At 68.8% G+C, this 57671-nt stretch carries 47 protein-coding genes and 1 pseudogene (1 of these 48 running past the window's edge); 19 read left to right on the top strand and 29 right to left on the bottom strand.

Translation table 11 applies throughout. The annotated features are described in order from the left end of the window. Window positions 1-443 precede the first annotated feature (443 nt). Window positions 444-788 (top strand): DUF3301 domain-containing protein, encoded by a 345-nt coding sequence (locus CEK65_RS10960; protein ID WP_017908204.1) that lies wholly within the window; start codon window positions 444-446, stop codon window positions 786-788. A gap of 282 nt (window positions 789-1070) precedes the next feature. Here CEK65_RS10960 and CEK65_RS10965 read toward each other — a convergent pair whose 3' ends face one another. The 7 genes from CEK65_RS10965 to CEK65_RS10995 all read right to left on the bottom strand — a co-directional run bounded on the left by CEK65_RS10965 (window position 1071) and on the right by CEK65_RS10995 (window position 7193). Further along, window positions 1071-1502 (bottom strand): ClpXP protease specificity-enhancing factor, encoded by a 432-nt coding sequence (locus CEK65_RS10965; protein ID WP_017908205.1) that lies wholly within the window; start codon window positions 1500-1502, stop codon window positions 1071-1073. A 73-nt stretch (window positions 1503-1575) separates the two neighbouring features. After that, the gene (locus tag CEK65_RS10970) at window positions 1576-2211 is read right to left on the bottom strand and encodes a glutathione S-transferase N-terminal domain-containing protein (protein WP_010342124.1); all 636 of its coding nucleotides are present in this window, start codon (window positions 2209-2211) and stop codon (window positions 1576-1578) included. 170 nt (window positions 2212-2381) lie between these two features. Then, on the bottom strand, window positions 2382-3128 hold the full coding sequence (locus CEK65_RS10975; protein WP_026144236.1) for a cytochrome c1: 747 nt from the start codon (window positions 3126-3128) through the stop codon (window positions 2382-2384). Continuing rightward, window positions 3121-4383: a cytochrome bc complex cytochrome b subunit gene (locus tag CEK65_RS10980; protein ID WP_017908207.1), complete on the bottom strand. Its 1263-nt coding sequence runs from the start codon at window positions 4381-4383 to the stop codon at window positions 3121-3123. The genes CEK65_RS10975 and CEK65_RS10980 overlap by 8 nt, the downstream gene beginning before the upstream one ends. 3 nt (window positions 4384-4386) lie before the next feature. After that, entirely contained in the window at window positions 4387-5016 is a 630-nt protein-coding gene (gene petA / locus CEK65_RS10985) for a ubiquinol-cytochrome c reductase iron-sulfur subunit (RefSeq protein WP_026143542.1), read from the bottom strand. A 146-nt stretch (window positions 5017-5162) separates the two neighbouring features. Then, window positions 5163-6119: a lytic transglycosylase domain-containing protein gene (locus tag CEK65_RS10990; RefSeq protein WP_152181741.1), complete on the bottom strand. Its 957-nt coding sequence runs from the start codon at window positions 6117-6119 to the stop codon at window positions 5163-5165. Window positions 6120-6218: 99 nt separating this feature from the next. Continuing rightward, window positions 6219-7193: a WYL domain-containing protein gene (locus tag CEK65_RS10995; protein ID WP_152181742.1), complete on the bottom strand. Its 975-nt coding sequence runs from the start codon at window positions 7191-7193 to the stop codon at window positions 6219-6221. Window positions 7194-7269: 76 nt separating this feature from the next. Between CEK65_RS10995 and CEK65_RS11000 the strand changes: the two are divergent. From CEK65_RS11000 to CEK65_RS11050, 11 genes and pseudogenes are all read left to right on the top strand, one after another. Next, a pseudogene (locus CEK65_RS11000) lies at window positions 7270-7887 on the top strand (glutathione S-transferase). 69 nt (window positions 7888-7956) lie between these two features. Further along, window positions 7957-9366, top strand: coding sequence for a tRNA (N6-isopentenyl adenosine(37)-C2)-methylthiotransferase MiaB (gene miaB, locus CEK65_RS11005; protein ID WP_152181743.1), 1410 nt, complete (start codon window positions 7957-7959; stop codon window positions 9364-9366). Between the two features lie 156 nt (window positions 9367-9522). Further along, window positions 9523-11589: a hypothetical protein gene (locus CEK65_RS11010; RefSeq protein ID WP_152181744.1), complete on the top strand. Its 2067-nt coding sequence runs from the start codon at window positions 9523-9525 to the stop codon at window positions 11587-11589. 400 nt (window positions 11590-11989) lie between these two features. After that, window positions 11990-12976 (top strand): PhoH family protein, encoded by a 987-nt coding sequence (locus CEK65_RS11015; RefSeq protein ID WP_152181745.1) that lies wholly within the window; start codon window positions 11990-11992, stop codon window positions 12974-12976. Then, window positions 12973-13539 carry a hypothetical protein gene (locus CEK65_RS11020; protein ID WP_152181746.1) on the top strand — a complete coding sequence of 189 codons (567 nt, stop codon included), beginning with the start codon at window positions 12973-12975 and terminating at the stop codon, window positions 13537-13539. The genes CEK65_RS11015 and CEK65_RS11020 overlap by 4 nt, the downstream gene beginning before the upstream one ends. 104 nt (window positions 13540-13643) lie before the next feature. Beyond that, window positions 13644-14531: a hypothetical protein gene (locus tag CEK65_RS11025; RefSeq protein WP_226980551.1), complete on the top strand. Its 888-nt coding sequence runs from the start codon at window positions 13644-13646 to the stop codon at window positions 14529-14531. Between the two features lie 53 nt (window positions 14532-14584). After that, on the top strand, window positions 14585-15070 hold the full coding sequence (gene ybeY / locus CEK65_RS11030) for an rRNA maturation RNase YbeY (RefSeq protein WP_017908182.1): 486 nt from the start codon (window positions 14585-14587) through the stop codon (window positions 15068-15070). A 242-nt stretch (window positions 15071-15312) separates the two neighbouring features. Further along, on the top strand, window positions 15313-15858 hold the full coding sequence (locus CEK65_RS11035) for a hypothetical protein (RefSeq protein ID WP_226980553.1): 546 nt from the start codon (window positions 15313-15315) through the stop codon (window positions 15856-15858). Between the two features lie 111 nt (window positions 15859-15969). Further along, window positions 15970-16851: a transporter associated domain-containing protein gene (locus CEK65_RS11040; protein ID WP_026144230.1), complete on the top strand. Its 882-nt coding sequence runs from the start codon at window positions 15970-15972 to the stop codon at window positions 16849-16851. Next, the gene (locus tag CEK65_RS11045) at window positions 16848-18146 is read left to right on the top strand and encodes a DUF4105 domain-containing protein (RefSeq protein WP_226980552.1); all 1299 of its coding nucleotides are present in this window, start codon (window positions 16848-16850) and stop codon (window positions 18144-18146) included. The genes CEK65_RS11040 and CEK65_RS11045 overlap by 4 nt, the downstream gene beginning before the upstream one ends. 49 nt (window positions 18147-18195) lie before the next feature. Beyond that, on the top strand, window positions 18196-19191 hold the full coding sequence (locus tag CEK65_RS11050) for a magnesium and cobalt transport protein CorA (RefSeq protein ID WP_017908178.1): 996 nt from the start codon (window positions 18196-18198) through the stop codon (window positions 19189-19191). Window positions 19192-19367: 176 nt separating this feature from the next. Here the strand turns inward: CEK65_RS11050 and CEK65_RS11055 are convergent, their stop codons facing one another. The 11 genes from CEK65_RS11055 to CEK65_RS11115 form a co-directional block, all read right to left on the bottom strand. Then, a complete protein-coding gene (locus CEK65_RS11055) occupies window positions 19368-20732 on the bottom strand; it encodes an NAD-dependent succinate-semialdehyde dehydrogenase (protein WP_152181748.1) in 1365 nt (454 codons plus the stop codon). A 302-nt stretch (window positions 20733-21034) separates the two neighbouring features. Further along, the gene (locus CEK65_RS11060; protein WP_152181749.1) at window positions 21035-21886 is read right to left on the bottom strand and encodes an ABC transporter permease subunit; all 852 of its coding nucleotides are present in this window, start codon (window positions 21884-21886) and stop codon (window positions 21035-21037) included. Continuing rightward, entirely contained in the window at window positions 21883-22845 is a 963-nt protein-coding gene (locus CEK65_RS11065) for an ABC transporter permease subunit (protein ID WP_152181750.1), read from the bottom strand. Before CEK65_RS11065 ends, CEK65_RS11060 begins: the two co-directional genes overlap by 4 nt. Beyond that, window positions 22842-23984: a polyamine ABC transporter ATP-binding protein gene (gene potA, locus CEK65_RS11070; RefSeq protein ID WP_017908174.1), complete on the bottom strand. Its 1143-nt coding sequence runs from the start codon at window positions 23982-23984 to the stop codon at window positions 22842-22844. The genes CEK65_RS11065 and potA overlap by 4 nt, the downstream gene beginning before the upstream one ends. Window positions 23985-24149: 165 nt before the next feature. Next, window positions 24150-25652: an efflux transporter outer membrane subunit gene (locus tag CEK65_RS11075; protein ID WP_193314763.1), complete on the bottom strand. Its 1503-nt coding sequence runs from the start codon at window positions 25650-25652 to the stop codon at window positions 24150-24152. Window positions 25653-25665: 13 nt separating this feature from the next. Further along, a complete protein-coding gene (locus CEK65_RS11080) occupies window positions 25666-27243 on the bottom strand; it encodes an MDR family MFS transporter (protein WP_152181752.1) in 1578 nt (525 codons plus the stop codon). Beyond that, window positions 27240-28508: an HlyD family secretion protein gene (locus tag CEK65_RS11085; RefSeq protein WP_152181753.1), complete on the bottom strand. Its 1269-nt coding sequence runs from the start codon at window positions 28506-28508 to the stop codon at window positions 27240-27242. Before CEK65_RS11085 ends, CEK65_RS11080 begins: the two co-directional genes overlap by 4 nt. 582 nt (window positions 28509-29090) lie before the next feature. Next, the gene (locus CEK65_RS11090; RefSeq protein ID WP_152181754.1) at window positions 29091-30212 is read right to left on the bottom strand and encodes a polyamine ABC transporter substrate-binding protein; all 1122 of its coding nucleotides are present in this window, start codon (window positions 30210-30212) and stop codon (window positions 29091-29093) included. Between the two features lie 92 nt (window positions 30213-30304). After that, the gene (locus tag CEK65_RS11095) at window positions 30305-31669 is read right to left on the bottom strand and encodes an aspartate aminotransferase family protein (RefSeq protein WP_152181755.1); all 1365 of its coding nucleotides are present in this window, start codon (window positions 31667-31669) and stop codon (window positions 30305-30307) included. Window positions 31670-32487: 818 nt separating this feature from the next. Further along, window positions 32488-33870, bottom strand: coding sequence for a glutamine synthetase family protein (locus tag CEK65_RS11110; protein WP_017908479.1), 1383 nt, complete (start codon window positions 33868-33870; stop codon window positions 32488-32490). Between the two features lie 5 nt (window positions 33871-33875). Further along, window positions 33876-34631: a gamma-glutamyl-gamma-aminobutyrate hydrolase family protein gene (locus CEK65_RS11115; RefSeq protein WP_150411204.1), complete on the bottom strand. Its 756-nt coding sequence runs from the start codon at window positions 34629-34631 to the stop codon at window positions 33876-33878. A 268-nt stretch (window positions 34632-34899) separates the two neighbouring features. Here CEK65_RS11115 and CEK65_RS11120 point away from each other — a divergent pair, with 268 nt between their 5' ends. From CEK65_RS11120 to CEK65_RS11130, 3 genes are all read left to right on the top strand, one after another. Next, a complete protein-coding gene (locus CEK65_RS11120) occupies window positions 34900-36279 on the top strand; it encodes a glutamine synthetase family protein (protein ID WP_152181757.1) in 1380 nt (459 codons plus the stop codon). 105 nt (window positions 36280-36384) lie between these two features. Then, entirely contained in the window at window positions 36385-37692 is a 1308-nt protein-coding gene (locus CEK65_RS11125) for an FAD-binding oxidoreductase (protein WP_193314759.1), read from the top strand. Between the two features lie 88 nt (window positions 37693-37780). Continuing rightward, window positions 37781-39118, top strand: a complete 1338-nt coding sequence (locus CEK65_RS11130; protein WP_017908483.1) for a diguanylate cyclase — start codon at window positions 37781-37783, stop codon at window positions 39116-39118. Here the strand turns inward: CEK65_RS11130 and CEK65_RS11135 are convergent. The 6 genes from CEK65_RS11135 to fdhD form a co-directional block, all read right to left on the bottom strand. Next, on the bottom strand, window positions 39099-40379 hold the full coding sequence (locus CEK65_RS11135; RefSeq protein ID WP_152181758.1) for an MFS transporter: 1281 nt from the start codon (window positions 40377-40379) through the stop codon (window positions 39099-39101). The two genes, CEK65_RS11130 and CEK65_RS11135, sit on opposite strands and share 20 nt — an antisense overlap. Window positions 40380-40473: 94 nt before the next feature. Continuing rightward, complete coding sequence (locus tag CEK65_RS11140) at window positions 40474-41409, bottom strand: diguanylate cyclase (protein ID WP_152181759.1); 936 nt, start codon at window positions 41407-41409, stop codon at window positions 40474-40476. Further along, window positions 41406-46265, bottom strand: a complete 4860-nt coding sequence (locus CEK65_RS11145) for a PAS domain S-box protein (RefSeq protein WP_152181760.1) — start codon at window positions 46263-46265, stop codon at window positions 41406-41408. Before CEK65_RS11145 ends, CEK65_RS11140 begins: the two co-directional genes overlap by 4 nt. A 244-nt stretch (window positions 46266-46509) precedes the next feature. Beyond that, a complete protein-coding gene (locus tag CEK65_RS11150; RefSeq protein ID WP_152181761.1) occupies window positions 46510-46776 on the bottom strand; it encodes a hypothetical protein in 267 nt (88 codons plus the stop codon). Then, entirely contained in the window at window positions 46766-49114 is a 2349-nt protein-coding gene (locus CEK65_RS11155) for an FdhF/YdeP family oxidoreductase (protein ID WP_152181762.1), read from the bottom strand. The genes CEK65_RS11150 and CEK65_RS11155 overlap by 11 nt, the downstream gene beginning before the upstream one ends. Beyond that, on the bottom strand, window positions 49111-49965 hold the full coding sequence (fdhD, locus tag CEK65_RS11160; protein WP_152181763.1) for a formate dehydrogenase accessory sulfurtransferase FdhD: 855 nt from the start codon (window positions 49963-49965) through the stop codon (window positions 49111-49113). The genes CEK65_RS11155 and fdhD overlap by 4 nt, the downstream gene beginning before the upstream one ends. 621 nt (window positions 49966-50586) lie before the next feature. On the opposite strand from fdhD, the gene CEK65_RS11165 reads away from it, so the two are divergent. Further along, window positions 50587-51180, top strand: coding sequence for a hypothetical protein (locus CEK65_RS11165; RefSeq protein ID WP_152181764.1), 594 nt, complete (start codon window positions 50587-50589; stop codon window positions 51178-51180). Window positions 51181-51243: 63 nt separating this feature from the next. Here CEK65_RS11165 and CEK65_RS11170 read toward each other — a convergent pair whose 3' ends face one another. From CEK65_RS11170 to CEK65_RS11180, 3 genes are read right to left on the bottom strand one after another with little or no spacing between them, the layout of a single operon-like run. After that, window positions 51244-51843 carry a DNA-3-methyladenine glycosylase I gene (locus tag CEK65_RS11170; protein ID WP_017909929.1) on the bottom strand — a complete coding sequence of 200 codons (600 nt, stop codon included), beginning with the start codon at window positions 51841-51843 and terminating at the stop codon, window positions 51244-51246. 31 nt (window positions 51844-51874) lie between these two features. After that, a complete protein-coding gene (locus tag CEK65_RS11175; RefSeq protein ID WP_017915756.1) occupies window positions 51875-52162 on the bottom strand; it encodes a YciI family protein in 288 nt (95 codons plus the stop codon). 41 nt (window positions 52163-52203) lie between these two features. Next, entirely contained in the window at window positions 52204-52782 is a 579-nt protein-coding gene (locus tag CEK65_RS11180; RefSeq protein ID WP_017909931.1) for a TetR/AcrR family transcriptional regulator, read from the bottom strand. A gap of 382 nt (window positions 52783-53164) precedes the next feature. Here CEK65_RS11180 and CEK65_RS11185 point away from each other — a divergent pair, with 382 nt between their 5' ends. After that, window positions 53165-53662 (top strand): DUF1203 domain-containing protein, encoded by a 498-nt coding sequence (locus tag CEK65_RS11185; RefSeq protein ID WP_152181765.1) that lies wholly within the window; start codon window positions 53165-53167, stop codon window positions 53660-53662. 159 nt (window positions 53663-53821) lie between these two features. Here CEK65_RS11185 and CEK65_RS11190 read toward each other — a convergent pair whose 3' ends face one another. Next, window positions 53822-55324, bottom strand: a complete 1503-nt coding sequence (locus CEK65_RS11190) for an aldehyde dehydrogenase (protein ID WP_152181766.1) — start codon at window positions 55322-55324, stop codon at window positions 53822-53824. 67 nt (window positions 55325-55391) lie between these two features. Next, on the bottom strand, window positions 55392-55940 hold the full coding sequence (locus CEK65_RS11195; protein ID WP_152181767.1) for a cupin domain-containing protein: 549 nt from the start codon (window positions 55938-55940) through the stop codon (window positions 55392-55394). Window positions 55941-56139: 199 nt separating this feature from the next. On the opposite strand from CEK65_RS11195, the gene CEK65_RS11200 reads away from it, so the two are divergent. Beyond that, window positions 56140-57516, top strand: coding sequence for an aspartate aminotransferase family protein (locus tag CEK65_RS11200; protein ID WP_167521989.1), 1377 nt, complete (start codon window positions 56140-56142; stop codon window positions 57514-57516). Window positions 57517-57580: 64 nt separating this feature from the next. Next, window positions 57581-57671, top strand: partial view of an alanine dehydrogenase gene (gene ald / locus CEK65_RS11205; RefSeq protein ID WP_017912338.1) — the 5' end (the start) only. Its footprint extends 1022 nt past the window's final position; only the first 91 of its 1113 coding nucleotides appear in the window; it begins with the start codon at window positions 57581-57583; the stop codon falls past the right edge of the window.

Below are 57671 nucleotides of genomic sequence, written 5' to 3' on the forward strand. Positions count from 1 at the left end.
CCCCGGCACGCCCGCCGCCCCGCCGGCACCGCCCGCACCACCCACCGCCCCGAACACGCCGGCGGCGGCATCCCCCATACCCAGCGCGACACCAGCAGCGCCGCAACCCACCGCGCCCACCGGCAACCAGGCACCCAAGACCGAACCGCAGTCACAGCCACAGCGCTAAGACGTATTCGTCCAATCGCAACGCCAGGGCGCCTCTCAACACCGGGAGTCCGGCGGACGCACACCGCGCGTCATCAATGCATGCAGGTGCCTCGCTCAGGACCATGGCGGAGGCTTGGAGGCGTCCGTCAGCCGCCACACCTCACCCCAAGATATCTAGGAGCAGCGCGCGACACCGTCCAAGGGCGCAGCTCTTGCCAATCCCCATTCCCGAATCTCCAATCCCCGCCCCAGGCAAGATTGCCCACCCACCAGCGCCTCGCTACAGTGGCGCCATGCCCAGCCTGATCCTGTTGATGATCGCCGGCGCCGCGGTGTTCGCGTTCTGGAACGCCTCGCGTGCGGCCGCCGAACGCGCCGAAATCCTCGGCCGCAACGCCTGCAAGGCCGCCGACGTGCAATGGCTGGACCAGAGCGTGCACGGCACCGGCCTGCGCCTGCGGCGCCTGCCCAACGGCTGGCTCGGCTTCGAGCGCAGCTTCCGCTTCGACTATTCCTACGATGGCACCGACCGCCACAGCGGGCGCCTGGTGCTGCTCGGCGATCAGCTGATCGCGTTCACCGGGCCGTCGGTCGCCAGCGTGAGCAGCCTGCAGGAAGCCCGCGCGCAGCGCGACTGAGCCGTGCACCACGGCCGCGCACCGATACCGATACCGATACCGATACCGATGGCGTGCGGCATGTCGTGTCGGGCGACAGCGAAGCTGAGTGCGCGGGCGATGCGCATGCCACCTGAAATGGACGGCGAATGCAGGAGCGGCTTCAGCCGCGATGGGCGTCACCGGTAAGCCCGTCGCGGCTGAAGCCGCTCCTGCGACGGAACAACGCGGTGCGCGGCGCGCGCGCACCGGAAACGCCAACGCTTGGATGGGTGAAGCGCGGCCACCGAGGCCGCGCATCGGCTACTTGACCACGCGCAGGCGCGGCCGCTTGCCGGCGTCGTCGGATCCGCCCGGCCGCGGCGGTGGCGGGGTGTCGTCGCCCGGCGGCTCGCTGGCGCCGTGGATGTCGTCCGGCAGCGCCATGCCCTGCCCGGTTTCGCGCGCATACACAGCCAGCACCGCGGACATCGGCACCTGCACCGGATAGCTGACGCCGCCGAAGCGGGCGGTGAAGCTGACCCCGTCGTTGTCGATCTGCAGACGCACCACGGCGCGCTCGGCGATGTTCAGCACCACCCGCCCGTCCTTGACCGCGCTCGGCGGCACCTGGACGCCGGGCAGGCCCGCATCCACCAGAATGTGCGGGGTCATGCCGTTGTCGTTGATCCATTCCACCAGCGCCCGCAGCAGGTACGGGCGATGGCTGGTCATGCGGGAAGTGTCGTCGCTCATGCGCCCATTCTACGTGCCGGCGCGCAATGCCGGTACAGCTCGGAAGACAATGGAGACGGCGCGGCGGACAGCATCATGCCGGCAGGTCGCGCAGTTTCTTTTCCTGATCGGTCAGGCTGCGGATGAACCCCGGATTGCGGAAGATGCGGTTGCCGTAATCCTCGATCGCCTTGCCGTCCTTCGGCAGCGGGATATCCAGCGCCTGCAGGCGCCAGATGATCGGCGCCATCGCGCAGTCGGCCAGGCTCATCTCCGGATTGAGGAAGAACTTGCTGGCCTTGAACAGCGGCACCGAGGCGGTCAGCAGTTCCTTCAGGCGCTTGCGCCCGGCTTCGGCCTGGGCCTTGTTGCCGAGCTGGATCGCCTGCACCTGCGGCACCCAGTCGTGCTCGATGCGCAGCATCGCCAGGCGCAGGCGCGCGCGCGAAAGCGGATCGACCGGCATCAGCGGCGGATGCGGATAGCGCTCGTCCAGGTACTCGCTGACCACCGAGGCGGCGTACAGCACCAGCTCGCGCTCGACCAGGGTCGGCACCGAGTGGTAGGGATTCAGGTCGATCAGATCTTCCGGCGGATTCTGCGGATCCACCGCCACGAAATCGTAGGTCACGCCCTTGGCCGCGAGCACCAGGCGGACGCGGTGGCACAGGACATCATCCGTGGAGGAAAACAACGTCAAGGTATTTCGCATGCGCAAACTCGCCGCCATTCAAGGCTCTCCGACGGCCGGAATCCGCCGGCCGCATCGACGCCGCCAGCACATTGCGGACGGTCGTCACGGCCCCTGAGTGTGCAACCCTCGCTCACAAAAGCCAATAGGATGAACAGGGGATCGGCTCAGCAACGGTGCAGCCGGGACGCGACCGAAACGGCCGCGACTCAATGCACGTCCTTCCAGTATTCCTTCTTCAACAGATACGCCAGGAAGGTCAGCAGCGCCAGGAACAGCACCACCCACACGCCCAGGTTCTGCCGCTTCAGCGCCGCCGGCTCGCCGGCGTATTCGAGGAAATTGCTGATGTCGCGCACCGTCTGGTCGAACTCGACCGGGCTCTGCTTGCCCGGCGTCGCCAGTTGCAGCCGCTCCACCGGCTTGTCCACGCCCGGCTGCTCGGCCTTGCCGTAGACCGGCTGCTGCAGGCCCTGCAGGTCCCACAGCGGATTGGGCATGGAGGCGTTGGCGAACAGCTTGTTGTTCCAGCCCAGCGGCCGCGACTGGTCGAGATAGAACGACTTGAGGTAGGTGTAGACCCAGTCGGTGCCGCGCACGCGGGCGATCAGGCTCAGGTCCGGCGGCGCCTTGCCGAACCATTTGGTCGCCGCATCGTGCGGCATCGCCGTCTCGATGTGTTCGCCGATCTTGGCGCCGGTGAAGTTGAGGTTGTGCATCACCTCGTCCTCGCTCAGGCCCAGATCCTCGGCCATGCGCTGGTAGCGCAGGTACTTCAGCGAATGACAGCCGGAACAGTAGTTCATGAACAGCTTGGCGCCGCGCTGCAGCGAGGCGCGGTCGCCCAGGTCGTTGCCGGCCTGCAGGGTGGCGGCACCCTCGGCGGCCATGGCCGAGGCGGACAGCAGCAAGGCCGACGCGACGCCGGCGAGCACAGCGATCAGGCGCTTAGTCATGGCTGCTCACCCGCTCCGGCACCGGCTTGGTTCGATCCAGCGAGGTCCATATCGGCATCGTCAGGAAGAAGGCGAAATACAGCACGGTCAGCACGCGGCCGATGTAGGTCTCGATGATCTCGGTGCCGGGGCCGGAACCGATCACGCCGAGCCAGACGAAGCACACCGCAAGAATCCCCAGCATCACCCGCGAGATCCAGCCGCGGTAGCGGATCGACTTGACCTTGGCGCGATCCAGCCACGGCACCAGGAACAGGATCGCGATGGCCGAGAACATCACCAGCACGCCGCCGAGCTTGTTCGGCACCACCCGCAACATCGCGTAGTAAGGGGTGTAGTACCAGACCGGCTTGATGTGCTCCGGCGTCACCAGGCGGTTGGCCTCGGTGAAGTTGTCGTGCTCCAGGAACAGGCCACCGAAGCCGGGCGCGAAGAAGATGATGAAGGCGCCGATCATCAGCAGGAAACCGACGCCAACCAGGTCCTTGACCGTGTAGTACGGATGGAACGGGATGCCGTCGGCCGGCTTGTTCGGGCTCCAACGGTTGCCCTTGGGCCCCTTCTTGATCTCCACGCCGTCGGGATTGTTGGAACCGACCTCGTGCAGCGCACCCAGGTGCAGCACCACCAGCAGCAGCAGCACCAGCGGCAGGGCGATCACGTGCAGGGCGAAGAAGCGGTTGAGGGTGGCGTCGGACGGCAGGTAATCGCCCATGATCCATTCGGTCAGGCCGTTGCCGATCACCGGGATCGCGCCGAACAGCGAGATGATCACCTTGGCGCCCCAGAACGACATCTGCCCCCAGGGCAACACGTAGCCCATGAAGGCTTCGGCCATCAGCACCAGGTAGATCAGCATGCCCAGGATCCACACCAGCTCGCGCGGCTTCTTGTAGCTGCCGTACATCAGCCCGCGGAACATGTGCAGGTACACCACGATGAAGAACAGCGAGGCGCCGGTGGAGTGCATGTAGCGGATCAGCCAGCCCCACTCGACGTCGCGCATGATGTACTCGACCGAGTTGAACGCCTCGGCCGCGCTGGTCTTGTAGTGCATCGTCAGGAAGATGCCGGTGACGATCTGGTTGACCAGCACCACCATCGCCAGCGAGCCGAAGTAGTACCAGAGGTTGAAGTTCTTCGGCGCGTAGTACTCGGTGACGTGCTTGCGGTAGAACGGCATCAGCCCGGGGGCGCGCTCGTTGACCCAGTCGAACACGTTGCCCGCGGTGCGGGTGAGGATGTTGTCGGCCATGACTTACGCCCCTCCCTTCGCGGACGCGCTCGGGTCCACGCCGATCACCAGCGTGTTGTCGTCCTGGTAATGGTGCGGCGGCACCAGCAGGTTGATCGGCGCCGGCACGCCCTGGAACACGCGGCCGGACATGTCGAAGCGCGACTTGTGGCAGGGGCAGAAATAGCCGCCCTTCCAGTCGGGGTCGTAGGGTTCGGGGCGGATCTCGGCGACCATTTCCGGCGAGCAACCCAGATGGGTGCACAGGCCGACCAGCACCGAGACGTCGGGCTTGATCGAGCGGTACTCCGGATTCTTCAGCACGTAGTCCGGCTGCTGGTCCTTGTTGGTGGACTCCGGATCCTTGAGCCGGCTGTCCAGCGACGGCAACGCATCGAGCATCGCCTTGGAGCGCTTGACGATCCAGATCGGCTGGCCGCGCCATTCCAGGATCAGGCGCTGCCCTTCCTGCAGGGCGCTGATGTCGGCGGTGACCGGCGCGCCGGCCAGCTTGGCCTTTGCGCTCGGATTCCAGGACTTGATGAAAGGAACCGCGACGAACCCCGCACCGACCGCGCCCACGACGGACGTGGTGGCAGTGAGAAAGCGGCGGCGTCCTACATTTACAGAATCGTTGACCCCATCGTTGGCCATCCGGCACTCCGATCTGTGATTGGGTAGCGTGAGGCTGCCAGCAGCTCGGTGGGGGTCGAGCCGCACTGAATCCACTGCAGTGTAGCGGAACCCTTAACGCGCCGACAATGGACGCGCAACGCCTCCTGCCGGGCCGCGGCGACGGCTCAATGCGCGGTCGCCAGCACGCCGCGGTAGCGCTCGGCGAGCACGCCCACCCGCTGCACGTAGCGTTGGGTCTCGCTGTACGGCGGCACCCCGCCGTGTTTGTCTACCGCGCCTTCGCCGGCGTTGTAGCCGGCCGCGGCCAGGCTGAGGTTGCCGTTGAAGCGCTTCAGCAGCCACGCCAGGTACTGCACGCCGCCGCGAATGTTTTGCGCTGCATCAAACGAATCGCTGACGCCGAAGCGGCGCGCGGTCGGCGGCATCAGCTGCATCAGCCCCTGCGCACCGGCGCGGCTGAGGGCCGTCGGGTTGTAGGCGGACTCGGCGTGGATGATGGCGCGCACCACCGCTTCGTCGACACCGTACTCGCGCGCGGCGGCGGCGATCTCGCTCTGGTAGGCGGTGGTGTTCAGGCGCACCGCACCGAAGTTGACCCCCGGATTGGCGCAGGCGTAGCAGGTTTCCATGAAGCTGTAGCGGATCGTGCGCACCGCGCCGAGATTGGCGACCTGGGTCGGACGCGCACTGGTGTAGTGGCGCACGCCGTCCTTCATGTACGAATACAGCTGACCGCTGACCAGACGCCGCGGCGCGCCACTGCTGCTGGGCGACACCGGGGCGACCCGATTGGGCACGGCGTTGGCGGTCACCGGGGCCGGGGCGGCGACCGGCGCGCTGATCAGGGTGGCCGGCGCCACGGTGCCGGCGCTGGCGATGACGCCGCGGCTGGGCGGCCGCTCGGTGCTGGCCCTGGCCGGCGCAGGCGCCGGGGCGGCCCGCGCGGCGCGGCGGTCGGGGGTGTAGCGGCCGATCACGCTACAGCTGGCGCCGGACACGCGCTTGCTGCCGTAGCTGGGCACGCCGTCGTTGCCGGTGCACTTGTACAGGGTGCCGGCGCTGGCCGGCGCAGCCGTCAACGTGGCGAGTCCCAGCCCCAGGAGCCACAGCATCCCCTTCATGGCGGCGAGTGTCCCAACTTCCCCGCCGCTTGCCAAGTCCGCACCGTCCGGGGCCGGAGCAGCGCCGGGCGGCCAGTGCGCCCTCCCCGGCCGTATCACCTACTCCACCGGTGCCGGCTCCGGCACCTGCTCCAGCAACGCGTTCAGCACCCCGCGCAGCGCCGTCCGCACCTCGGCCGTGGCCTCCAGACCTGCGAACGGCACGCCGATGGTCAGCAATTGCGCCGCCAGCCACGGCACGGCGTCGGCCAGCAGCGACAGCCGGCAGTGGCCATCGGCCTCGTCCTGCAGGGTGCCGCACCACAGTGGAATGCGCGCCCCCAGCTCGGCGGCGCTGCCACGCAGCCGCACACTGAGGGCGAAACCCATCGCCTGCGGGCTGTAGCGGATCGCCGCGTCGACCATGGCCGCCGGTTCCTGCGGCGGCAGGCGCAACGCCACCGCCACGCCGAGCTGCAGGGGCGGCACGATGCGCTCGGCGCGGAAGGTGCGCCAGTCGCCGCGGTCACGGTCCCAGGCCAGCAGGTACCAGCGGCGGCCGGCGTTGACCAGGCGCAAGGGCTCGACCAGCCGCTCGCTGGCGCGCCCGGAATGGTCGCGGTAGACGAAACCGAGCAGGCGCCGGTCGCGGCAAGCGCTGGCGACCCCGATCAGCACCCGCGTGTCCGGCCGCAGCGGGTCCTGGCCCAGCGCCAGGGTCGCCCCCTGCAAGGCCTCGGCGCGCTGCCGCACCCGCGTCGGCAGCAGCGGTTCGAGCTTGGCCAGCACCCGCACCGCGGTGTCCTCCAGGCCGGCCATGCTGGCGCAGGCCGCGCGCAGCGCCACCGCGACCGCCACCGCTTCGTCTTCCTCGAACAGAAGCGGCAACATCTGCGCGCCGGCCGCCAGCCGGTACCCGCCGCCGACCCCGGCCGCGGCCTCCACGGCGTAGCCCAGCGCGCGCAGCCGCTCCACGTCGCGGCGCAGGCTGCGCCGGTCCACACCGAGCCGCGCGGCCAGCTCGGCGCCGGACCACAGCCGGCGGGTCTGCAGCAGGGCGATCAGGCGCAACAGGCGGGCGGCGGGCGATGACATGGATGCACGCTATTGCGGACAGGATCTGTCCGCAATGGGGTCTAGGGTGTGCAGACCGACCATCCAGGAGCCGCCCATGACCAGCGACCGCCACATCACCCTGTTCCACAACCCGCATTCGCGCTCGCGCGGCGTGCTGATCCTGCTCGAGGAACTGGGCGCCGATTACGCCATCGAGCGCATCGACTTCGACCGGCAGGCGCAACTGGCGCCGGACTACCTGGCGATCAACCCGATGGGCAAGGTGCCGGCGATCGTGCACGCCGGCGCGGTGGTGACCGAGCAGGGCGCGATCTACCCCTACCTGGCCGACCTGTATCCCGAGGCCGGGCTGGCGCCACCGATCGGCGACCCGCTGCGCGGCCCCTAGCTGCGCTGGCTGGCGTTCTACGGCGCCTGCTTCGAACCGGCGCTGGTCGACCGCGCGCTCAAACGCGAGCCGCCACCGCGGGCGATGTCGCCGTATGCCGATTGCGACACCGTGCTGGCGGTGGTGGACGCGCAACTGGCGCGCGGCGACTACCTGCTCGGCGCGCGTTGCAGCGCCGCCGACGTGCTGTGGGGCAGCGCGCTGGGCTGGATGCTGCAGTTCGGCCTGCTCGACCCGCCGGCGCCGACCCGCGCCTACGCCGCGCGCATGGCGGCGCGGCCGACGGTGCAGCGCGCGCTGGCGGTGGATGCCGCCGCGGGCTAGCGTCCTGCGCTGGCGCGCCGGCAGGGGTAAACTAGCCGGCTTCCTTTCCACCCGCCTGGATTAAGCGCCATGCCCGGGACCGTCCTGCATCCCCTGCCCTCCGCCGGCACCGCCGCCGCACCCGCGCCGGTGCGCGGCAAGCTGTACATCAAGACCCACGGTTGCCAGATGAACGAGTACGACTCGGCCAAGATGGCCGACGTGCTCGCCGCGTCCGAAGGCCTGGAGCTGACCGACAACCCCGAAGAAGCGGACGTGGTTCTGGTCAACACCTGCTCGATCCGTGAGAAGGCGCAGGAAAAGGTGTTCAGCCAGCTCGGCCGCTGGAAGGCGCTGAAGGCCGGCGGCAAGCCGGTGATCATCGGCGTCGGCGGCTGCGTGGCCTCGCAGGAAGGCGAGGCGATCGTCAAGCGCGCGCCCTACGTGGACCTGGTGTTCGGCCCGCAGACCCTGCACCGGCTGCCGGAGCTGATCCGCGCGCGCCGCGAATCGGGCAAGTCGCAGGTGGACATCAGCTTCCCCGAGGTCGAGAAGTTCGATCGCCTGCCGGAGCCGCGCGCCGAAGGCCCCTCGGCCTTCGTGTCGATCATGGAAGGCTGCTCCAAATACTGCTCGTTCTGCGTGGTGCCCTACACCCGCGGCGAGGAGATCAGCCGCCCGTTCGAGGACGTGCTGGTGGAAGTGGCACAACTCGCCGCGCAAGGCGTGCGCGAGATCAACCTGCTCGGCCAGAACGTCAACGCCTACCGCGGCCCCTACGCCGACGCCGAGGCCGGCGAGGAGACGCAGCACGCCGACCTGGGCCTGCTGATCCGCAGCATCGCGCAGATCGAGGGCATCGGCCGCATCCGCTTCACCACCTCGCATCCGCTGGAATTCAGCGACTCGCTGGTGGAGGCCTACCGCGACGTGCCGCAGCTGGCCAACTATCTGCACCTGCCGGTGCAGGCCGGCAGCGACCGCATCCTCAGCGCGATGAAGCGCGGCTACACCGCGCTGGAGTTCAAGCAGAAGATCCGCAAGCTACGCGCGGTACGCCCGGACATCTCGATCAGCTCCGACTTCATCGTCGGCTTCCCCGGCGAGAGCGACGCCGACTTCGACAAGACCATGAAGCTGATCGAGGACGTGGGTTTCGACCAGAGCTTTTCCTTCATCTATTCGCGGCGCCCGGGCACGCCCGCCGCCGACCTGGAAGACGACACGCCCGAGGCGGTCAAGCATGCGCGGCTGGCGCGGCTGCAGGCGCACATCAACGCGCATGCGCAGCAGATCTCGCAGAGCATGATCGGCAGCGTGCAGACCGTGCTGGTGGAAGGGCCGTCGAAGAAGAACCCGGCCGAGCTGACCGGCAAGACCGAGAACATGCGCTCGGTGAACTTCCCCGGCCATCCGCGCCTGATCGGCCAGTTCGTCGAGGTGACGATCACCGAGGCGCTGAGCAATTCGCTGCGCGGCCGCGTATCGGCAGCACAATAAGCTGTTACCTCTTGATCACGATGGCCGAATAAACATATAGAGCGGCGCTCAGGATCATTAAGACCACTCCATACGGGCAGCCTCCACAGCCGCGCTGCAAAGCCAGGGCGAAATTGAGACTGCTGACAGGCCCAAATTCAAGCCTTGAGCACACCAATGCCAGCCATTAAACGCATATCAGGGATCTGCCTGGGAATAGTCTTACTTGGACCGATCGCTGCGCACGCGGAGAACAATGGTGGCGTTAGCGGCATCCAATGCCTGAATCTACGACAGGATCCAACATCACCCACCTCGCCGGGCTTCCTTACACTTCCTTTTTACCAGCCGCATGTCGATAGCAGCTCGATAGACCTAGTGGTAACCGACATAGCGTTTCCGGAAAGCAATCGTTACACACTACAGGATCATTGGTCTTCGTCGCCGAAATCACCGCTGATCCCGATTACTCACTGGCGCATGTCAGAGTACACCGGCTTGGCTACAGCCGATCTGGCAGGCACACAACGGGCCCACCTAGACTCCTATGGCAAATCGGGAGAACAGATGATCGGTCGATGGGCAGGCTTTTGGATGAACACCCAAAATGACCCCACCCCGCTCGCCAATGGATCGCTTTCCACGAATGTAGGGTGCTGGTATCAATCACCGCCTTACGCGAGACTATTCTCGAATATCGCACAAGTCTTGGACGTCGCATTTGACACGGGCATTGAGCACGTTTCCGCAAGCGGGGGAGCGCATTCACAAGCCTATTTTCAAGCAATCGTGACGGACACAGGCGGTCGCTGCGACGACAAATGCGCTTTCAGTATTTCTGTCGGATACGCGGGTCCCGACATGACCGGGGCAATGCAGGAAGTCACTATCCGTGACGACACCGGCACGACCACCCTCCCTCTAGTAAATGCAGGCCTGGATGCGCCAAGATGGATTAGCAGGATGTCCGATTCGATGCATTTCCGAACCGGGACATTTGCGCCAGCGCGAGTCCATTTCCGCCTATCCCCCAGCCAACTGATACTGATGCGAAACGATGTCGCCCGTACCTTCGGCGCCTATCAAAAGCTTTCGCTGAATCCGCTGGACTACGCCTTGACGCTTCTCAATGTGAACGGCGAAGTTTATGACCCATGCAAAGCCAATGCAGGCAGTTGCACCGGCACATCACCCAGTCAACTCGGCATGAGTGTCGGCAACATCCGCGTCACAAGCGTGATACCTCACCAAGCGACTGGAACACCTGCCACCCTGGCAGGAGAAGAACCACTCATCGTCTTCCGAAACGATGCCGGCGAGCTGTTGGACTTCTCCGCAGAGCTAGGCCCAGAAGGGCCTATGCTGGACAGAATTGGCACCCAACTGACTACAGCCGACCCTTCGGCGACACATGCCAATGGAGTGCAGAGAGTCTACTTTCTGGACGGCAACCGTCACATCTTCGAAGCTTTCCGCACCAACGCATCCTGGCAACTCTGGGACATGAGCGCAGCGTTCGGCCTCGCAGATGCCTACAGTCCTCCACGTGCATACACGCCAAGCGACGGCATGACTCGCGTTTACTTTCGCGATGTTTCCGGCCATGTTCACGAAGTTCGCTTGACTTCAACAGGCTGGACAACGCGCGATCTTACGACCGCTACACAAGCGACAAATCTTCCAGCAGCCTTGGGAAGCCCGATTGGCTACCAAGCTGACGGCGCCGATAGAGTCGTTTATCGAGGCGTGGGAAATCAGCTCATTGAGCTGTTCCTTTGGAATGGCAATTGGCAAGCGTGGAACATGACAACAACGCCTGAGGCGGTGCCGGCAGCAGCCGATCCAACTGCTTTCGTCGACTCCGAAGGATCGGCTAGAGTGACCTATCGCGACATCAACGGTGCGCTCCATATGTTGAGCGCAGCGAGCACTGGATGGCATGACACCGACTTTGAGCACATGCCTGGGTTCGTCCCGGCACTTGGCTCGCCGTCAGGATTCTTAATGAATGGCAGTACGAACCTACTGTACCAAGGAGTCGATCATCACCTCTATCGTGTTGTGCTAGTGGACGGACAATGGGTGTCGGAAGACATGAGTCTTGTAGATGGCGCGGTATCCCTCGCTTCCGATCCAGCCGGATACACGGACGCCTACGGCACGCCTCGAATCGCGTACGTGGGGAACGATGGTCAGTTGCATGAGTTCTTTTGGCAAAAAGACTGGTTGCACCGCGACCTTTGAGATTTTGAAATGTTGCAAAGATGCAGTTGACTATCCAGCCTCTTGGTCAACGCTGAAGAGCGATTTGCGTGAAGAACTCTTGTCCAGAGGGTGCGCATCTGCGATTTTTTCGCCACAATAGCCTAGTGTCTTGCGCTGCAAGGCGTCCGCGCAGTTGTCCACAGGCTTTTGGACAATCGATCCACATTCATTGTGGACAACGTTGCCATCCCTGCAGCCGCGATGACTGCACAAGTGGCGGGGCGCGCTTGGCGCTGCTCCCCGAGGTGCACGGCGGCGACTTCGGCGTGCACACGCCCACACCGCCGCCGCGCGCCCTTCACTGGCCCGGCTACGCGCCGCGCGCTACCCTTTGCGCCCCTCTTTTTTTCGACGTCGCCGCCGGCGGCGCGCGCCCGCCATGACCACCCCCGCGCAACGCGACTTCACCCTGGATCCCGCCGACACCGAGCGCCTGGCCAACCTGGCCGGCCCGTTCGATGCGCATCTGCGGCAGATCGAACTGCGCCTGGGCGTGGAGATCTCCAACCGCGGCAACGTGTACCGGGTGACCGGGCCGGAGCCGGCGGTGGCGGCGGCCGAGCGGCTGCTGCAGGCGCTGTACGCCGAGGCCGACCACGTCGCCTTCGACGACCAGGAAATCCACCTGCGGCTCAACCAGTCCAACGTCGACCAGGTGACGCAGCGCGCGTACCAGCCGCAGGACGTGGCGATCAAGGTCAGGCGCGGCACGGTGCGCGGCCGCGGCGCCAACCAGGCCAAGTACCTGCACCAGATCGCCACCCACGACATCAACTTCGGCATCGGCCCGGCCGGCACCGGCAAGACCTTCCTGGCCGTGGCCAGCGCGGTGGAAGCGCTGAACGAATCGCGGGTGCAGCGCCTGATCCTGGTGCGCCCGGCGGTGGAGGCCGGCGAGAAGCTGGGCTTCCTGCCCGGCGACCTCACCCAGAAGGTCGACCCCTACCTGCGCCCGCTGTACGACGCGCTGTACGAGATGCTGGGCGTGGAGAAGGTGGTCAAGCTGCTGGAGAAGAACGTCATCGAGATCGCGCCGCTGGCGTACATGCGCGGACGCACCCTCAACGACGCCTACGTGATCCTGGACGAGGCGCAGAACACCACCATCGAGCAGATGAAGATGTTCCTGACCCGGCTCGGCTTCGGCAGCACCGCCGTGGTCACCGGCGACCTGACCCAGATCGACCTGCCCAAGCACGTCAAGTCCGGCCTGCGCGATGCCATCGAAGTGCTGCACGAGGTGGACGGAGTCAGCTTCACCTTCTTCGAGGCGCGCGACGTGGTCCGGCATCCGCTGGTGGCGCGCATCGTCAACGCCTACGAGAAGCGCGACGTGGTCGACCGCGCCAGCGGCCCGTCCGCATGATCCGGCCCTGGCCGGCGCTGCTAGGAACGCTGCTCGGCCTGGCCGGCAGTGCCGGCGGCCACACGCCTGAGCAGACGCCAGCCCAGGACCCGGCGCCGCAGCGCGTCGCCCTGGCGCAATCGCTGACCGCGCCGTGCGTGTCGATCGCGCAGGACACCGCCAGCATCGGGCTGCCGCGCGACGTCCTCGAGCGCGCCGCGGCGATCGCCCGCACTTCGCCGACCGCGCCGCTCGACGACGAGGCGCAACGCCTGGCCTGGATCGCCGGCACCCGCGCGCAGGCGCTGCTCGATGCGGCCGAAACCGCCGGTGCGACGCGCGACCGCTTCGGCTGCAACGCGCTGGCCTACGCAAAGGTGCCAGCGGACAGCTTCTACCTCGTCGGCCAACTGCTCGAACACAGCCAGGCCGCGGTGTGGCTGTCCGCGTCGGGGCGCTTCGCCGCCACGGTGGACATCCGCCGCGACAATCCGCAATGCCAGCGAGGCCCGATGGGCAGCCTGGCCTACCGCGTTGACGACGAAAAGATCCCGCTGCTGTTCCTGGTTGCATGCGTGACCTGAGCCTGCTGCTGCGCGCCTGTCGCGGCGCTTCGTAGCGACCGCACGCACCACACGGCAGTGAGCGACGTACACTGCGATGCTGCTGCCGTGCACGGGGAGGTGCCATGTTCCAGCGATCGTCGTCGTTCGCCTGTCTGCTCTGGCCGATCCTGGCCGCCTGCGCCGCGTCAGCGGCTGCCGCCGCGGCCGCGCCGCCCGCAGCAACGCCGGCGCGGCCCTTCGTCGAAACCAGCTACGTGGTGGCTCCCGGCATCGTGGGCGACTTCAGCCTGCGCAGCAGCAAGTACGACCCGGCCGCCAAGGCCGCCGGCGCCGGCTTCCTCTACGTGCTGAAAGACCATCCGGAACTGACCATCAACGTGTTCGTCTATCCCGCCGGACAAAAGGAATCGGCGCGGGCCATCGCCGACGGCATGGCGGGCTTCCGTGCCGATCTGGCCGCAGCGGTCTCCCGCGGCACCTACGCGGAACTGCACGAACTGGGCGCGCAACGATTCGAGCTGGGCATCGTCGTCGAACCGGCGCCGAAGGCCGGCAGCGCCCTGGACAAGGCGCTGGTCGCGGCGATCGCCGAGGCCCAACGTGTGCCCGGAGAAAAGCTGCGGATGGAACTGCGCCTCGACCCGGAGGATGCACCGGCCCGCTCCAACGGCTATCTGTTCTACAAACAGCTCTACTACTTCAAGGTGCGCGTGTCGGCCGCTGCGCAGGACATCGGACCGGATGCCTTCGACACCCTCGCCGACCAGGCGGCGCGCACGCTCGTGCCCGCCATCCAGGTGACCAATGTCGGCGGCTGCGCGACACCGACCATCCAGATCGACCCGAACGGCAAGCCGGAACAGGCGGCACTGCAGCTCGTCCGCCAGAGCACCCTCTACCAGGGCTTCAACTGCAGCAAATCCGCCGCAGACGCTGGCATCGACCGCGCGGCAGGCAATGCCGCTGTGATCGAGATCGCCTACGACGCCGGCGACTGGGCGTCGCCCTGAGCGCGCGTTAGCGCGATACTGTGGCTCCCACCGCAGCACCCGGCCGTTCCGCCATGACCAAAGGTCCCGTCCGCCTCGATGTCGGCGTCAGCTACGCCCTGCCCCGCGCCGGGCTGCCGGCGGCGCCGAGCTTCCGCAAGTGGGTCGCCGCGGCACTGAAGGGCCGCATCCGCGAGGCCGACCTGGCGATCCGTCTGGTCGACGACCGCGAAGGCCGCGCCCTCAACCAGCACTACCGCGGCAAGGACTACGCCACCAACGTGCTCAGCTTCCCGGCCGAACTGCCCGAGGGGCTGCCGAAGGGCGTCAAGCTGCCGCTGCTCGGCGATCTGGTGATCTGCGCACCGGTGGTGGCGCGCGAAGCCGCCGAACAGGACAAGCCGCTCAACGCGCACTACGCGCACCTGACCGTGCACGGCGTGCTGCACCTGCTCGGCTGGGACCACGAGGACGACAAGGAAGCCGAGGCGATGGAGCAGCTGGAGCGCGAGATCCTGGCCGACCTCGGCGTTTCCGACCCCTACGCCGGCGAGCGTTGATCCGAGATCCCACACCCGCTGTCGCGACCGACCCTCACCCCAACCCCTCTCCCGGGGGAGAGGGGCTTAATGTGTTCCCCACCACCCCGCGCTGGTCAAGCGCGAGCCCCGGCGGTAACGTGGCCGCGCGGCGATTGCCGCAGCCCCGTTTTCCTTCGAGGTTCCGTGCGTTGATCCGTCCCTCGCTCGTCCTGCTCGCGCTCGCCTGTGTCGTCCCCGCTGCCGTCGCAGCGCCTGCCGCGCTGCCCACTGCAACGCCTGCCGCCACCGCGACCGCCGATCCGGCCATCGACCTGCCGGCGCTGCTGGAATGCCGCCAGCACGAGGCCGACTTCGCTGCACTGGCGCCGCTGCTGGCCGATCCGCTGAAGGCGGTCGCGCACGGCTGGCGGCCGCTGCCGCAGTCCAACCTGTTCATGACCGAGTACGCGCTGACCCGGCCGATCCAGGTGTTCGGCTACAGCAGCGAGCGCATCGCCTTCTCCGGCGCCAGCGTGATGGCGATCCTGGACCTGCCCGACCCGCGGCCGCTGGCCAAGCGCCTGAATCTGGAAGCGGCGGTGGACACCCCGGAGAAGGCCATGTTCGGCCGCGAAGTGCTCAGCCGCGACGTCCACGATCCCAAGACCGGCGAGCCGATGATCGAGTCGATCATCCTCAGCGTGTCCACGGTGAAATCGCATCCCGGCAAGACACTGGCCGGCTGCAGCTACAGCCTGGACCTGCCCGAGGAGCCGGGCGCGGCACCGGCACCGGACGCGTTGCACACGCCGGCCAAGGGCGGCTGAACCCGCGCCGGCGGGCCGACCGGTGCGGGCCGCCGACGTCGCGATGCTGTCGCGAGCGCCCTGCTAGACTTGCGGCTACCGCCCGTTCGACCGGGCGCCTACCCACAGAACATGTCAGAAGACGGACCGAGTAGTACCTCCCCGGAATCCCACGAAAAACGTCGCGGCTGGCTGGAACGCCTGACCTCGGTGTTCTCCGGCGACCCGCACACCCGCGACGATCTGGTCGAGGTGCTGCGCGACGCGCAGCACGACGGCCTGATCGCCGCCGACACGCTGCGCATGATGGAGGGCGCGCTGTCGGTCTCCGAACTCACCGTCGGCGACGTGATGGTCTCGCGCGCGCAGATGGTGTCGCTGCCGGTGGAGTCGCGCTTCCTCGACCTGATGAAGCAGGTGGTCGAATCCGGCCACTCGCGCTTCCCGGTGCATGGGGAGAACAAGGACGACATCCTCGGCATCCTGCTGGCCAAGGATCTGCTGCGCGGCGTGGTCGCCGACCACGGTCCCGGCACGGTGCGCGAACTGCTGCGCCCGGCGGTGCTGATTCCCGAGTCGAAGAAGCTCAACGTGCTGCTCAAGGAGTTCCGGCTCTCGCGCAACCACATGGCGATCGTGGTCGACGAGTACGGCGGCGTGGCCGGGCTGGTGACCATCGAGGACGTGCTGGAGCAGATCGTCGGCGACATCGACGACGAGCACGACGATGCCGAGGACGAGGCCTCGCTGATCGCCGCGCAGGCCGACGGCCAGTACGTGGTGGATGCGCTGACCCCGATCGAGGATTTCAACGAGCGCTTCGGCGCCGACTTCCCGGACGACGACTACGACACCGTCGGCGGGCTGGTCACCGAGGCGATCGGGCACCTGCCCGAGACCGGCGAGGAACTGACCCTGGGCCGATTCGCGTTCCGTGTGGCGAAGGCCGACGCGCGCCGGGTGCAGGCGTTCCACGTCACCATCCTGCCGCCTCCCGCGCAGGACGGCGCTTGAGCACGCACCGCGTGCCGCGCTTGCGCGCGGCCTGCTGGCTGGGAATGCTGCTGGCCCTGTGGACCGGGCTGGCCTTCGCGCAGACCGCGCCTGCGGATCCGGCGGCACCGCCGCCGCTGGCCGCAGCGGCGCCCGCAGCGCCCGACGCGGCTGCGACCACTGCCGCCAGCGCCAGCAGCGACCCCGCACCGCGCATCGGCGTGGCGACGATGCAGCCCGGCGAAGTGTTCTTCGAGCGCTTCGGCCACGACGCCATCGTGGTGCTCGACACGCGCACGGGCCAGGCCACCTCGTACAACTTCGGTTTCTTCGACCCCAGCGAACCGGGCTTCGTCGGCCGCTTCGCCGCCGGCGACATGCGCTACTACCTGGTCGCCCTGCCGCTGCAGGAGGACCTGGAGCAATACCGCGAAGCCGGCCGCGGCGTCGACATCCAGTGGCTGGACCTGGCCCCGGCGCAGGCACGCGCGCTGCAGCAGGCGCTGGCTTGGCGCGCGCGCCCGGAAAACGCGCGCTACCGCTACGACTACTACACCGCCAACTGCGCCACGATGGTCCGCGACGCGCTGGACCGGGCCATGGGCGGCGCGCTGCACGCGCAGCTGTCGGGCCGCTCGCGCGGCAATACCTACCGCAGCGAATCGGTCCGCCTGGCCTCGCCGGCACCGTGGATGTGGCTGGGCTTCGACCTGGGCCTGGGCCCGTACGCCGACAAACCGCTGTCGCGCTGGGAAGAGGCGTTCGTGCCGATGCGCCTGGCCGAGAGCCTGAACGAGGTGCGCAACAGCGAAGGCCGCCCGCTGGTGCAGGCGCGCCAGCAGTTGCTGCCGCAGCGGCTGCCGCCGGAACCGCCGGAACAGCTGCGGCACTGGTGGCCGTGGCTGCTGGTCGGGCTGGTCGCGGCGGCGGGGGTGCTGGCGCTGGGCCGCCGCCCGCGCTGGCTGGCCGCGCTGGCGCTGCCATTCTGGCTGCTATGCGCGCTCGGCGGCACGGTCCTGCTGTACCTGTGGGGCTTCAGCGAGCATCGTGCCGCCTGGGGCAACCGCAACCTGTTGCTGCTGGATCCGCTGTGCCTGCCGCTGCTGTTCGGCGGCATTGCCGTGCTGCGCGGGCGCCGCCCCGGACGCTGGTTCGACGTGCTGCTGTGGCTGGTGGTGGCGCTGGCCGGTGCCGCGCTGCTGATCCACTGGCTGTCGATGCTGCAGCCGCAATTCAACCTGCAATGGATCGCATTGCTGCTGCCGGTGCACGCGGCGCTGGCCTGGGCGCTCACCCGCCCTCGCCCGCAGCCCTGATACCGTCGCGCAACTCGCCACGCGCGCCTCCGCCGAACCCACTCCCGCCATGGCCTCCGCGACCGCCAATCCCGCCTGCGTCATCAACTGCGTGCACTACGACGGCCATGGCCGCCGCCACGACATCGCCCTGGAGCAGATCAGCGACGTGCTGGCCGGCCACGACGACGGCTTCGTCTGGGTCGGCATGTACGAGCCCGGCGACGCGGTACTGCAGCAGCTCAAGGAGGAATTCCAGCTGCACGAACTGGCGATCGAGGACACCCGCAAGGCGCACCAGCGGCCCAAGGTCGAGGCCTTCGGCAACTCGCTGTTCCTGGCGGTGCACACCGCGCAGGTGATCGACGAACGCATCGTCTACGGCGAAACCCACGCCTTCCTCGGCGCGCGCTTCCTGCTGACCGTGCGCCACGGCGCCTCGCTGCCCTACGCGCCGGTGCGCGAGCGGCTGGAACGCGAGGCCTCGCTGATGAAACTCGGCCCGTCCTACGCGCTCTACGCGGTGCTGGACTATGTGGTGGACAACTACCAGCCGATCCTCGACGCCTTCCGGCAGAGCCTGGAACGGCTGGAGGCCGACATCTTCGCCGAGTCGTATCGGCGCGACACCGCGATCCGCCTGTACGAACTGAAGCGCGAACTCAACCAGATGCGTCTGGCGGTGGCGCCGCTGCAGGACGTGCTGGCGCACCTCAAGCGCCACCCCGGCCCGCTGATCGCCGAGGAGGTGCGGCTGTACGTGCGCGACGTGCTCGACCATGCGGTGCGCACCAACGACGCCATCGACACCCTGCGCGAGATGCTCGGTACCGCGCTGAGCGTGAACCTGTCGCTGGTCACCCTGGCCCAGGGCGAGACGGTCAAGCGCCTCGGCGCCTGGGCCGCCCTGCTCGCCGCCCCGACCCTGATCACCAGCTGGTACGGCATGAACTTCAAGCAGATGCCGGAACTGGAATGGCCCTGGGCCTACCCGCTGATGGTCGGCGGCGTCGCCGCGGTATGCGTGGCGCTGTATGTGGCGTTCAAGCGGGCGAGGTGGTTGTGAGCCGCCGCGTCGCGGCGGCGGGAATGGGGAAACGGGAATCGGGAATGGACAGCGCGCCGCAGTCGTGATGTAACGCTGCATCGTTAGGCGTGCAGCAATCATCCGTGACAGACGGCGCCATCAGGCGCCGCCGCTTTTCCCATTCCCAATTCTCCATTCCCCATTCCCATTCCCGCTCAAGCCACATACACCGACTTGATGTTCATGAACTCATGGATGCCATGCTCGGCCAGTTCGCGGCCGAAGCCGGAGCGCTTGATGCCGCCGAACGGGAGGCGCACGTCGCTCTTGACGATGGCGTTGACGAAGGCGGCGCCGCACTGCAGCTGGCAGGCCACGCGTTCGCCGCGGGCGCGGTCGGCGGTCCAGACGCTGCCACCGAGGCCGAAGGTGGTGTCGTTGGCCACGCGCACGGCTTCGGCTTCGTCGGCCACGCGCAGGATCGCCGCGACCGGGCCGAACAGTTCCTCGTCGTAGGCCGGCATGCCCGGCGTCACGTTGTCGAGAATCGACGCCGGATAGCCGGCGTGGCTGTCGCGCTCGGGCTCGCAACCGAGCAATGGCTTTGCGCCCTTGGCGATGCTGGCCTGCACCTGCTTGTGCAGTTCGTCGCGCAGGTCCTGGCGCGCCATCGGCGCCAGCGTGGTCGCCTCGTCCTGCGGGTCGCCGAGGCGGCGCTCGGCCGCGGCGGCGACGAAGCGGCGCACGAATTCGTCGGCGATCGCCTCCACCACGACGAAACGCTTGGCCGCGATGCAGGTCTGCCCGGCGTTGTCGAAGCGCGACTTCACCGCCGCGGCGACGGTGGCATCGAGGTCGGCGTCGTCCAGCACCACGAAGGCATCGCTGCCGCCCAGTTCCATCACGCACTTCTTCAACTGCCCACCGGCATTGGCGGCAATGGAGCGGCCGGCGCGCTCGCTGCCGGTCAGGGTGACCGCGGCCACGCGCGCATCGCGCAGCACCTCGGCAGCCTGGTCGTTGTCGATGTGCAGCACGTCGAACACCCCGTCCGGCACGCCGGCGTCGGCCAGCACCTTGCGGATCGCGTCGGCGCAACGCGGCACGTTGCTGGCGTGCTTGAGCAGGGCGACGTTGCCGGCCATCAGCGCCGGCGCCAGGAAGCGGAACACCTGCCAGATCGGGAAGTTCCACGGCATCACCGCCAGCACGCAGCCCAGCGGCTCGTAGCGCACGTAGCTGCGCTGCGCATCGGTGGCCACCGCCTGCTCGCGCAGGTAGTCCGCCGCATGCTCGGCGTAGTAATCGCAGGCCGCGGCGCACTTGTCGAGTTCGGCCAGCGCCTCCTTGCGCAGCTTGCCCATTTCCGCGGTCATCACCCGCTGGATCGCGTCGCGCTGTTCACGCAGTTGCGCACCGACCTTGCGCAGCAGCGCGCCGCGCTGCTCCAGCGGCGTCGCCGCCCAGCCCGGAAACGCCTGCGCCGCAGCGGCCAGGCGCTGTTCGACGGCGGCGGCATCCATCAGCTCGAGACTGTATTCGACCTGGCCGTTGGCCGGATTGACGGTGTCGTAAGGCATCGCGCGGACTCCTGGAAAAATGTCAGGCCAGCCTAGCGCCGTGGACGTTGCGGCGACGTGGCGATGCCAGAGAGCGCGATGGCTCACAGTGTTCCGCGTGGCCTGTATGAGTCGACTGTCATGCAGCAGCCAGGAGCGACGCGCCGTGCTTTCCGATGGCGCAATGCGTCGGGACTGGAGTCCCTCCCACAGTGCACCAGGCAAGCTCGCCGCACGATCCTGTGGGAGCGGCTTAAGCCGCGACAGGCCTTACCGGCAATGCGTGTCGCGGCTGACGCCGCTCCACGGAAAAGCAGCACACATCACCCCCCCTGCTGTTGCGCCAACTGCATGTCGCGCTGGCGGCGTTTCTCGCTGCGCGCCATCAGCCACCAGCCGACGAACGCGGCGATCGAGACCGTCAACACCATCAGCGTGGCCAGCGCATTGATCTTGGGCTTCAGGCCCATGCGCACCGACGAGAACACGGTCATCGGCAGCGTGGTCGAATCCGGGCCGGCGACGAAGTTGGCGATCACCACGTCGTCCAGCGACAGGGTGAACGCCAGCAGCCAGCCCGACACCAGCGCCGGGGCGATGATCGGCACGGTGATCAGGAAGAACACCTTGAGCCGGTTGGCGCCCAGGTCCATCGCCGCCTCCTCCAGCGAGCGGTCCAGCTCCTGCAGGCGCGAGGACACCACCACGGTGACGAAGGACAGGGTGAAGGTGACATGCGCCGCCCAGATCGCCATCACGCCCTTGGGCGGGATGCCGAGCACGCCGCCCATCGATACCAGCATCATCATGATCGACAGGCCGATGATCACCTCCGGCATCACCAGCGGCGCGGTCACCAGCGCGCCGAACAGGCTCTTGCTGGGGAAGCGGCGGAAGCGGGTCATCGCCATCGCCGCCAGCGTGCCGAGCACCATCGACGCGGTGGCGGTCCAGAACGCCACCTTCAGGCTGATCCACGCCGCCTGCAGGATCTGCCGGTCGCGCAGCAGTTCGCCGTACCACTTGGTGGAGAAGCCGGCCCACACCGTCGCCAGCTTGGAGGCGTTGAACGAATACACCATCAACAGCAGGATCGGCAGGTACAGGAAGGCGAAGCCGGCGCCCAGCACGGTCCAGCGCAATACCCTGCCCATGCCGCCGCGCGCGCCGCTCATGCCTGACCGCCTTCGAGCTGGCGCTGCTGGTAGCGGTTGAAGATCAGGATCGGCACCATCAGCAGCGCCAGCATCGCGATCGCCACCGCCGAGGCGGTCGGCCAGTCGCGGTTGTTGAAGAACTCGCCCCACAGCACCCGGCCGATCATCAGCGTGTCCGGGCCGCCGAGCATCTCCGGGATCACGAACTCGCCCACCGCCGGGATCATCACCAGCATGCAGCCGGCGACGATGCCCGGCCGCGACAGCGGCAGGGTCACGGTCAGGAACGCCTTCCACGGCGGCGCACCGAGATCGTAGGCGGCCTCGAGCAGGCGCTGGTCGAGCTTGACCAGGGTCGCGTACAGCGGCAGCACCATGAACGGCAAGTAGCAGTAGACGATGCCGATGTAGGCGGCGACCGGCGTGTACAGGATATGCAGCGGCGCATCGATCAGGCCCAGCGCAAGCAACGCCCGGTTGAGCACGCCGTTGCTGTCGAGGATGCCGATCCAGGCGTAGACGCGGATCAGGAACGAGGTCCACGACGGCAGCACCACCAGCATCATCGCGATGTTGCGCGCCGACGGCGACAGCCGCGCGATCGCGTAGGCCATCGGGTAACCGATCAGCAGGGTCAGCGCGGTGGAGATGCCGGCGATCTTGATCGAGCCCCAGTAGGCCTCGATGTACTGGTGGTCGCGCAGCAGCGCCAGGTAGTTCTGCAGGGTCAGCTTCAGCGTCAGCACGCCGTCGCGGACTTCGAGCAGTTCGCTGTACGGCGGGCTGCGGATCGCCTGCTCGGCGAAGGAGATGCGCAGCACGATCAGGAACGGGATCGCGAAGAACAGCAGCAGCCACAGGTACGGCGCGGCGATCACCAGCCAGCGCAGCGCCGGCAGCGACCTCAGGCGCAGGCGCTGCTGCAGGCGCAGCCGTGGCGTCGGTTGCGCTGGCACCGGGACGACGGGCGCGCTCATGCGGTCAGCACCACGCCGTCGTTGTCGTCCCACGACACCCACACCGTGTCGCCCCAGGTCATGCCTTCGCTGTCCCAGCGCTTCTGGTTGGCGAAGTTGGATTGCACGCGGATGCCGCTGGGCAGACGCACGTGGAAGATCGAGTGGCTGCCGAAATAGGCGATGTCCTCGATGGTGCCGCGCGCCTTGTTGTAGGTCTGCTCCGGTTCGCCCTTGGTGATCCAGACCTTTTCCGGACGCACCGCAAACGCCACTTCCTGCCCTTCCACGCCGGTGATGCCGTGGCTGATGTAGATCGGCACCGGGAACTGCGGGCACAACACGGTCACGTGGTCGGGATGGTCCTCGCCGATGCGGCCCTCGAACATGTTCACCGAGCCGATGAACTCGGCGACGAAACGGCTGTTCGGCGACTCGTAGATGTCGCCCGGCGTGCCGACCTGGCGGATGCGGCCATGCTCCATCAGCGCGATGCGCGTGGCCATGGTCATCGCCTCCTCCTGGTCGTGGGTGACCATCACGCAGGTCACCCCCGAGGTCTCGATGATTGAGACCAGTTCCAGCTGCATCTGCGAGCGCAGCTTCTTGTCCAGCGCGCCCATCGGCTCGTCCAGCAGCAGCAGTTTCGGCCGCTTGGCCAGCGAGCGCGCCAGCGCCACGCGCTGCTGCTGGCCGCCGGAGAGCTGGTGCGGCTTGCGCTTGCCGAGCGTGCCCAGCCGCACCAGCTCCAGCATCTCGCCGACGCGGCTGGCGATGGCGCTGCGCGACAGCCCGTCCTGCTTCAGCCCGAAGGCGATGTTCTGCTCCACGCTCATGTGCGGGAACAGCGCGTAGGACTGGAACATCATGTTGAGCGGGCGCTGGTACGGCGGCAGCCCATCCAGCGGCTGGCCGTCGAGCACGATGCGGCCGCGGCTGGGCTGCTCGAACCCGCCCAGGCAGCGCAGCAGCGTGGACTTGCCGCTGCCGGAACCGCCGAGCAGCGCGAAGATCTCGCCCTGGCCGATGTCCAGGTCGATGTCGTCCAGCGCGACGAAGCCGTCGAACTCCTTGCGCAGGCCGGCGATGGACACATAGCCGGCACCCTTGGCCGGCGGCGGTGCCGGCAGATGGTCGGTTCTCGCTTCGCTCAACGCCATCGGTGATTCCCCGTGAAGCACGCCGTCGTGCGGAGCGCCGCTGCGGCGGCGACCGCGGCGCGGTGAGTCTCAGTGTAGCCGTGGGCGGCGCGTCGGCGATACCGCGGCGGCGCGGGAGTCGGGATTCGGGAGTGGGGATTGGGGATTCGTCAAAGCAGCAAGCGCTTACTGCGCCGTGGCTGGCGCTGGCGCTGACGCCGGCGCCTCCGGTGCCGCCCAGCCCAGGCCCAGGCTCTTCTGCAAGGCCACGTAGCGCAGCAGCACCTGGGTATGCGCCTGCAGCGCACTGTCCTGGGCCGAGGCTTGCTGGCGCTGCACGTCCAGCGCATCGATCAGCGACGAGGCGCCGGCGGCATAGCGTTGCTGCAGCAACGCAGCGGAACGATCGGCCGAGGCGGCGGCCTTGTCCGCGGCCAGCGCCTGCTGGCGCGCGGCGCCGAACCGCGCCAGGGCGCCGTTGGCATCCTGCAGCGCGGCCAGCACCGTGCCTTCGTAGGCGGCCAGCCGCGCGGCGTTGCCGGCGCGGGCCTGCTCGACCTTGGCACGGGTGCCGCCGAAATCGAAGATCGACCAGCGCAGGAACGGCGCCACCACGCTGTTGACGGCGTCGCGGCCGAGATCGCCCGGCGAGGTCGCGGCCATGCCGATGTTGCCCAGCAGCGTGACCTGCGGGAAATACGCGGTCAGCGCTTCGCCGATCTTCGCCGACGAGGCGGCCAGCTGGCGCTCGGCGCGGCGCACGTCCGGGCGCCGGCGGATCAGCGCGCCGGCATCGTCCACCGGCACCGTCGCCGGCAACGTCGGCAACGGCCGGTCGGCGGCCAGTTCGGCATCGAGCGCGCCGGGCTCGCGGCCGATCATCAGCGCCAACTGGTCCAGCGCCACCTGCGCCTGCGCCTGCAGGTCCGGGAGTACCGCCTCCTGTTGCTGCAGTTGCGCCTGCGCGCGTTCCACCTGCAGGTCGGCGTCGGCGCCGCGCTCGCGGCGCTGCCGGGTCAGCTGCAGGGTCTGCCGGGCAGCCTCCAGGTTGCGCTGGGCCACGGCCATGCGCGCACGCGTGCTGCGGTAGCCCAGGTAGGCCTGCCCCACTTCGGCGGCGATCTGCACCTGGGTGTCGGCGAGGTCGGCCTCGTCGGCCTGGGCATCGGCCAGTGCGCCCTCGCTGGCGCGGCGGCGGCGGCCGAAGAAATCCAGTTCCCAGCTGGCATCGATGCCGACGCTGTAGAGCTGCGCACGCGGATCGATCTCCACCGGCTGGCCGGTGCCGGCGGCGATGCTGCCCAGGCGGTCGGTCAGCGCATCCGGCGCGCGCGCGTTGAGATAGGCCGCGTTGGCGCCAACGCTGGGCAACTGCTCGGCGTGGCGCTGGTCGACCAGCGCGCGCGAGGCGCGCAGGCGCGCCTGCGCCACCCGCAGGTTCGGGCTGTGCTGCAGGGCCTGCTCGACCAGCATGGTCAATTGCGGATCCTGCAGGGTGTCCCACCAGCGCTGCGGCGGCGGTGCCGGCACCACGCCGGCGGCGGCGGCCGTGGCATCGGCGCGGTGCAGCCGCGGCTGCGCCAGCGCCGCCTCGGCCACCGGCGGCGGCTTCACGTAGTCCGGGCCGAGCATGCAGGCCGACAGCAGCGAGGGCAGCGCGGCGGCGACGAGAACGCGGGAGAAACGCAGGGCCATGGAATCCTCAATGCATCGCGAGCGGAGCGCCGCCCTTGGGCAGCGGCTTGAGCAGGAACGCCAGCGGGATCGTGCAGACCACGATCACCCCGAAGATCCAGAACAGATCGTTGTAGGTCATCACCAGGGCCTGCTGCTGCACCAGCCGCGCCAGTTGCGCCAGCGACTGCATCGCCGCGCCGGCGCCGGACACCGACTGCAGTTGCGCGGCGATGCCATGCAGGTAGTCCTGCGCCAGCGGCGAATTGGCGGTGGTGCCGCTGCCGAGCATCTGCGTATGGAACACCATGCGCCGCTCCTGGAAGGTGGAGATCAGCGCCAGGCCGATCGAGCCGCCCATGTTGCGCGCGGCATTGAACAGGCCCGAGGCGTCGCCGGCCAGGTCCGGCGGCACCGAGGAGATCGCCGCCTGGTTGAGCGACATCATCGCCAGCGCCAGCCCGCAGCCCTGCAGCAGCTGCCCGGCGACGAAATGCATGCCGACCGACTCGGCGGTGAGGTGCATGTTGACGAAGCAGGCCGCGGCGAAGCAGCTCAACCCGCCGAGCACCAGCACGCGCACATCCACCGTGGTCAGCAGCTTGGGCATCATCGGCATCAGCAGCACCGTGGGGACGCCCGACAGCAGCACCACGTAGCCGGACTGCTCGGTGTTGTAGCCGGAGATCACCGCCAGGAACTGCGGAATCATGTACATGACCCCGAACAGGATCATGCCCACCGCCATCACCATCACGAACACCGCGCCGAAACTGCGCTGCAGCAGGATCGACAGGCGGATCACCGGCTGCCGGCTGAGGAACTGCGAGCCCACCAGGGCGATGAAGCCGACCAGCGAGACCACGCTCAGCAGCACGATCTCGGTGGATTCGAACCAGCGCTCGCGCTGGCCTTCTTCCAGCACCACGGTCAGCGCGCCCAGTCCGGCGGTCAGGCCGAAGATGCCGAGCCAGTCGGCGTCGAGCAGCCCGCGCAGATACATGCGCTCGTGCGGCAGCCCGAGCAGCAGCAGCGCCACCAGGCCGGCGCAGACCGGCACGTTGAGGAAGAACGCGTAGTGCCAGCTGACGTTCTCGGTGAGCCAGCCGCCCAGCAGCGGCCCGATCACCGGGCCCAGGATCACGGTCATGCCGAACAGCGCCGTGCCCAGGGTCTGCTGCGCCCGCGGCAGCCGCGTGGCGACGATGGTCAGCGCGGTGGGGATCAGCGCGCCACCGGCGAAGCCCTGGCCGACCCGGCCGAGGATCATCATGGTCAGGCTGCTGGACAGCCCGCACACCACCGAGAAAAACGTGAAAAGCAGCGCGCAGATCAGCAGGAAGTTGCGCAGCCCCAGGGTGCGCACGAACCAGCCGGTCAGCGGGATCATCACGATCTCGGCGACCAGGTAGGAGGTCGAGATCCAGGTGCCTTCGGTGCCGCTGGCGCCGACCTCGCCCTGGATGGTCGGCAGTGCGGCGTTGACGATGGAAATGTCCAGCGTCGCCATGAACGAGCCGATGGTGCCGGCGGCCACCGCCAGCCAGGCGCCGGTGTCGGCCTTTTGCGACGCCTGCGCGCCGGCCGCCGCGGCCGCTTCGCTCACGGGGTGCGCCCGCGCGGGGCGACCGTATCCTGGCCCTGCGCGTCCTCTTCCTCCACGCGCTCCTTGGCATCCTTGGCGCTGCGCGTATCGACCGTCACCGTCACCGACATGCCCGGCACCAGCACCTTGCGCGCCTCGGCGCCAGCCTTGAGGCGGATGCGCACCGGCACCCGCTGCACCACCTTGGTGAAGTTGCCGGTGGCGTTCTCCGGCGGCAACAGCGCGAACTGCGATCCGGTGCCCGGGGCGATGCTCTCGACCACGCCGTCCAGTTCCACCCCGGACAGCGCATCGACCTCGATCCGCGCCGGCTGTCCCGGCCGCATCAGCCCGACCTGGGTTTCCTTGAAGTTGGCGCTCAGGTACAGCGCGTCCACCGGCACCACGCTCATCAACCGGGTGCCGGCCGCGACGAACTGGCCGACCTGCACGGTCTTGTCGCCGATGCGGCCGGCGATGCGCGCGGTCAGGCGGGTGTCCTCCACCGCCACTTCCGCCTGCGCGGCATCGGCCTGCGCCTGTACCAGCCCCGCGCGGGCCTGGTCGAGCTTGGCGCTGGTGCCCTGCACCTGGCTCTCCGCAGCGACGACCTGGGCCTTGGCCGCGTCGAACTGCGCCTGCGCGCGGTCGCGGTCGTGGACGATGCTTTCGTAGTGTTCGTGGGTGTCGGCGCCGGAGGCGGCCAACGGCCCGAAGCGCTTGGCCTCGCCCTGGGCGAAGCGCAGGCTGGCGGCGGCGGCAGTGACCTGGGTGCGCGCCTGCAGCAGGCTGGCGCGCTGCGCCTGCAGCCCGGCCTCGGCGGCGGCGATGTCGGCCTGGCGCACCGCGATCGCGGCCTGCGCCTGCTCCAGGGTGGCGCGGTAGGTGCGCGGGTCGATCTCCAGCAGCGGCTGCCCAGCGGTCACTGCCTGGTTGTCGCGCACATACACCGCGGTCACGTAGCCGTTGACCCGCGGCGCCACCGCCACCGTATCGGCCTGCAGATAGGCGTTGTTGGTCTCCTGCAGGTAGCGGCCGGTGGTGAGGTAATAGATCAGCCACACTACCAGGCCGATCACCACCAGCAGGCCGATCAGCAGCAGGGTCCATTTGACCTTGGGGTTCTTCAGCGGCGACGGCGTGTCGGACTTGCCGTCGTCGGCTTGGCCCTTGCCGTCATGGCCCTTGTCGTCCCGGGGCGAGCCGGACTGGCCCTGGCCGGCGTGGGCATCGCGCGCGGCGGCCTGCCGCGGCGCCTGTGAGGAGTCTGGGTCGTGGTTGCTCAAGTCGCTGATTCCTGGGGAGAGGAAGAACGTCGCCGGGTCGGAACGGCGACGCCACCAAACGGTAGCGTACGCCAGCCGGCGCATTATTTGTACCGGTGAGTACAGAGTGCGTGAGCGCGGCGCGGCGTTGCGGTGGCGGTGGCGGTGGCGGTGGCGCTGCGGCGTCGCCGCGATGGCGGACGCTGTGCGGCGCCCGACCCGGCCGCTTGGATCGAGGGAGCGATGTCCCCGGTCTCTCATCCCGATGGGGGGAGCGATGTGTCGGGGCGCCCTTCGGCCGCGCGACGGGGCGCGATCGGGAAGGCCCGTCGCGGCTGAAGCCGCTCCTGCGGGAAAAGGTGTGGCCCGCTCCGATCAAACGGGAGAGCGTGCCGGCGCGATACCTGCGTGGACCGGCAAAGAGGTAAGAGCGGCTTCAGCCGCGACGGGCGAAGACGCGATGCGTCCCAGGCAGCATCGCGTCGGGACTGAAGTCCCTCCCACAACAGCCGCTTACGCTCGCCCTGGCCGCTCGGGCAAGCGCAGCGCGATAGCGGTCCGGGGCAACCCGCAAAGCCTTACCCGGACCGCAACGCCGGCGGCTCAACGGCCGGTCTTGATCTCCGTCCACAGGCGGGTGTACAGCTTGTCCACCTCGGGCGGGTTGATCGAATAGGTGAACATCTTCGCGGCCACGTCCGGCGGCGGATAGATGGTGGGATCGTTGCGGATCGCCGCGTCCACCAGCGGGGTCGCCTGCGGCACCGGATTGGCGTAGTGGATGAAGTCGGTATTGGCCGCGGCCACCTTGGGCGTCAGCAGGTAGTTGATGAACGCGTAGGCGTTCTCCGGATGCTTGGCGTCCTTGGGGATGGCCAGCATGTCGAACCACTGCGGCGCGCCTTCCTTGGGGATCGAATAGGCCACGTGCACGCCGTTCTTGGCTTCCTCGGCACGGTCGCGGGCCTGGATGATGTCGCCGGACCAGCCCACCGCCAGGCAGGTGCTGCCGTTGGCCAGCGAGGTCACGTACTGCGAGGAGTGGAAGTTCTGCACGTAGGGGCGGATGCGCTTGATCAGCGCCGCGGCCTGCTCGATCTTGGCCTGGTCGGTGGTGTGCGGATCCTCCCCAAGGTAGTGCAGCGCGATCGGGATCAGGTCCGAGGGCGTGTCCAGCAGGGTCACGCCGCAGTCCTTGAGCTTGGACAGATTCTCCGGCTTGAACACCAGGTCCCAGCTGTTGGCGATGTCGGTGCTGCCGAACGCGGCCTTGACCTTGTCGACGTTGTAGCCGATGCCGGTGGTGCCGACCATGTACGGCACGCCGTACTTGTTGCCCGGATCCTGCTGCGCGATGCGCTGCATGATCTGCGGATCGAGATTGGCCAGGTTCGGGATCTTGCTCTTGTCCAGCGGCAGGAACACGCCGGCCTGGATCTGCCGGCCGAAGAAGTTCAGCGTCGGCACCACCACGTCGTAGCCGCTGCCGCCGGCCAGCAGCTTGGTCTCCACCATCTCGTCGCTGTCGAAGACGTCGTAGGTGACCTTGATCCCGCTCTGCTTCTCGAAGTCGGGAATCGTGTTCTCGGCGATGTAGTCCGAGTAGTTGTACACGTTGAGCACCTTCGCCTCGCCCTGCCCCGCCTTGTCCGCGTCGCCGCCGGAGCCGCCGCAGCCGGCGAGCAGCGCCGTGGCCAAGGAAAGAGTAAGCAGTCGCAGCTTCATCGCAGGTCTCCGCGGGTCCTTGGGGCAGGAATGGAAGGATCGGCGGCGCGCGCCGGATCCGGGATCGGGGCTCCAGACTACCCAGCGCCGGGCTATTTGCCCAGCGCCTGGGCCGTATCCTCCAGCGCCAGCCAGGCCTTGTCGAACAGTTCGTCGACCTGGGCACGGCTGAGGATCAACGGCGGCGACAGCAGCATCGCGTCGTTGGTGGCGCGCAGGATCAGGCCGCGGCGCAGCGCGTTGTCGCGGCACAATGCGCCGACCTTGCCGCGCTCGGGAAAGTAGTGCCGCCGCGGCTTGTCCGGCACCAGTTCCAGCGCGCCGATCATGCCGACGATGCGCGCCTCGCCCACCAGCCGGTGCTCGCCCAGCTCGGCCCAGCGTTGCGCCAGGTACGGCGCGATCTCGCTGCGCGCGCGTTCGACGATGCCCTCGTCCTGCAGCAGGCGCAGGTTCTCCAGCGCCACCGCCGCGCACACCGGGTGCCCGGAATAGGTGCAGCCATGCGCCAACTCGCCGCCCTGCTCCTTCAGCACCATGGCCACGCGCGTGCCGAACATCGCCGCGCCGAGCGGGATGTAGCCGGAGGTGATGCCCTTGGCGATGGTCATCACGTCCGGCTGGAAGCCGAAGTATTGCGACCCGAACCATTCCCCGGTGCGGCCGAAGCCGCAGATCACCTCGTCGGCGACCAGCAGCACGTCGTAGCGGCGGCAGATGCGCTCGATCTCCGGCCAGTAGCTGCGCGGCGGAATGTACACGCCGATCGCGCCCATGATCGGCTCGCCGATGAACGCGGCCACCCGCTCCGGCCCCAGCTCCAGGATCTTGTCCTCCAGCCGCCGCGCGGCGAGCAGCCCGTATTCCTCCGGATCCATGTCGCCGCCGTCGCCGAACCAGTACGGCGGATCGATGTGGTGGATGTCAGGGATCGGCAGGCCGCCCTGGCGGTGCATGCCCTTCATCCCGCCGAGGCTGGCGCCGGCCATGGTGGTGCCGTGGTAGCCGTCGTGGCGGCCGATGAAGATGGTCTTCTGCGGCTGGTCCTGCACGGCCCAGAAGTGCCGCACCAGGCGCAGGATGGTGTCGTTGGCCTCGGAGCCGGAGTTGGTGAAGAAGGCATGGTCGAGGTCGCCCGGCGCCAGTTCGGCGAGCTTGGCGGCCAGGCGGATGGTGGGTTCGGTGGTGCACTGGAAGAAGCTGTTGTAGTACGCCAGCTGTTCCATCTGCCGCGCGGCGGCCTGGCCGAGTTCCTTGCGCCCGTAGCCGACGTTGACGCACCACAGGCCGGCGAAGGCGTCCAGCAACTGGTTGCCGTCGGCGTCCCAGACGTAGGCGCCATCGCCGCGGGTGAGAATGCGGGTGCCTTTCTGCGCCAGGGCGGCGTTGTCGTTGAACGGGTGCAGGTGGTGCGCGGCATCCAGGTCCTGCAGGGCGCGCGTGTCGATCGGGTCCATGTCCACTCCAATGTCGGTACCAAGGCCGCAACGCGGCCAAGCTTTGCTCTTGCTGTTGCTCTTGCTCTTGCTGTTGCTGTTGCTGTTGCTCTTGCTGTTGCTGTTGCCTTACCGGGTTCCCTTCCGAAGCGGCGGCCGTGCCGGGGAAAAACCCCGAAGGGGCGGCGCACATGGATGTGCGCCGTTCGCGGCAGGGGCAGGATGCCCCTTCCGCGAATCCCCGGCATGGACGCGGACCCGGAGCGCGTTAGCGCGGAGGGCGCGAGGCAGGGTGTGCTTTCTTTTGGTTACTTTTCTTTGCACAAGCAAAGAAAAGTGACTCGCCGCCAGGCGAAAGCTTTGCTCTTGAAGATGCTTCCGCCGTGGCTGAACTGTAGGAGCGGCGTCAGCCGCGACCGAGGCGATCAGCCGTGTCTGTCGCGGCTGACGCCGCTCCTACAGTTCTTCTCGTCTGACACTCAAGCTTGAAGCAACAGCAAAGGCTTTCGCCCTTGCGGGCGAGTTACTTTTCTTTGCTCGCGCAAAGAAAAGGTAACCAAAAGAAAGCGCGCCCTGCCTTCGCGCCCTCCGCGCTGCGCGCTCCGGGTCCGCGTCCATCACGGGGATCCGCGGAAGGGGCATCCTGCCCCTGCCGCGGACGGCGTACATCCATGTACGCCGCCCTTCGGGTGTTTCCCCGCGATGGCCGCCGCTTCGGAAGGGAACCCGGTAAGTCAAAAGCAACATCAACGTCCGGAGCAAGAGCAACGTCAGGAGCAACAGCAACAACAGTAGCAACGGCAACGTCGACGTTCTGGCTGGCTGGCGCGAACCGCCCCCTACACGTTCAACAACAAAAACTCCCGCTCCCACGAACTGATCACCCGGAAGAACGTCTCGTACTCCTTGCGCTTGACCGAAATGTACGCCCGCACGAAACGCGGCCCCAGCAACTCCTGCAACGGCGCACAACGCTCCAACTCGTCCAGCGCCTCGCCCAGCGAGCGCGGCAACTGATAGCCCATCTCCTTGCCGCTACCCGTGGTCGGCTCGGTCGGCTCGAGCTTCTCGCGGATTCCGAGCAAGCCGCAGGCCAGCGTCGCCGCCATCGCCAGGTAGGGATTGGCGTCGGAACCGGCGAAACGACTCTCCACGCGCATGTTTTCGATCGTGTCGATCGGCACGCGCAGGCCGCAGGTGCGGTTGTCGAAGCCCCACAGCACATTGCTCGGCGACACCTCGCCGAACATCAGCCGGCGGTAGGAATTGACGTTCGGCGCGAAGAACGCCATCGCCATCGGCACGTACTTCTGCAGGCCCGCCAGGTAATGGGCGAAGGTGCGACTGTACTCGCCGGCGCGGCGGCCGCTGAAGACGTTCTTGCCGTGCTTGTCCACCAGGCTCTGGTGGATGTGCATCGCACTGCCCGGCTCGTTCTCCATCGGCTTGGCCAGGAAGGTGGCGTAGACGCCGTGGCGCAGCGCCGCCTCGCGCATGGTGCGCTTGAACAGGAACACCTGGTCGGCGCGCGACAGCGCGTCGTCGTGGGTGAAGTTGACCTCCAGCTGCGCCGCGCCGGATTCGTGGATCAGCGTGTCCACGTCCAGCTCCATCGCGTCGCAATAGTCGTACATCAGGTCCAGGATCGGATCGAACTCGTTGACCGCGTCGATCGAGTACGACTGCCGTGCCGTCTCCGGCCGGCCCGAGCGGCCGGCCGGCGGCAGCAACGGAAAGTCCGGGTCGGTGTTCTTCTGCACCAGGAAGAACTCCAGCTCCGGCGCCACCACCGGCTTGCAGCCGATCGCCGCATACGCCTCCAGCACCCCGCGCAGCACGTTGCGCGGCGCCAGTTCGTGCGGCTGGCCTTCCTTGGTATAGCAATCGTGTATCACCTGAGCGGTGGGATCGGCGGCCCACGGCACCATGCGCACCGTGTCCGGGTCCGGGCGCAGCTGCATGTCCGAATCCGACGGCGAAGTCAGGTCGTAGTAGTCGTCCGGGTAGTCGCCGGTGACCGTGGTGGCGAAGATGCCCTCGGGCAGGCGCGTGCCGTAGTCGTGCGAGAACTTGGCGGCGGGAATGATCTTGCCGCGCGCGTTGCCGGTGATGTCCGGCACCAGGCACTCGACCTCGGTGATGTGGCGCTCCTTGAGCCAGCGCCGCAGCGAGCTTTCCTGCTGTTCCGGGGTGTGCTTGCGCGATCGGGGTCGACTGGCCATGGGAATCAGCGCCTGCGGCTGGCCGCATAGTGGCGACAGGCGTCGCCGAAGGATTGGAAGATGCCGAGATAGAACGGGTCGTCGAGGACCCGCCACTCCGGATGCCATTGCACACCGAGCAGGAAACCGGGGCCGATGCCGCGGAAGGCCTCGATCAGCCCGTCCGGCGCCAGCGCCTCGACGATCAGGTCGCCGCCGAGCCGGGCCACGCCCTGGCCGTGCAGCGAGTTGACCCGCACCCGCCCGCGGCCGGCGATCTCCTCCAGCCAACCGCCTTCGCTCAGCGCCACCTCGTGCGCCGGCGCGTACTGCGCCTCCAGCGGCGCCTGCGGATCCTCGCGATGATCGGACAGCCCCGGCTGCGCATGCACCTTCTGATACAGGGTGCCGCCGAGGGCGACGTTGACTTCCTGGAAGCCGCGGCAGATCGCCAGGATCGGCAGGCCCAGCGAGATCGCCTGCGGAATCAGGTCCAGCGTGTTGGCGTCGCGCGCCGGGTCATGCAGGTTGCCGAGCCAGCTCGGCTCGTCGCTGTAATGGTGCGGCTCGATATTGCTGACCGCGCCGGTCAGCAGCAGGCCGTCGAGCCGCGTCAGCCAGGCGCGGGCGTCGACCGGCGGCTGCAGCGACGGCAGCAGCACCGGGGTCACCCCGGCGCCATCGACGGCGGCACGCAGATACTTTTCGCCCGCGGCCAGGAACGGATGCTGGCCGATGAGCTTGCGGTCGGTCGGCACACCGACCAGGGGCGATACGGCCATGCGAAGAACTCGTGTGGCGTCCTCGCAAGTTACCGCGAGCGTTTTATTTTTACAACACAACACGCAGTGGGACACGGCGCACAACGCACCTGCAGAGGTGCTGACCGGCCCGCACGATGCCGCAAAATCTCCTTCGTCATGCCGCAAAAGCGCAACACGACCAGCGTGCCACGCGAGCGAGCGTCGGCACGCCGCCTCCTGCCGCTGTTGAGTATTCTTGACGCCATGGCGCTCTGCTAAGCTCCAAGCACTCCCGCCGTCCGCCGCGATGACCCGCATGCACGACGCCCCGCTGCTGCCCCCGGACGATGCCCAGACCCTGCAGCGTATCGCCGGCTGCGAGCAGATCGACCTGCTGCTGCCGGACTGCAACGGCCTGCTGCGCGGCAAGCGCATCGCCCGCGACGCGTTGGACAAGGTCTACCGCGACGGGGTGTGCCTGCCGATGTCGCTGATCGCCACCGACATCACCGGCAATACCGTCGAGGAAACCGGGCTGGGCTACGACATTGGCGACGAGGACCGGCTGTGTTTCCCGGTGCCGGGCAGTCTGCGGCCGGTGCCGTGGGCGCCGGTGCCGTCGGCGCAACTGCTGCTGGCGATGCAGGACGGCGCCGGCGGCGCGCTCGACTTCGCCCCGCGCCAGGTGCTGGCGCAGGTGCTGGCCCGCCTGCATGCACGCGGGCTGACCCCGGTGATCGCGGTGGAACTGGAGTTCTACCTGTTCGACCCGCACGCCGACGCGCACGGCCGCCCGCAGCCGCCGCTGCACGCCCACAGCGGACTGCGCAATGACAGCACCCAGGTCTATTACATGCAGGAACTGGACGACCAGCGCGGCTTCACCGACGCGGTCGCGCAGGCTTGCCGCGCGCAGGGCATCCCGGCCGATACCGCGGTCGCCGAATACGCGCCGGGCCAGTTCGAGATCAACCTCAAGCACCGCGCCGATGCGCTGGCCGCCTGCGACGATGCGGTGCTGCTCAAGCGCGCGATCAAGGCGATCGCGCAGCAGCAGGGCCTGCTCGCCAGCTTCATGGCCAAGCCGTTCGCCGCGCAATCCGGCAGCGGTCTGCACGTGCACGTGAGCCTGCTCGACGATGCCGGCCACAACGTGTTCGCTTGCACCCCGCAGGCGCCGGCCGCGCCGCTGCGCCATGCCATCGGCGGATTGCAGCAGAGCGCCGAGGACTGCCTGCTGCTGTTCGCCCCGCACGCCAACAGCTACCGGCGCTTCGTCGCCAATGCCTTCGTCCCGCTCAACGAGAGCTGGGGCTTCAACAACCGCACCGTGGCGATGCGGGTGCCGCACAGCGACCCGGCCAACACCCGCATCGAGCACCGCATCGCCGGCGCCGACGCCAACCCCTACCTGGTCGTCGCGGCGGTGCTGGTCGGCATCGAATACGGCCTGGCGCAGGGCCTAGACCCCGGCCCGCCGACCCAGGGCAACGCCTACGCGCAACACGCCGCACGCGAACCGGACTGGCGCAGCGCGATCGCCCGCTTCCTGGACAGCGACTTCGCCGCCACCGCGTTCGGCACACGTTTCCGGCATATCTATGGCCAGCAGAAACGCCGCGAGCTGCTGGACTTCCAGGCGCAGGTCAGCGATGTGGACTATCGCTGGTATTTGCGCACGGTTTGAAGGCTGGGAATCGGGAATGGTGAATCGGGAATCGAAAGCAGGCACCGCGAATGCGCCTGCAGCCCGGCGCGTGGTGCGCCTGGGTCATCACAACGGTTCGCCGCCATGACCGGCGCTTCTCCCATTCCCCATTCCCGAGTCCCCATTCCCGGCGCGTCCTGGTACCTCGACAGCGCCGCGCCGTTCCCGAAACAGGAACCATTACGAGGCCAGGTGCGCGCCGACGTGTGCATCCTCGGCGCCGGCTATACCGGGCTGAGTGCGGCGCTGGCCCTGGCCGAGGCCGGGTATCGGGTGGTGGTGCTGGAGGCGCAGCGGGTCGGCTGGGGTGCGTCCGGGCGCAACGGCGGCCAGGCCATCGTCGGCTACGGCTGCGAGCAGCACACCCTGGAAGCCCTGCTCGGCCAGGACGATGCACGACTGCTGTTCGACTTCTCCCGCGACGGCATGCAGTTGCTGCGTACCCGCATCGCCCGCCATGGCATCGCCTGCGACTGGCGCGACGGCCATGCGCACGTAGCAATCAAGCCGCGCCAGGAACGCGCCTTGCGCGCCGGCATCATCGAGATGGCGCAGCGCTACGACTATCCGCTGCAATGGTGGGACCGCGCGCAGTTGCAGTCGCAGTTGCGCAGCCCACGCTACCTGGGCGCGATGTACGACGCGGCCAGCGGCCACCTGCATCCGCTGGACTACGCGCGTGGCCTGGCGCGGGCAGCGCTGGCGGCCGGGGTGCGCATTTACGAGCAGACGCCGGTCACGCAACTGGTGCGCGGTGCGCGGCCGATCCTGCGCAGCGCGCACGGCGAGGTCGAGGGCGAGTTCGCCATCCTCGCCGGCAATGCCTGGCTGCACGGCATCGCCCCGGAGCTGGAATCGCGGATCATGCCGGTCGGCACCTACATCGGCGCAAGCGCGCCGCTGGGCGAGGCGCTGGCCCGCGAACTGATCGGCAACGACATGGCGGTGGCCGACGTCAACTGGGCGCTGGACTACTTCCGCCTCAGCCGCGACCACCGGCTGCTGTTCGGCGGCCGCGCCAGCTATTCGTCGCTGCCGCCGCCGGGCCTGCGCGGGGTGATGACCCGGCGCATGCGCCGGGTGTTCCCGCAGCTGCGCCAGATCGAGATGGACTCGGTGTGGGGCGGCTACGTCGACATCACCCGCAACCGCGCCCCGCATTGGGGCCGGCTGACCCCGAACGTGTACTTCGCCCAGGGCTTCTCCGGCCATGGCGTGGCCGCCACCGGCCTGGCCGGCGCGGTCATCGCCGCGGCGATCGCCGGGCAGGCGCAGCGGCTGGACGTGTTCGCACGGATCCCGCACGCGCCCTTTCCCGGCGGCCGCCTGCTGCGCACGCCGCTGCTGGTGGCGGCGATGTCCTGGTACAAGCTGCGCGACGCGCTCTGGTAGCCAGGGACGCACCCGCGCCGCCCTCAAGTTTGCGCGCACACGGCCGCTAACCGGGTTCCATTCCTGGATTGCCGCCCGCGAGGCATGCATGTCGCACCCGTTGTCGATCGCCCCGATCGCCCCCGACGGCAGCCCCGCACAGCAGCGCATCCTGCTGGTGGAAAACTCGCGCACCTTCACCGACCTGCTGCGCGCGGCGATCGAGCAACGGGTCGAACTGCCGGTCGTGGTGGTCTCCACCCTGGCCGAGGCCGCCGCCGCCCTGGATGACGGCGGCCCCTGGTTCCTGGCGCTGACCGGGCTGGTGCTGGCCGATGGCGACCGCGACACCGTCGTGGACTTCTTCGTCGCGCGCGGGCTGCCCACCGTGGTGGTCAGCGGGGTCTACGACGAGAGCCTGCGCAAGCGCATCCTGACCCAGCAGATCATCGACTTCGTCCTGAAGAACGCGCCGGACAGCATCGACTACTTGGCCTGGCTGGTGCAGCGACTGGCGCGCAACCGGTCCATCACCGCGCTGGTGGTGGACGACTCGCCGTCGGCGCGCGCCTACGCCGCCTCCCTGCTGTCGATGTACGGCTACCGCGTGGTCGAGGCCGCCGACGGTGCCGCCGGGCTGCGCGCGATCGAGGCCAATCCGTCCATCCGCCTGGCAGTGGTGGACCAGGAAATGCCGGGCATGGAAGGCGTGGAATTCACCCGCCGGCTGCGCGCATTGCGCGCGCGCGACATGCTGGCGGTGATCGGCCTGTCCGGCAATAACGACCCGTCGCTGGTACCGCGCTTCCTCAAGAACGGCGCCAACGACTTCCTGCGCAAGCCCTTCTCGCGCGAGGAGTTCTTCTGCCGGGTCTCGCAGAACGTGGATCAGCTGGAGCTGATCGGCACCCTGCAGGACCTGGCGACACGCGACTTCCTCACCAGCCTGCCCAACCGCCGGCACTTCCTCGAACAGAGCCAGCGCGTGCTGGCGAAGTGGCTGGCGCGGCAGGAGCCGGTCTGCGTGGCGATGCTCGACATCGACCACTTCAAGCACATCAACGACACCTTCGGCCACGAGGCCGGCGACGAAGCGCTGCGCGCGGTGGCGGCGACCCTGGCCGCGCACGCGCGCCCGCAGGACATGGTGGCGCGCTTCGGCGGCGAGGAATTCTGCATGTTGGTGCCGGGCCTGGCCCCCGCCGCGGCCGCCGATTACTTCGAAACCCTGCGCGCGCGCATCGCCGACCTCGCGATTCCGCTGGGCACGCAGACGCTGCGTCTCACCATCAGCATCGGCGTCAGCAGCAGCGGTCCGCAGCGGCAGACCCTGCATCCGCTGCTGACCGAGGCCGACAAGTACCTGTACCTGGCCAAGGCCGGCGGCCGCAACCGGGTCGAACACGCGCCGCCGGCGGAGCCGGCGCTCAGCGACGCGGCCGCCTGATCGCCAGCAGGGCCAGCAAGGTCAGCAGCGCCGCCGCGCTGAGGTAGTAGCCCACCCACGGCAGGCCGTAGTGCGTGGCCAGCCACACCGCCACGTACGGCGCCGGCGCCGCGCCGATGATGCCGGCCAGGTTGAACGCCAGCGAGGCGCCGGTGTAGCGCACCGGCACCGGATACAGTTCGGCCAGCAGCGTGCCGCAGGGGCCGTAGGTCAGGCCCATGAAGAAGAATCCCAGCGCCAGGAAGCCCAGCACCTGCCAGGGCTGCCCGGCCTGGAACAGCGGCGCGAAGAACAGCCCGAACGCGACGATGGCCACACTGGCCACCAGCATCGCCGGGCGCGTGCCGCGACGGTCGCCGTACCAGGCCGACAACGGGATGCCGGCGGCGAAGAACAGGATGCCGACCATCTGCAGCAGCAGGAACTGCTCGCGGCTGTAGTGCAGCGTGGTGGTGCCGTAGCCCAGCGCGAACACCGTCATCAGGTAGAACAGCACGAAGGTCGCCAGCACCGCGAACGTGCCCAGCAGCGTCGCGCCGATGTGCTGCGAGAGCACCGTCTGCATCGGCAGGCGCACGCGTTCGTTGCGGTCCAGGGCGCGCTGGAAGTCCGGGGTCTCGTGGATGCGCAGGCGCACCCACAGCCCGGTGATCACCAGCAGGGCGCTGGCGACGAACGGAATGCGCCAGCCCCAGCGCAGGAACTGCGCCTCGTCCAGCAGCGCGCCCAGCAGCAGGAAGATGCCCGAACACAGCAGGAAGCCCAGCGGCGCGCCCAGCTGCGGGAACATGCCGTACCAGGCGCGCTTGCCCGGCGGCGCGTTCTCGGTGGCCAGCAGCACCGCCCCGCCCCACTCACCGCCCAGGCCCAGGCCCTGGCCGAAGCGGCACAGCACCAGCAGTGCCGGCGCCCACAGGCCGATCCGTTCGTAGCCGGGGAGCAGGCCGATCAGCACGGTGGACAGGCCCATGGTCAGCAGCGCCGCGACCAGGGTGGCCTTGCGGCCGATGCGGTCGCCGAAATGGCCGAACAGCGCCGATCCCAACGGCCGCGCGACGAAGGCCACGGCGAAGGTCGCCAGCGACTGCAACTGCGCCGCATCGGCATCGCCTTCGGGGAAGAACAGCTTGGGGAACACCAACACCGCGGCGGTGGCGTAGATGTAGAAGTCGAAGAACTCGATGGTGGTGCCGACCAGGCTGGCCAGCAGCACGCGACGCGGCGAGTTGACGGGCGGAACGGGAGACGCGGCAACGGTCATGGAGGCGACATCGACAGGCAATCGGCCGATTCTGGCAGATCGGCGCCGAGGCGACGCGCTTGGTTGCGCAGGCAACGATCGCCGGCGCGGCGCATCACCCCACGCAGGCCCGCGCGCGACCGCCCTGCTTGGCCAGATACAACTGCGCGTCGGCTTGCGCCAGCAGTTGTGCGGCGCTGGCGTCCGCCTGGGGGACCGCCACCGCGCCGCCCAGGCTGATGCTCACGCAGGGCCCCACCAGCGAGGCATCGTGCGCCAGCTGCAGCTCGGCGACCCGCTGCAGCATGCGCTGCGCCACTTCGCGCACGCCGTCGGCATCGCTGCCCGGCAGCAACGCCACGAACTCCTCGCCGCCATAGCGGGCCAGCAGATCGTGCGGGCGCAGCACGCAACCGGCGAGCGCCTGGGCGACGGCGCGCAGGCAGCCATCGCCGAGCTGATGACCATAGTGATCGTTGTAGCGCTTGAAGTAGTCCACGTCGATCATCAGCGCCCCGCAGGGCTTGCCTTCGCGCAGGCAGGCCTGCCAGTGCGTGGCCAGGGCGTCGTCGAAACGGCGGCGATTGGCCACCCCGGTCAGCCCATCCAGCAGCGCGACCTCGCGCAGCAGGTCGCTCTGCAGTTTCATGATCAGATGGTTCTGCACCCGCGCCCGCACCACCACCGGCTGCACCGGCTTGCTGATGAAATCGGCGCCACCGGCTTCCAGCGCGGCCACCTCGTCCTCCGGCGCATCCTGCCCGGTGACGAACACCACCGGGATGTCCGCGGTCGACGGGTCGGCCTTGAGCCGGCGGCAGACCTGCAGTCCGTCCAGCTCCGGCATCATCACGTCCAGCAGCACCAGGTCCGGCGGCTGCTGCTGGCACAAGGCCAGTGCACGCGTGCCATCCAGCGCCATGCTGACTTCGCAGGCGTCGCGCAGCAGTTCGTGCAGCGCATGGATGTTGATCGGCTGGTCGTCCACGATCAGCACGCGCGGGCGCCGTCCCTGCGGGGCGAGGCGTCGGTAGGCAGCGAAATCGCTCATCGGGAAGAGGTCTCCAACAAGTTGTTCAACGTGACCAGGGCGTCGTCGAAGCGCAGCGTCTGCACCTGCTCGCGCAGGCGCAGCGCGTCGCCGGCCTGGGCGCCGGCGATGGTCGGCGGGGCCTGCTCCAGCAGGGTCAATGCGGCCAGGTCGGACTGGCGCAGCAGCGGCTCCAGCGCGCGCAACCACGGCAGCAGGGCGTCTTCGGCCATGGCGTCCGTGCCGGCAGGTGGTGCGGGCGCGCGCAGCGGCGCGGCCGCGGTGCGCAGCGCCTCTAGATCCTGCGCGGCCGCCGCGCGCAGCGCCGCCAGCGTCGCCGCGACGTCGGGCAGGCGTCCGCCGCGGGCGTCCTGCTCCAGCACGGCAGCGGCCTGCGCCAGGGTGGCGGCGCCCAGCGTCGCGGCGCTGCCTTTCAAAGCGTGTGCTGCATCGGCACTGGCACCGGCATCGCCATGCAGCAAGGCCGCCTCGACCCGCTGCAGCAGCGTGCGGTGCTCCTCGGCGAAGGCGTCCAGCATGCGCACGAACAGGCCGGCGTTGTTGCCGAACCGCGCCAGGATCGCATCGAGCGCAGCCGGCGCCGCCGGCTCGGGCGGCGCCGGCTGCGGGGCCACCGATGCCGGCGCGGCGGTGCGACCACTCAGGCGCAGCAGCGCCTCCACCATCTGTTCCAGATCGATCGGCTTGCCGATATGCGCATCCATGCCCGCCGCCAGGCAGGCGTCGACGTCGTCCTGCGCCGCGTTGGCGGTCATCGCCAGGATCGGCAATCGCGCGAAACGCGCGTCGGCACGGATGCGCCGGGTCGCCTCCAGGCCATCCACGCGCGGCATCTGCATGTCCATCACCACCACGTCGAAGACCTGACCGCTGTCGCGCACGCACTGCACGCCCGACAGGCCGTCCTCGGCCAGCGCCACCTGCGCGCCCTCGGCGCACAGCAATTCCTCGGCCACCTGCCGGTTCAGCACATTGTCCTCGACCACCAGCACGCGCAGCCCGGGCAGGCGCGCCACGCGCTGCGACACCGGCACTGGCACAGCGATCCTGGCACCCCCGCTCCAGGCCCGCTCAAGAGCTTCGATCACCTGGCACGGCGTCACCGGCTTGACTAGGTGATCGGCGAACGGCGGCGACACGTGGCGCTGCGTCTGGCCCAGCAGTTCGCTCTGGTAGGCGGTCAGCATCAGTACCAACGGCGGCGCGGCGCACATCGCGCGCAGTTGCGCCGCCGCGGTGACGCCGTCGATGCCGGGCAGGCGCCAATCCATCAACGCGGCGTCGAAGCGTGCGCCCTCGCGCTCGGCCGCGATCGCGCGCGCCACCGCGTCCTCGCCGCTGGCGACGCCCTCCACCTGCCAGCCGCAGGCGCCCAGCGCGTCGGTCAGCACTTCGCGCACCAGCGCACTGTCGTCGACCACCAGCACATGCCGCGGGCGCGCGCAGCCGCATCCAGCCGCCGCCTCGCCGTTGGCATCCAGCATCAGCGGCAGATCGAACCAGAACCGGCTGCCCTCGCCGAGCACGCTGTGCACCTGCAGCTCGCCGCCCATCATGCCGATCAGGCGCCGGCTGATCACCAGGCCCAGGCCACTGCCGCCGAAGCGGCGGCTGATCGAGGCCTCGGCCTGGGTGAAGCTGTGGAAGATGCGCTGTTGCTGCTCGGCACTGATGCCGATGCCGGTGTCCTCCACGATCATCCGCAGGGTCACCGCCTGCGCCTGCCGCTGCAGCAGTTCAACGCGCAAGCGCACATGCCCGTGCTCGGTGAACTTGAGCGCGTTGCCGGCCAGGTTGATCAGCACCTGCTGCAGGCGCAGCGCATCGCCGATCACGCGATCGGGGATACCGCGGTCGAGCTGGTACACGATCTCCACTTCCGGCCGCTGGTGATTGCCGGCCAGCACCACCGCCAGGTCGCGCAGCAACTCCTCGATGCGGAACGGATGCAGGTCCAGCTGCAGCTTGCCGGCCTCGATCTTGGAGTAGTCGAGGATGTCGTTGAGCAGGCTCAGCAGCGACTTGCCGGCCTTCTGCGCCTTGCCCACGTAATCGTCCTGGCGCGCATCCAGCGCGGTGCGCTGCAGCAGTTGCAACATGCCCAGCACCGCATTCATCGGCGTGCGGATCTCGTGGCTCATGTTGGCCAGGAACGAGGATTTGGCCTGGCTGGCCTCGTCCGCGCGCGCCTTTGCCTGGCGCAGGTCCTGCTCGGCCTGCAGTTGCGCGCTGATGTCGCGGTTGATGCCGATGACCCGGGTGACCCGGCCCTGCGCATCGCGTTCGGTGTGTGCGCCGGCCTGGATATGCCGCAGGCCGCCGTCGCTGCACTGCACCCGGAACACCGGGTCGTAGACCGTCCCCCGCTCCATCGCAGCCTGCAGGCTGGCCTCGGATATGGCGATATCGTCCGGGTGCACCTTCACCCGCCAATCGGAATAACGCAAGCCGCGTTCGCGCAAAGCCGCGGGCCACTCGTACAGGTCGTACATGCGCTCGTTGCATTCCAGCGCGTCGTCGCCCGGGGTCCAGGTCCAGATGCCGAGTTCGGCGGCATCGGCGGCCATCGCCAGCTGGTCGCGCGCGCGGGTCAGCGCCTGCCGCTGGCGATTGCGCTCGGTGATGTCGGCGATGACACCGACCACCAGGCATTCGCCGTCCATCCACATACTGCCGAGGCTGATCTCGATCGCGAACGCATCGCCGTTCTTGCGCAGCGCCTGCAGTTCGTGGGCGCTGTCGACGCGTTCCGGCCACGTGCCCGTCGGCGGCACGTCGGCCGCCATCGCCGCGTGCAGGCTGGAGGCCGCCTCGGGCATCAGCCGGCTCACGTCCTCACCGACGATCTCCTCGGCGCCGTACCCGAATACGCGCTCGCCGGCGCGATTGACCGAGCGCACCTTGCCGCGCGCATCGAAGGTCATGATGGGATTGACCGCCGTGTCCAGGATCGCCTGGGTCAGGGCCATGCTGCGCGCCAGCGAGCGCTCGGCGGCCTGACGTTCGCTGATGTCCAGGGCGATGCCCAGGTAGCCGGAGAGTTCGCCCTGTGCGGTGCGGATCGCCGTGACCACCAGGCTCACCTGGCGGGTCGCGCCGTCGCGGCGCACATACGTCCACTCGCAGATGTCGGCGCCATCGCGCTCGGCCTTTTCGACGAACACGCGGAAGCCTTCCACCGGATGCCCCAGTTCGGCGGCCAGCATCGCGCCGCGGGCGGCCACCTCCTCGGGCAGATGGAACGCGCCGGGATTCAGCGTGCCGACCACGTCCTCGCGGCGGTAGCCGAGCAGGCGCTCGGCGCCGGTGTTGAACAGGGTGATGGTGCCGTCGCGGTCGGTGGCGATGATCGCCACTTCCGAGGCGGCGCTCAGCACGCCTTCGAGCATCGCGGTGCTGCGACTCAACTCGGCGGTCCGCGCCGCCACCTGGCTTTCCAGGGTGGCGTTCAGGGCCAGGATCTGCGCACGTACCGCCTTCTGCTCGGAGATGTCGCGCACCGTCTTGGACGCGCCGATCGGCCGGCCTTGGGCGTTGTAGATCGGCGAGACGCTGACCAGCACGTCGATCATGCGTCCATCGGCATGCCGGCGCACGGTCTCGAAATACGGCACGTCCTCGCCGCGCCCGATCCGCCGCAGTACCGACTCCTCCTCGTGCATCAGTTCCGGCGGCACGATCAGCTCGCCCAGGCGCCGGCCCACCGCCTCGGCCTCGCTGAAGCCGAACAGCTGTTCGGCAGCGCGGTTCCAACTGGTGACCACACCCTCCAGGGTCTTGCCGATGATGCCGTCGGCCGAGCTCTGCACCACCGCGACCAGGTTCGCCTGGTCGCGGGCAATCTGCCGGCGCCGCAGGTGATTGCTGCACAGCGCGAACGCCAGCGCCGACGCCAGCACGCTGAGCAGCGCGCCACCCAGCACCGCGGCGTGCACCGACCAGCGCGCGCTGGCGGCGACGAAGGCCGGGCTGGCGACCATGTCCATCCGCCAGTGCCGCCCCATCACGTCGCGCCGCAACTCGGCACGCGGCGCCTGCGCGAGCGTGGCCTGCGGCACATTGCGATAGAACGGCGTCGCGCCAGCATCCGCGTTCTCGTCGCTCAGCGTCAGTTCGATCCGCTGCGGATCCAGATCCAGCGCCTGCATCACCTGCGGCATCAGCAGCGGCGCGTAGGTCCAGCCCCGCAGCTCGCGTAGGCGTTGCGCCGCCGTTGGCGGCGTGGTGGCGCTGCGGTAGACCGGCAGCAACAACAGGAACGACTGCGCATGTTGCGCGCCGGCCTGCACCAGCGTGATCGGCCCTGTCAAACGCGATTCGCCGCTCAGCGCCGCCGCCAAGGCCGCGCCACGGCGCGACGACTCCGAGGCGATGTCCAGGCCCAGCGCCGCGGCGTTGCTGTCCACCGGCTCGATGTACTGGATGACGAAGCGGTCGCCACTATGCGGCGCCAATTGCCGAATGTCGAAATCCTTACGCCCCAGCGCGCGTTCGGTGGCGACGAAGCGTTCCTGCTCGGCCGCCGCGACACGGCGGATGAAGCCGAAGCCTCGGGCGCCCGGAAACTCGCGGCGCAGATCGCGGCTCTGGCTGTAGCGCAGCACTTGATCGCTGTGCAATTCGTCGCCGGCGGTGACGATCATGCCGCGCATGCCGCGCAAGCCGTGGTCGTAGTTGGACAACAGCTCTTCGATGCGGTCGAAGGCGACGTGGGCTTTCGCGTCCAATTGCGCTTGCGTGTGCCGCGCGTTGGCCCGTTGCAGTTGCAGCGCCACCGCGGTGGTGAGCGCCGCGCCGATCAGCAGCGTCGCCAGCGACCAATAGAACGGACTGCGCTTGAACAACAACCTGGACATCCTCAGGCCCCTCCCCGGAGCGCCGTGTCGGTGGATCGGGCCCTGCACGCGTTGTCGCAGTCCCAGTGTCCTGCCCTGGCGAACACGACCCGACACCCGCGATGCGTGATCGCCTCATCGGCATGGTGGAAGCAAACTTGACCGCCTGCCGCGCAGGCGTGGCGAAAAAATGCGCCGTGGACTGGCAGGCTCGGTGCATCCCGTGGTGCGCATCACAGGCCCGGCCCGACGGCCACCGCCGGACTCAGGGCGAGACAGCACCCGCCGCCTGCGCAGCGGCTCGGCCCGCCTCGGCAAGCACCGCGATCTCGCGCTCACCGCGACGTTCCACCCGCACCCAGCCCGGCCCCGGCTGCCCGGCGAGTTCGGCATCGCCGAGCCAGGCCAGCGTGCGCAGCAGCACGCTCATGCGCACGTCCAGGCGCTTGCACACACGCGCCAGCGCCATGCCGTCCGGCGCCTCGGCCAGCAGTCGCAACAGACGCGCGGTCAGCAGCGGATCAGCGGACAAGCGCCACACCGATGTCGCGCGGCGCCGCCGCGGCGGCGTCGGCCAGATGCGCAGTGACCACCACCGGAATCGATTTGGAGGTCGGCGTGCGCGCCTCGTCGGCGAAGCTGGACAAGGGCACCAGCGCATTGGTCTCCGGGTAGTAGGCCGCCAGGCAGCCGCGCGGGATGTTGTACTCGACCAGCAGGAAGCGCTTGGCCTGGCGCGGCACGCCGTCCTCGCAGAGACTGTGCAGGTCCACCCAGTCGCCGGCGCGCATGCCCAGGTCGGCGATGTCGGCGGCGTTGATGAACAGCACGCGGCGCTCGCCGAACACGCCGCGGTAGCGGTCGTCCAGGCCGTAGATGGTGGTGTTGTACTGGTCGTGCGAGCGCGTGGTCGCCAGGGTGAACACCAGTTGCCCGGGGTGCTGACGGCGCGCGCGGTGGATCGGATTGTCGGTGGGCACCGCATGCACCTTGAACACCGCGCGGCCCTCCGGCGTGTCCCATTCGCGGTCGCGCGCGCCGTTGGACAGGCGGAAGCCGCCCGGCACCCGCACCCGCGCGTTGAAGTCGGCGAAGTCGTCGAACATCTGCCCGATCAGGTCGCGGATGCGGTCGTAGTCGGCCACCAGCCAGCGCCAGCGTATCGCGCTGCGCGCCCCCAGCGTGGCCTCGGCCAGCCGCGCCACGATCGCCGGCTCGGACAGCAACTGCGGCGAGGCCGGCGGATTGATGCCGCCGGACAGGTGCACCATGCTCATCGAATCCTCGACGCTGACGTGCTGCGGCCCGCCCTCCTGGATGTCGATCTCGGTGCGGCCCAGGCATGGCAGGATCAGCGCGTCGCGGCCGTGCACCAGGTGGCTGCGGTTGAGCTTGGTGGTGACGTGCACGGTGAGATCGCAGCGGCGCAGCGCGCGATGGGTCGCGTCGGTATCGGGGGTGGCGGTGGCGAAATTGCCGCCCATGGCGAAGAACACCTTGGCGCGGCCGTCGGCCATCGCCTCGATCGCACCGACCGTGTCGTAACCGGGCGCGCGCGGAGGGGCGAAGCCGAACACCGCCTGCAGCCGGTCCAGGAACGCTTCCGGCGGCTTCTCGTAGATCATCATCGTGCGGTCGCCCTGCACGTTGCTGTGGCCGCGCACCGGGCAGGCGCCGGCGCCGGGACGGCCCAGATGGCCGCGCAGCAGCAGCAGGTTGGCGATCATCTGGATGGTCGCCACCGAATGCTTGTGCTGGGTGATGCCCATGCCCCAGCAGGCGATCAGCCGCTCGGCCTTGAGGTAGATCTCGCCGGCCTTGCGCAGTTCGGCCTCGCTCAGCCCGGACTCCTCGACGATGGTGTCCCACGGCTCGGCCGCGACCTCGGCGGCGAAGGCCTCGAAGCCGACGGTGTGGCGCGCGATGAACTCCAGGTCCAGCAGGCGCGGCTGCCCCCCGCGGGCCGCGTCGGCATCACGCTCCAGCACGTGCTTGATGATGCCCTTGACCGCCGCCAGGTCGCCGCCGATCTTGAGCTGGAAATAGTCCGAGGAGATGCGCGTGGAGCCGTTGTGCAGCATCTGCAGCTTGTCCTGCGGATCGGCGAACTTCTCCAGGCCGCGTTCGCGCAGCGGATTGAACGAGACGATCGCCGCGCCGCGCTTGGCCGCCTGGCGCAGTTCGCCGAGCATGCGCGGATGGTTGGTGCCGGGGTTCTGGCCGAAGATGAAGATCGCATCGGCCAGTTCGAAATCCTGCAGCGACACGGTGCCCTTGCCGACCCCGATCTGCGCCTTGAGCGCGGTGCCGGACGGCTCGTGGCACATGTTGGAGCAGTCCGGAAAGTTGTTGGTGCCGAACTCGCGCACGAACAGCTGGTACAGGAACGCGGCCTCGTTGCTGGTGCGGCCGGAGGTGTAGAAGATCGCCTCGTTCGGCGAGGCCAGGCCATTGAGGTGCCGGGCGATCAGCGCGAACGCGTCGTCCCAGTCGATCGGCACGTAGTGGTCGGTGTCGGCGTCGTAGCGCAGCGGCTGGGTCAGCCGGCCCTGCCCTTCCAGCCAGTAGTCGCTGTAGCGGGCCAGTTGCGCGACGCTGTGCTGGGCGAACAGCTCCGGGGTGGCACGGCGTGCGGTGGATTCGGCGGCCACCGCCTTGGCGCCGTTCTCGCAGAACTCGAAGGTGGAGGTGTGGTCGCGGTCGGGCCAGGCGCAGCCGGGGCAGTCGAAGCCGTCGGGCTGGTTGACGTGCAGCAGGGTCTTGGCGCCCTGCACCGCCACGTCCTGCTCCATCAGGTGCTTGGCCACCGCGCGCAACGCCCCCCAACCGCCGGCCGGTTGCGTGTAGGGCTGGATGGTCTTCTTGCTCATGCGGGCTCTCCGGCGGGTTCTGTGTGCGGTGGGGCGTGCTGCCCCAGGCGCTGCGGATGGCTGTAGACGACGTAATCGTGATCGCGGGCGAAGCCGATCAGGGTGAGGCCGGCGCTGTCGGCGAGCGCGATGGCCAGCGCGGTGGGCGCGGAAATGGCGGCCAGCAACGGGATGCCGGCCTGCGTGGCCTTCATCGCCATTTCGTAGCTGGCACGGCTGGTGACCACGGCGAAGCCGGCGCCCGGGTCGAGGCCGGCGCCGGCCAGCGCGCCGATCAGCTTGTCCAGCGCGTTGTGGCGGCCGACGTCCTCGCGGATCAGCTGCAGCTCGCCGCGCGCGTCGGCCCATGCCGCGGCATGGGTGGCGCCGGTCAGCGCGTTGAGGGTCTGCTGCGCGCGCAGCGCGCGAAGCGCCTGGGCCAGCGCCGCGGGCGCGATCGGGGTACCGGCCGGCACAGGCCGCGGCGCGCGCAACACCGCCTCCAGCGATTCGCTGCCGCACACGCCGCAGCCGCTGCGCCCGTCCAGGTTGCGGCGCCGCGCCTGTAATGCCGCCGCCTGCGTCGGCGGAATCTGCAGGCGCAGGGACACGCCTTCCAGATACGTTTCCACCGCCTCGATGCGCAGCTGCGCCGGCGCCGCGACGATGCCCTCGCTGAGCGAGAAGCCCAGCGCGAAATCCTCCAGGTCTTCCGGCGTGGCCATCATCACCACGAACGGCGTGTCGTTGTAGGCGAACGCCACCGGCACCTCGGCCGCGACCAGGTCCTGGGCGACGGCCGTGCGCCCGTCGCGGTGGCGACGCACGCCGCGCGCGACCGCACCTGGCCTGGATGACGCACCCGAATACATCGCGACCCTCCGGACTCAGTGGAACAGCACGAACGCATTCTGCCGTGCGACGGGGATGCCGGGGGCACTCCCGTCGCTCGGCCGCACCATGGGCAGCGGTGACCGCCGTCGGCGACCGTGCCGCACGCCGGAAGGCCTTCCGCGGCTGCCGCCTCCCCGCGTCAGCCCACGACCAGCTTCATGCGGGCGCCGATCGGACACGCCTTGCTACCTGTCAAGGATGCTACAGCGTCGTGTTGTACACCTGTGAGGGCGGCAGGCCAATCGCCACTGGCAGCGCGGGTGACGCCCTGCCAACCCGACCCACGCACGTGCGGGCCGAAGCGCCGGCCAGCGCCTGGCCCAGCCACACGGTCGCCCGCGCGCGTGGGCACGCTGCCGTTTCCAAGCGCCCGCGCAGGCACACCCAGCGACCCGCGACGGATGCCGCCCCCTTTCAACAGCCGCGCCCCCACCCGGCTGCGCTCGGCGCCGCGGCGCGCGGCAGGCGCCTTTCCTTGTGCGCTGCAAGAAGCCCCAGCGCAAGGCGCGTCGTGGCGACGCACGCCGCCGCCACGTCGCGCTGCTGCCATCACCCACCGGTCGGTTAGGCTGGCGGCCCCACGTTTGCGAAACCGTCCCATGCCCATCCCGTTCCGCCTCTGCCTTGCCGCCGGCCTTGTGCTGCTCGGCACCCACACCGCCAACGCCGCCGACCTGCCCGCCGATGTGCTGCGCCAGGTGCCGGCCGGCTACCAGCCGCTGGCACGGTTGCAGGCCGATCTCGATGGCGACGGCCGCGCCGATTATCTGGTCGCGTTGCAGCAGCGCGGCGAGGCGCAGCGCGATCCGGCCCCGGCGCGACCGCTGCTGATCTTCGTGCAGCAGGCCGACGGCCACTACCGGCTGGCGGCGCGCAACGACCGGGTGATCCTCAAGCGCGACGAGGGCGGCCAGTGCGATCCGTTCACCGATGGCGACGAACCGTTCGCCGCCAAGGGTCGCTACTTCACCGTGCAGAACGGGGTCTCCTGCGGCCAGCACTGGACCGACTTCATCACCTTCCGCTACGACCCGCAGCGCAAGCAGTGGTTGTTCCACAAGCGCATCCAGCAGCGCTGGGAGATGAACCCCAATCCTTCGCCCGACGCCGAGGCCCTGGTCAAGGACGCCGACCAGGTGCAATCGGCCGATCCACGGCACCCGGTCGCCTTCGCCGATTACCTGCCGCGCTGAGGCGCGGACGCGCCGCCATCGCGGCCCGCCCGCCACGAGCGGCCGGGCCCGCGCATCCGCCGCTCACGGGCGGCGGAAACGCGTCCGCGCCCGTTCCACCTGCGCACGCACCACGCAGTCCTCGGCGTGATCGTTGACCAGGCCCATGGCCTGCATGAAGGCATACACCGTGGTCGGCCCGACGAACTTCCAGCCGCGCGCCTTCAGCGCTTTCGACAACGCCACCGATTCGGGCGAGGTCGCGCGCGTTTGCGCCGTGTCCGCCGCCGGCGCCTCGTAGCGCCAGACGAACGCCGCCAGCGACCCTTCCTGCCGCACCAGCGCCTGGGCCATGCGCGCATTGTGGATGGCCGCCTCGATCTTGCCGCGGTGGCGGACGATCCCGGGATCCTGCAGCAGCCGCGCCACGTCGCCGTCGTCGAATAAGGCAAGGCGCTGGTAATCGAAGTCGAGGAAGGCCGCGCGGAAGTTCTCGCGCTTGGCCAGGATGGTGCGCCAGCTCAACCCGGACTGGAATCCTTCCAGGCACAGCTTCTCGAACAGGCGGCGGTCGTCGTCGACCGGAAACCCCCACTCGCTGTCGTGGTAGTGGAAGAACTCCGGCGCCGCCGCGCACCAGCGGCAACGCGGGCGACCGTCGGGGCCGGGAATGGTGGCGTTCATGCGCAGGTCCTGTCGATGCCGCGACGCCGGCTCATGCCAGCAGGAACTCGAGGCCGGGTGCGGCCTTGGCCGGCGCCACCTCGACGATTTCGCTGCGCACCACGCCGGCCGCGACGAACGGGTCCGCCTGCAGCCGGCGCTCGAGGTCGGCGCGGCTCAGGCCATGCGCCAGGATCGCGCCGCCGGCCTGCGGCGGCAGGCTCCCGGCAAGCGCGAACACGCCATCGTCGAAGCCCTGCTGCAACCACTGCACATGCGCCTGCAGCAACGGCCCGGCCTGACTGCGATCGGCGGCAAAACGCAACAACACGATGAACATGAGCACGCTCCTGCGAATGGAAAAGAGGAAAACAACGCCGATCACGTGGCTGCCGGCGCGGCGGCAACCGCGTCGAGCCAGGCCTGCATGCGCCCGACCTCGCGCTGGACGAAATCCGCATCGCCGAACGCCTGCGCCAGCACCGCCACGCCCTGGCTGAAGGCCAGCACGTGCATGGCCAGCGCATCGGCCTCGGCGCTACGCCCAAGGCGTTCGAACTGCCGGCGCAGCCACTGGCGGAACAGGCCGAACAGCTGCGTGGCCTGCGCCTGCGCAGGGTGCTCGAGCTTGGACAACTCTCCGCACAAGCTTCCCACCGGGCAGCCATGGCGCATGATCGACGCCTGGTTGCGCACAACGATCTGGATGAATTGGCGAATGCCGTCGGCGGGTGCCACCGCTGCGTCTTCCCAGCCCTGCAGCATCGCCTGGGTCCGTTCCAGACGCAGCGCGATCACTGCATCCAGGATCGCGTCCTTGCTCTTGAAGTGGTGATAGAAGTTGCCGCGGGAGATGCCGACCGCATCGGCGACATCGGCGAACGAGGTGGCCGCATAGCCCTGCGCGTAGAACAGGCGGTCGGCCTCGGCGACGATGCGTGCGCGCGTGTCCATCTTCATCCCCCCGATCAGGCCAAGCCCCTTAGGACAATCATCCTAATGCCAGCAATGCGACTAGGTCAATCGACCTAGAACGGCTGCCCGCCGCCGGTTGCCGCAGCGCTGCCACCGATCCGCTTGGCGCCGACGCGGACCGCCACGCACGCAAGGCCTGCGTGCTCGTGCGCGTAGCGTCGCCATCCGGGCCGACGGGTAGGACGACCCTCGCACGTACGTCGCGCCCCTCACCCGCCGCCGCGCGCTGCGAACGCCGCCACCGAGACGCCAGGCGCCACCGCCTCCATGCCGGATGCCAGGCGTGACCAGTGCCGTGTCCGAATGCGGCCGGCATGGCGGCACGCCGACCGGCACGCTGCGCGCTCCATTCGTTCCTGGAGCGCCCATGTCCAGCTTCCGTTGCGTCGGCCTGCCGGCCGCCGCGTTTGCCCTGCTGTTCGACCTCGACGACGCACAGCTGCAGGCACGTCACGCGCGGCGCCTCCGCGCCGACAGCGCGCTCGGCTATCCCTGCCGGATCAGCCTGGAGGACGCGCGGCCCGGCGAGGAACTGCTGTTGCTGCACTACCTGCACCAACCCGCGCAGACCCCGTACCGCGCCGCCGGCCCGATCTACGTGCGCCGCCACGTCGCCACCGCCACACCGGCGCCGGGCGAAGTACCCGATGCCATCGTCCGCCGCCTGATCTCGCTGCGCGGCTACGACGCCGGCGACATGCTGATCGCCGCCGACGTGCAGCCGGGCGAACGCATCGCCACCGCGATCGCCTGCGCCTTCGCCGACCCGCAGGTGCGTTACCTGCATCTGCATCATGCGCGGCAGGGCTGTTTCGCGTGCCGGGTGGAGCGGGAGCCGGGATTGGGGAGTCGGGATTGGGGATGAGTGGCGCCACTGCGATCTGTGACAGCGCCTATTCTGTGAGCGGCTTCAGCCACGCTGGGCATTTCCGGGAACGCCCAGCGCGGCTGAAGCCGTTCCTACGACATCCGCAGCCGCAACCCCGCTTTTCACCAATCCCCAATCCCAAATCCCCACTCCCCGCTACTCACCCAGCTTGATCCACGTCGCCTTCATCTCCGTGTACTTGTCGAAGGCGTGCAGCGACTTGTCGCGGCCGTTGCCCGATTGCTTGTAGCCGCCGAACGGGGCGGTCATGTCGCCGCCATCCCAGTAGTTCACCCACACGCTGCCGGCGCGCAGCTTGCGCGCCACGCGGTGCGCGCGGCCGATGTCGCGGGTCCATACGCCCGCCGCCAGGCCGTAGTCGCTGTCGTTGGCCATGCGCAGGGCGTGCGCCTCGTCGTCGAAGGCGATCACCGACAGCACCGGGCCGAAGATCTCCTCGCGGGCGATGGTGTGTTCGTGGCCGACCTCGTCGAAGATGGTCGGCTCCACGTAGCAGCCGCCGGGCACCACTTCCACGCGCTTGCCGCCGAGCAGCAGGCGCGCGCCTTCAGCGTTGCCGCGGGCGATGTAGTCGAGCACGCGGTGGGTCTGGGTCTCATCGACCAGCGCGCCCATCGCCGCGTCGTCGTCGAACGGATGCCGCGGCTGCAGCACGCGGCCGGCGGCGACCACGCGCTCGACGAAGGCATCCTTGATCGAGCGTTGCACCAATAGACGCGAGGCGGCGGTGCAGACCTCGCCCTGGTTGTAGAAGATCGCCGCGGCGGCCGCCTGCGCCGCCTGTTCCAGGTCCGGCGCATCGGCGAACACCAGGTTCGGGCTCTTGCCGCCGCACTCCATGTACGCGCGCTTCATGTTCGACAGCCCGGCGCACTGCAGCAGGCGCCGGCCGACCGCGGTGGAGCCAGTGAACACCAACCCGTCCACGTCCATGTGCAGCGCCAGCGGCTCGCCGGCACCCTTGCCGAAGCCCGGCACCACGTTGAATACGCCGTCGGGAATGCCCGCCTCGGCGACCAGTTCGGCCAGGCGCAACGCGCTCAGCGGCGATTTCTCCGACGGTTTCAGCACCACCGAGTTGCCGGCGGCCAGCGCCGGGGCGATCTTCCATGCGGCCATCAGCAGCGGGAAATTCCACGGCACGATCGCGCCGACCACGCCCAGCGGCTCGCGGGTGATCAGGCCCAGTTCGTCCTGTCCGGTCGGCGCCACTTCGCCGTAGAGCTTGTCCACCGCCTCGGCGGTCCAGGAAAGGCAGCGCACCGTCGCCGCCAGGTCCACCGCGCGCGCATCGCGCACCGGCTTGCCCATGTCCAGCGATTCCAGCAACGCCAGTTCGTCGGCATGGCGTTCGACCAACTGGGCCAACGCCAGCAGGGTCTTCTTGCGCTGCGCGGGCTTGGCCTGCGACCAGTGCCCGGCCTCGAAACTACGCCGCGCCGCGGCGACCGCGCGGTCGATGTCCGCGGCCTCGCCCTCGGCCACGCGGCCCAGCAGGCGGCCGTCGATCGGGCTGATGCAGTCGAAGGTCTTGCCACTGGCGGCGTCGACGTAGCGGCCGTCGATGAAGGCCTGGGTCCGCGGACGCAGCGTGTCGGCCAGCGCCTGCCAGGCGTCGCGTGTGCGGGGTGCGGTCATCGGGAACTCCTGCTGCGGCGGAAGGATCGGAAGCACGCGACGGCCGGCGACGCGGCGCGCATGCGGCTCAGAATGTGGCCGGCGTATTGGCGCTGACCAGCACCGCGGTCTCTTGGCCGACGTTGCGGAACCGGTGCGGTACCCGGCTTTCGAAATAGTAGCCCTCGCCGGCGCGCAGCACCCGCACCTGGCTGCCGACGGTGATCTCCACCTCGCCGGCCACCACCACCCCGCCCTCTTCGCCGTCGTGCACCAGCATCGCGCTGCCGGTGTCGCTGCCGGGCGGCATCACCTCGCGCAGGATGCACATCTGCCGCTGCGGGCGATGCCGGCCGACCAGGTAGTAGTGGATGCCGTCGCTGCCGACGTCGGGCAGTTCGTCGGCGCGGTAGAACGGTGCGTCGGCCTCGCCCGGGTCCAGGTCCTGGGTGAAGAATTCGGCCAGCGAGATCGGGATGCCGTCCAGCACCTTCTTCAGCGAACTGACCGACGGGCTGACCTTGTTCTGCTCGATCAGCGAGATGGTGCTGTTGGTCACGCCCACCCGCTTGGCCAGCTCGCGCTGGCTCAGGCCGTGGGCGGTGCGAACCCGATGCAGGCGGGCGCCGATATCCATCGCGAATGGGAACGCCGGTGGCGGTGTTGCCGGATACTTTACACACCCGCCTCGGACGGTCAATTTCGCGCGACGCGCCCGTGTTGCGGCGCAACCAGGAAAAGCCCGCCCGATTCGCGTGAATTGCGACACCACGGGTCACACCCGGCGCAGCGGCATGGTGTAAAGTTTTTTCAACATCCCTCGCGTGGAGCCTGCGATGCGCCCTCAGCCGCCCCTCTCGTCCCAGGCGCTGTCCGACCATTACGCCGCGCAGGCCACCCGCGCGCCGGACACGCTGGAGGCGTTCTGGATGCCGTTCACCGCCAACCGCCAGTTCAAGGCGCGGCCGCGGCTGCTGGCCTCGGCCGAGGGCATGCACTATCGCAGCGTGGACGGGCGCCAGATCCTCGACGGCACCGCCGGGCTGTGGTGCTGCAACGCCGGCCACGCGCGGCCGCGCATCGTCGAGGCGGTGGCACGGCAGATCGCCACGCTGGATTTCGCGCCGACCTTCCAGATGGGCTCGCCGCTGCCGTTCGTGCTGGCCGAGCGGCTGGTGGAACTGGCGCCGCCGGGCCTGGACCACGTGTTCTACACCAACTCCGGCTCCGAGTCGGTGGACACCGCGCTGAAGATCGCACTCGCCTACCACCGCGCCCGCGGCGAGGGCCAGCGCACGCGCTTCATCGGCCGCGAGAAGGGCTACCACGGCGTCGGCTTCGGCGGCATTTCGGTCGGCGGCCTGCCGAACAACCGCAAGGCGTTCGGCCCATTGCTGCCGGGCGTGGACCATCTGCGGCACACGCTCGACCTGGAGCGCAACGCGTTCTCGCGCGGCCTGCCGACCCATGGCGCGGAACTGGCCGAGGACCTGGAGCGGCTGGTGACGCTGCACGACGCCTCCACCATCGCCGCGGTGATCATCGAGCCGATCTCCGGCTCGGCCGGGGTGGTGCTACCGCCGCACGGCTACCTGCAGCGCATCCGCGAACTGTGCGACAAGCACGGCATCCTGCTGATCTTCGACGAGGTCATCACCGGCTACGGGCGCGTCGGCCACGCCTTCGCCGCGCAGCGCTTCGGGGTGACCCCGGACATGATCACCACCGCCAAGGGCCTGACCAACGGCTGCGTGCCGATGGGCGCGGTGTTCGTGTCCCATGCCATCCACGAGGCGTTCGCGCACGGCCCGGCCAACGCCATCGACCTGTTCCACGGCTATACCTACTCCGGCCATCCGCTGGCCTGCGCCGCCGCGCTGGCGACGCTGGACACCTATGCCGAGGAACAGTTGTTCGACAAGGCGATCGAGCTGGGTCCGGTGTGGGAGGAGGCGATCCATCGGCTGCGCGACCTGCCGCACGTCATCGACATCCGCAACTTCGGCCTGATCGGCGCGATCGAACTGGCGCCGCGCAAGGGCGCGCCCGGCGCGCGCGCCTACGAGATCTTCGAGCGCTGCTTCCATGAAGGCGACCTGCTGATCCGCGTCACCGGCGACACCATCGCGCTGTCGCCGCCGCTGATCGTGGAAGCCACGCACATCGAGCGCATCTTCGCGGTGCTGGCGGACATGATCCGTAGCACGCCCTGACCCCTCCCTCACCCAACCCACCGCCCGCGCTCCCCACGCGCTGCGTCTGCCTGGACAACCGCTCATGCTGGTCGGCGTTCCGAAAGAGATCAAGAACCACGAGTACCGGATCGGGCTGACCCCGTCCGGGGTCCGCGAACTGGTGCTGCACGGCC

It is taken from the genome of Xanthomonas sp. LMG 12459, from assembly GCF_009192905.1.
Taxonomy (GTDB): Bacteria; Pseudomonadota; Gammaproteobacteria; order Xanthomonadales; family Xanthomonadaceae; genus Xanthomonas_A; species Xanthomonas_A sontii.

Bases quoted from the DNA above. Each gene is read 5' to 3' on its own strand.
- CEK65_RS10960 (WP_017908204.1), top strand. From the start codon at position 444: ATGCCCAGCCTGATCCTGTTGATGATCGCCGGCGCCGCGGTGTTCGCG.
- CEK65_RS10965 (WP_017908205.1), bottom strand. From the start codon at position 1,502: ATGAGCGACGACACTTCCCGCATGACCAGCCATCGCCCGTACCTGCTG.
- CEK65_RS10970 (WP_010342124.1), bottom strand. From the start codon at position 2,211: ATGGCGGCGAGTTTGCGCATGCGAAATACCTTGACGTTGTTTTCCTCC.
- CEK65_RS10975 (WP_026144236.1), bottom strand. From the start codon at position 3,128: ATGACTAAGCGCCTGATCGCTGTGCTCGCCGGCGTCGCGTCGGCCTTG.
- CEK65_RS10980 (WP_017908207.1), bottom strand. From the start codon at position 4,383: ATGGCCGACAACATCCTCACCCGCACCGCGGGCAACGTGTTCGACTGG.
- petA (WP_026143542.1), bottom strand. From the start codon at position 5,016: ATGGCCAACGATGGGGTCAACGATTCTGTAAATGTAGGACGCCGCCGC.
- CEK65_RS10990 (WP_152181741.1), bottom strand. From the start codon at position 6,119: ATGAAGGGGATGCTGTGGCTCCTGGGGCTGGGACTCGCCACGTTGACG.
- CEK65_RS10995 (WP_152181742.1), bottom strand. From the start codon at position 7,193: ATGTCATCGCCCGCCGCCCGCCTGTTGCGCCTGATCGCCCTGCTGCAG.
- miaB (WP_152181743.1), top strand. From the start codon at position 7,957: ATGCCCGGGACCGTCCTGCATCCCCTGCCCTCCGCCGGCACCGCCGCC.
- CEK65_RS11010 (WP_152181744.1), top strand. From the start codon at position 9,523: ATGCCAGCCATTAAACGCATATCAGGGATCTGCCTGGGAATAGTCTTA.
- CEK65_RS11015 (WP_152181745.1), top strand. From the start codon at position 11,990: ATGACCACCCCCGCGCAACGCGACTTCACCCTGGATCCCGCCGACACC.
- CEK65_RS11020 (WP_152181746.1), top strand. From the start codon at position 12,973: ATGATCCGGCCCTGGCCGGCGCTGCTAGGAACGCTGCTCGGCCTGGCC.
- CEK65_RS11025 (WP_226980551.1), top strand. From the start codon at position 13,644: ATGTTCCAGCGATCGTCGTCGTTCGCCTGTCTGCTCTGGCCGATCCTG.
- ybeY (WP_017908182.1), top strand. From the start codon at position 14,585: ATGACCAAAGGTCCCGTCCGCCTCGATGTCGGCGTCAGCTACGCCCTG.
- CEK65_RS11040 (WP_026144230.1), top strand. From the start codon at position 15,970: ATGTCAGAAGACGGACCGAGTAGTACCTCCCCGGAATCCCACGAAAAA.
- CEK65_RS11050 (WP_017908178.1), top strand. From the start codon at position 18,196: ATGGCCTCCGCGACCGCCAATCCCGCCTGCGTCATCAACTGCGTGCAC.
- CEK65_RS11055 (WP_152181748.1), bottom strand. From the start codon at position 20,732: ATGCCTTACGACACCGTCAATCCGGCCAACGGCCAGGTCGAATACAGT.
- CEK65_RS11060 (WP_152181749.1), bottom strand. From the start codon at position 21,886: ATGAGCGGCGCGCGCGGCGGCATGGGCAGGGTATTGCGCTGGACCGTG.
- CEK65_RS11065 (WP_152181750.1), bottom strand. From the start codon at position 22,845: ATGAGCGCGCCCGTCGTCCCGGTGCCAGCGCAACCGACGCCACGGCTG.
- potA (WP_017908174.1), bottom strand. From the start codon at position 23,984: ATGGCGTTGAGCGAAGCGAGAACCGACCATCTGCCGGCACCGCCGCCG.
- CEK65_RS11090 (WP_152181754.1), bottom strand. From the start codon at position 30,212: ATGAAGCTGCGACTGCTTACTCTTTCCTTGGCCACGGCGCTGCTCGCC.
- CEK65_RS11095 (WP_152181755.1), bottom strand. From the start codon at position 31,669: ATGGACCCGATCGACACGCGCGCCCTGCAGGACCTGGATGCCGCGCAC.
- CEK65_RS11110 (WP_017908479.1), bottom strand. From the start codon at position 33,870: ATGGCCAGTCGACCCCGATCGCGCAAGCACACCCCGGAACAGCAGGAA.
- CEK65_RS11115 (WP_150411204.1), bottom strand. From the start codon at position 34,631: ATGGCCGTATCGCCCCTGGTCGGTGTGCCGACCGACCGCAAGCTCATC.
- CEK65_RS11120 (WP_152181757.1), top strand. From the start codon at position 34,900: ATGACCCGCATGCACGACGCCCCGCTGCTGCCCCCGGACGATGCCCAG.
- CEK65_RS11125 (WP_193314759.1), top strand. From the start codon at position 36,385: ATGACCGGCGCTTCTCCCATTCCCCATTCCCGAGTCCCCATTCCCGGC.
- CEK65_RS11130 (WP_017908483.1), top strand. From the start codon at position 37,781: ATGTCGCACCCGTTGTCGATCGCCCCGATCGCCCCCGACGGCAGCCCC.
- CEK65_RS11135 (WP_152181758.1), bottom strand. From the start codon at position 40,379: ATGACCGTTGCCGCGTCTCCCGTTCCGCCCGTCAACTCGCCGCGTCGC.
- CEK65_RS11140 (WP_152181759.1), bottom strand. From the start codon at position 41,409: ATGAGCGATTTCGCTGCCTACCGACGCCTCGCCCCGCAGGGACGGCGC.
- CEK65_RS11145 (WP_152181760.1), bottom strand. From the start codon at position 46,265: ATGTCCAGGTTGTTGTTCAAGCGCAGTCCGTTCTATTGGTCGCTGGCG.
- CEK65_RS11155 (WP_152181762.1), bottom strand. From the start codon at position 49,114: ATGAGCAAGAAGACCATCCAGCCCTACACGCAACCGGCCGGCGGTTGG.
- fdhD (WP_152181763.1), bottom strand. From the start codon at position 49,965: ATGTATTCGGGTGCGTCATCCAGGCCAGGTGCGGTCGCGCGCGGCGTG.
- CEK65_RS11165 (WP_152181764.1), top strand. From the start codon at position 50,587: ATGCCCATCCCGTTCCGCCTCTGCCTTGCCGCCGGCCTTGTGCTGCTC.
- CEK65_RS11170 (WP_017909929.1), bottom strand. From the start codon at position 51,843: ATGAACGCCACCATTCCCGGCCCCGACGGTCGCCCGCGTTGCCGCTGG.
- CEK65_RS11175 (WP_017915756.1), bottom strand. From the start codon at position 52,162: ATGTTCATCGTGTTGTTGCGTTTTGCCGCCGATCGCAGTCAGGCCGGG.
- CEK65_RS11180 (WP_017909931.1), bottom strand. From the start codon at position 52,782: ATGAAGATGGACACGCGCGCACGCATCGTCGCCGAGGCCGACCGCCTG.
- CEK65_RS11185 (WP_152181765.1), top strand. From the start codon at position 53,165: ATGTCCAGCTTCCGTTGCGTCGGCCTGCCGGCCGCCGCGTTTGCCCTG.
- CEK65_RS11190 (WP_152181766.1), bottom strand. From the start codon at position 55,324: ATGACCGCACCCCGCACACGCGACGCCTGGCAGGCGCTGGCCGACACG.
- CEK65_RS11195 (WP_152181767.1), bottom strand. From the start codon at position 55,940: ATGGATATCGGCGCCCGCCTGCATCGGGTTCGCACCGCCCACGGCCTG.
- CEK65_RS11200 (WP_167521989.1), top strand. From the start codon at position 56,140: ATGCGCCCTCAGCCGCCCCTCTCGTCCCAGGCGCTGTCCGACCATTAC.